The following is a 56883-nucleotide window of genomic DNA, read 5'->3' as shown; positions in this document are numbered from 1 at the left end:
AGGCCTGGAGAAACTCTTCACTGGTACGCACGAGGTCGTGCGCCCGCGTGCGGATCCGCTCCGGGTCGCAGAGCAGCACGTGCGTGCCCGCGGGCATGCAGTGCACCAGCAACTCGAGCTGGTCGGTGCCGACCAGCGCCGGCGCCAGCGACTCCATCCCCTCGACCGGGATGCCCTCGGCCAGCTTGTCGAGGATCTCGAGCAGCTCGGGATGCGTCTCGCTGAGTTTTCTTGCCTTCGCGCGGACGGCGTCGGTCAGCAGCAGCTCGCGGCAGGGCGGCGCGAACATCGTGTCGACCTTGTCGATGGTCCGCTGGTCGGCGACGGCGAAGGTGCGGATCTCCTCGACCTGGTCGCCCCAGAACTCGACCCGCGACGGGTGCTCGTCGGTGGGCGCGAAGACATCGAGAATCCCACCGCGTACGGCGAACTCGCCCCGCTTGGTGACCAGGTCGACCCGGGCGTAGGCCATGTCGTTGAGCCGGTGCGCGACGTCGTCGAGGTCGGCCTCCTGCCCCGCGCTCAGCTCGACGGGCTCGAGGTCGCCGAGCCGCTTGAGCTGAGGCTGGAGCATGCTGCGGACCGGCGCGACGACGACCTTGACCGGGTTGTCGCCCGGGTGGGCCAACCGCCGGAGGACGGCGAGCCGCCGCCCGACCGTGTCGGAGCGCGGCGAAAGCCGCTCGTGCGGCAGCGTCTCCCAGGCGGGATAGCTGACGATCTGGTCTTCGGGCAGCAGGCTGGCCAGCGCCGCGGCGAGGTCGTCGGCTTCGCGGCTGGTGGCGGTGACGGCAAGCACGGGCCGCCCGGCACCGCTGTTTTCGGCGGCAACGGCGGCGACGACGAACGGGCGCAGAGCGGCGGGCGCGGTGAGATCGAGCCCGTCAGCGTCGGGAAAACCGGCGCGGGCGAGGTCGCGCGCACGGGCCAGCCCCGCGTCACCCAGGGCCGCGGCAAGCAGACCTTGAAGCATGGATGATCCTTTCGGGCACGCAGGACGGCCCCCCGCCGGCAAGGACGGGGGGTGCGACGTGCGGATTCCAGAGTACGCCGGGGGTCCGACAACCCGCGCTGGCGTTAATCCGTGGTTGTCAACGGCCCAATGCCGGAATTTGTTCCCTGGAGTGCCGACGCGACGTCGGGGAAGGCAGGCCGGACCCTCGGCGAATCATGTCCTTCCTCGTTGTCGAAATCCTGGCCAAGGCACCGCTTGATTAACAATCTAGATCGGCGTAAGTTGCCTACCGGAGGTGGGCGGTGAACGCTCAGCATGGTGGCACGGTCGGCCAGATGATCACCTTCCTGCAGGAGAACGCGCGGGACGCCGACTTCAACACGTCGACGATCATGGCGATGGCGTCCGGCGTCCGGAGCGTGATCGACACACTGGGCATCCCGCTCGACACCTCAGTTCGTACCTTGGACGTCGAAGAGTTGATGGACAATTTCCAGCAACGCAGAGGTCCCGCATTCCGCAGTGCGGCCACTTATCGCACGCGGTTGCGGGCGGCAACGCAGCTCTACCTCGCGTGGCTCGATGATGATCCCGACTGGAAGTCGATCGCCCGCGCGAGACGATCCGCTCCCGCGCCGACGCTCGACGTCGTGCGTTCTCCCGCGACACAGACGGTGGAGTTTCCTATTGACCGCGGGTTCAAGGTCAGAATCGAACTCCCGCTTAGTTTAAACAAGCACACGGCTGGCCGACTACACGCGTTGATCGACAGTTTGGTTGTCGATGACGACGTGGCAGCTCAGCGGTAGCCGGGCCGGTTGCCTCGACACATAGAAACGGCCCCCTCGCGGGTGCCGTCGGGCCAGGGCGTAAACCCTGGCGGGGTGACGCAACTTTAGCACTTTCGCGCGTTCCGTCGAGGAGGAGCGGTGCACCGGACAGTCGCATACATAGACGGCTTCAACCTGTACCACGGCCTCCGGGATCGCTTCGGACGACGGTGCCACTGACTCGACCTCGAGTCGCTCGCACAGTCGCTGATAAAGCCCGACCAGACGCTCGTTGGTGTGCAGTTCTTCACCGCTCGAGTTCGAGATCAGCCCGACAGCGAACAGCGCCAGCGTGTCTATCTGGCAGCACTCGCCGCCCACTCGAAGCTGGTCGAGATCGTGGAGGGCCGTTTCCAGGCACGAACCGTCAGCTGCCATACGTGCGGTACGCAGCGTCGCTCGTAGGAGGAGAAAGAGAGCGACGTCAACCTCGCCGTAGCGATGGTGCGCGATGCGGTGCTCGATCGTTTCGACACGGCGTTGTTGTTGTCAGCGGACTCGGACCTGGGTCCTGCCGTCCGTGAAGTCCACGGACTGGCCACCGGGAAACAGGTCATCGCGGCATTCCCGCCGAGGCGCCGATCGGATGCGCTCCGTCGGCTCGCCGATGGTGCTTTCACCATCGGCGACGCCAAGATCCGCCAAGCGCAGCTTCCTGAAAAGATCATCTGTGGCACCGGCCCGGCGTTGGAACGGCCGCCGTATTGGACCTAGGTGCCCGTCAGCGCTTGGGCTCCACCCAGCCCGTCTCGGTCAGGTGGTGCAGGACAGCGCCCACGGCCTCGTCGACGCTCAACTCGCTCGTGTCGATCGTCAGCTCCGCGTCGGCCGGCTCCTCGTACGGGTCGTCGATGCCGGTCATGCCCTTGATCAGGCCGGCCCGGGCCTTCGCGTACAACCCCTTGCGGTCGCGCTGCTCGCACACCTCCAGCGGCGTCGCGACGTGCACCAGCACGAAACCCGCCCCGGCCAGCGTCGCCATCTCGCGGGCCGTCTTCCGCGCCGCGGCGTAGGGCGCGATCGGGCAGCAGATCGCCATACCCCGGTGCCGGGCCACCTCCGCCGCCACCCAGCCGATCCGGCGGATGTTGAGGTCGCGGTCTTCCTTGGAAAAGCCGAGCCCGGCCGACAACTCGCGGCGCACCACGTCGCCATCCAGCAGTGTGACCGTGCGGTCGCCGGTCTCCCGGAGATGGTCAGCCACCCCGCGCGCGACCGTCGACTTGCCAGAACCCGACAAACCCGTCAGGAAGACCACAAGGCCCCGTTGCCGGCGCGGTGGGCGCGCGCGGGCCAGTTCCTTCGCCACCGCCGGCGGCGTGTGCCACTCCGGCAGGGGGAACCCGCGGTCCAGGAGATCGTCGATCTCGTCGGTGCGCAGCGCCAGCCGGCGGTTGCGCGGTGGGATGTCGTCGCGCCAGCGCCACTGGCCGTCACGGTTGTCGTAGGCCAGCTCCCGCGGCACCAGCACCCGCGGCCCGCCGCCCGACAGCATCTCGCCGGTGGAGAGCAGGTGCGTGACGCCGTAAGCCGCCGCGACCTTCGCCCGCAGCAGGGCGTCGCGGATCTCGTCACCCCGGCGGACCAGGGGCACCGCGACCAGCGTCGCCGGTGGCATCCGGTCGCGGGCCGCGAAAACCGTGCGGACCAGCACCTCCGGCGACAGGCCCCCGGGCCCCGCGTCGCCGACCGGGATCAGGACGAGGAGATGAGCAGCGAGGGTACGCGCCGCGTGCGCGATCTGCGCCAATTGCGGCCGGTGCAGCGGCCGGTCGGCGACCACGCCGAGCACCCGGCCCGGCGGCAGCAACTCGCGGACCTCGGCCGGCGTGCGGCGCAGGCGCTGGAACGGCCCGTGTCGCCCGTCGCCGATCTGCCGGACGGTGCCGCCTACGCCGTAGCGGCCGTCGCGGGTCGGCCAGGTGTCGTTGACCTCGACCGCCGCGATGGGGGCGCCCTCCTGGTCGGTGAGCACGATCGAGCGCAGGGCCGGATCTTCCAGGACCAGGCCCAGGGCCAGCGACTCGGGAACCTCCAGGGTCACCGGCAGCGGCCACGGTGTGCCGTCGGCCAGCCGGCCGCGGCGTTGCAGCGCGGTCAGGTCGGCTCGGCCGAGGAAGCCGGTCAGCGGCGCGTAGGCGCCGGAGAGCAGCAACTCGAGGTCGGCGAGTTCGCCCGAGCGCGGGCTGTATGCCGGCGCGTCGCGCAGCAGTTCGTCGGGCATCAGCCACCCGCGCTCGCTCAAACCAACCCCCTCGGTCCATCAGCGCCCAAGTGTCTCAGTCCCAGACGGCAGGGTCGAGCGGGACCCACGCAACCGCGACCCTTAGTGGCGAGATCCGGGGTGCGCCGGATCCACGATGGTGACGCTGGGTCATACGCTGTGCCCCGTGACACTCATCGCGACCGAGTCGCTCACCAAGACGTACGGCGGCCGGGTAACCGCGCTGTCCGACCTTACGGTCAGCGTCGAGCCGGGGATCATCGGGCTGGTCGGCGCCAACGGCGCGGGCAAGTCGACGCTGATCAAGATCCTGCTCGGCCTACTGCCACCCACGTCGGGGCGGGTCCAGGTGCTGGGGCTGGATCCGACCGTCGACCCGATGGGCGTTCGGGCCCGGGTCGGCTACATGCCCGAGCACGACTGCCTCCCACCCGATCTGAGCGCCGCCGAGCTGGTGACGCACCTCGGTCGCATCAGCGGGCTGCCCAAGACCACGGCCCGTGAGCGCGCCTCCGAGGCGTTGCGCCACGTCGGCCTCTACGAAGAGCGCTACCGGCAGGTCGGCGGCTACTCGACCGGCATGAAGCAGCGGGTCAAGCTGGCCCAGGCGCTCGTACACGATCCCGATCTGCTCCTCCTCGACGAGCCGACCAACGGTCTCGACCCGGCCGGCCGCGACGCGATGCTCGCGCTGGTGCAGCGGATCGGCACCGAGTTCGGCATCTCCGTCGTGGTCTGTTCGCACCTGCTCGGCGAGGTCGAGCGGATCTGCGACCACCTGATCGCCATCGACGGCGGCAAGCTGCTGCGCTCCGACAACGTGTCGGCGATGACCACCTCGACCGACGTGCTCGTGGTCGAGGTCAGCGAGGGCGGCGACGAGCTCGAGCGGCGGCTGCTGGAGATGCGGCTGCCGGTGACCAAGGACGGCCACGCGCTGCTCGTACCCCTGGAAGATGATCAGACCTATGACCGGATCCTGACCGCGGTGGCCGATCTCGACCTGCCGCTGCACCGTCTCGACCAGCGCCGCCACCGGGTGGCTGAGCTCTTCGCCGACCGGGAGGCCGCGCATGTCTAGCCCCGCGGGTGTCATTCACGACATTGGATATCAGCGGTACGCCGGTGAGCGGCTCGGCCGGCGCGAGGTGTTCCTGTCGCTCTACACGCAGAGCCTGCGCACCGTGTTCGGGCTGGGCCGCAACTTCAAGGCGAAGATCTTCCCCTGGTTCGTGGTCGGCGTGGCCGCGATCGTGGCGATCGTCGTCATGGCCATCCGGGCCCAGACCGGTGAAGTCGTCATCAAGTACGCCGACTACCCGCAGGTGCTGACCCTGCTGATGATCCTTTTCGTGGCGATCGCCGCGCCCGAACTGGTCTCCCGTGACCTGCACAGCGGGGTGCTGCCGCTCTACTTCTCCCGGCCGCTGCGGCCGGGAGACTACGCCCTGGCCAAGCTGGCCGCGCTGGTCAGCGGGATCGTGCTGGTCTGGGGCGGCGGCCAGATCCTGATCTTCATCGGGGCGGCCTTCTCGGTGAAGGGCTTCAGCAACGTGATGAACGAGCTGGCCGACACCGGTCTCGCGTTGATCTACACGGCGCTCTACGCGGTCGTCTTCGGCAGCATCGCCCTGCTGATCGCCTCCCTGCTCAAGCGGCGGGCGGTGGCGGCCGCGGCGATCGTCGGCGCGTTCATCGTCACCACGCCGATCGTGGCCGTGCTGTTCATCCTGCCATCGGAGACGGCACACCAGCTCGCCCAGATCGTCAACCCGGCCAGTCTGGTGGGCGGCGTCGGTGACTGGCTCTTCGAGCCGAGCAACTCGTCGGAGGAGTTGGGCATCGGCCCGTTCGGTCCGCTCTACGCGCTGGTCGCCGTCTGCCTGGTCGCGCTGTGCGTGACGCTGCTGCTGGGTCGCTACCGGAAGGTGTCGAAGTCATGACGGTCGAGGTTGATGGGGTTTCCCTCTGGTACGGCAACGTGGTGGCGGTCAACGACGTCACCATGACGCTCGGTGCCGGCGTGACCGGGCTGCTCGGCCCGAACGGCGCGGGCAAGACCACGCTGCTGCACATGATGGCCGGCTTCCTGCCGGCGTCGCGGGGCACGCTGACCGTCGACGGCGAGCCGGCCTGGCGCAACCCGGCCGTCTACCGCAAGCTGGGCCTGGTCAGCGAGCGCGAGTCGGTGCACGCCTACCTCACGGCCCACGAGTTCGTGCTGGTCAGCGCGAAACTGCACGGGCTGCCCGACCCGGCCGCCGCGACCGAGCGGGCCCTGAACCTGGTCGAGATGGGCGAGTTCAAGGACCGCCGGATCGGCACCTACTCCAAGGGCATGCGGCAGCGCACCCGGGTCGCCGCGGCGCTGGTGCACGAGCCCGACGTGCTGCTGCTCGACGAGCCGTTCAACGGCATGGACCCGCGGCAGCGGATGCACATGATGGACCTGCTGCACCGGCTCGGCGCCGCCGGCCGGACCATCCTGTTCAGCTCGCACATCCTCGAAGAGGTGGAGCAGCTCTCCGGCACTGTGCAGGTGATGGTCGCCGGCCGGCTCGCGGCCTCCGGTGACTTCCGCACGATCCGCCGGCTGATGACGAACCGGCCGCACGTGTTCGCCGTGCAGTCGACCGACGACCGGCGCCTGGCGGTCGCGCTGATGCACCAGCCCTCGGTCAACGGCGTCGAACTGGGCCGCGAAGGGCTGACCGTGCGGGCCGGCGACTACGGCAGCTTCACCCGGGCGCTGCCCCGGATCGCGCTCAAGGAAGGCATCCGGGTCCGCCGCCTGCTGCCCTCCGACGAGTCCCTGGAAAGCGTCTTCTCATACCTGGTGGAGGCCTGATGTCCACGGTCGCCTGGATCACCACCCGCGGCCTGCTCGGCCGCCGGCGTTTCCTGCTGCTCCTGCCCTTGCCGGTGTTGATGGTCGGGATCGCGCTCATCCCGCGGCTCAACGGCATCAGTCCCTCGGACTGGGCCCAACCGGTGATCGTCGCACTCGGCTTCACCACGTTGCTGCCGATCGTCTCGCTGATCGTCGGCACGGGCGTGCTCGGTGCGGAGATCGATGACGGCACGATCACCCACATCCTGTCGAAGCCGATTGCCCGCTGGCGGATCGTCGTGCCCAAGCTGCTGGTGTCGATCGCGGTCACCGGTGCCACCGCAGCCGTTCCGTTCTACATCGTCGGCGCGCTGGCCGACGGTCCGCGGCTCGGCCTGGGCCTGGTGGTCGGCGCGGTCGCCGGTGCGACGCTCTACTCGACGATCTTCGTCGCGCTGAGCCTGATCTCCCGCCGGCCGGTGCTGCTCGGCCTGGTCTACGTGATCGTCTGGGAGGGCCTGCTGTCCAACCTGGTCAGCGGCACTCGGGTGCTGTCGGTGCAGCAGTACGTGCTGACCATCTCCGACAAGGCCGCCGGCTCTGCGCTGCTCAGCCCCAACGTCTCGTTCCCGGTGGCGCTGGTGATGAGCATCGTGGTGACGGCGCTGTTCGTGACGCTGGCGATCCGCAAGCTCTCGTCGTTCGCGGTGACCGGCGAGACCAGCTAGGCAGGTCCTAAGGCAGCGCGCTCGGGACCAGCCACTCCGGGAGGGCCCGCAGCAGCGCCACCAGGATCGAGAGCACGATCCCGCCGAGGATCATCAGGCCGAGACCGGTCAGTCCGCCATAGCGCTTGGGCTGGCCGGTCTTCCTGTCCGGGGCCGGTGGCGCGGGCTCCGCCCACGGGCGTTCGGCGCGAAGCCACAGCAGCACGCCGAGCCCGAACGGCAGCCCGCCGAGGAAGAACCAGAACCACCGGGTGCCCAGGCCCGGCGCCGGGCCCTGGATCAGGATGGCCAGGCAGAGCAGCGCGAGCACGGTCGCCAGCAGCGGCGCGAGGTAGGGCACCGGGTCGCCGCCGCCGTCCTGCGGCAACAGCTCACGTAGCTGCTGCTCGGCCTCGCTGGGCACGCCCGCGATCGGCACCTCGACCTGTGCGTGGTGCACCCGGCCGAAGCCGGTGCGCCAGATGAGGACCTGCCGGATCGGCTGGTCTCCGGAGGTGAACCGCAACGCCGTGAACCAGAGTGCGGTGCCGTCGGCGTCGCCGAACGAGTCGGCCCACCGGTGGGCGACGATCCGGTCGGCCGCGGCGTCGGCCCTGGCCTGCTCGATGGTGGCGGCCCGGGGCGCCGTCCACCACGCCGCCGCCGCCCACACCACCCAGAGCCCGACCAGCACCAGCCGCAGCACCGGAAACACCCGGGACCGGGCTCCGGCCCCGGGCAACGCATCGACCCCCGCCATGGCATCGATGGTGTCAGGCGGGGTGGCCGGGGGCAATCAGCCCGTGTTGCGCATCCCGGCCGCGATGCCGTTGACCGTCGTCAGCAACGCCCGCTCGAGCGCCGCGCCGTCGCCGGGTGCGCGCCGGCCGCCCGGCGCGGTCGCCACCGTGCGGCCGGCCGCGCCGGAGTCGCGGTATTGCCGCAACAGGGCAACCTGCAGGTGGTGCAGCGGCTCCAGGTAGCTGTCGCGGACGGCCAGCGTGCGCTGGAGCACGGCGTTGTTCTCCAGCAGCGCGGGCGAGCCGGTGATCGCGAGTACCTCGCGCTTCGTCAGCTCGTACTCCTGCTCGATGGTCTCGAAGATCCGGCGCAGCGGACCCGGCACCAGCGTCTCGACGTAACGGCGCGAGATCGACAGGTCGGTCTTGGTCAGCATCATCTCGACGTTGGACAGGAACGTGCGGAAGAAGTGCCAGTCGCCGTGCATCTCCTCGAGCACCGGTGCGAGGCCGGCCGCGCGGGCCGCCTGCAGGCCGGAGCCGACACCGAACCAGCCGGGCACGATCTGCCGCGACTGGGTCCAGCCGAACACCCACGGGATCGCGCGCAGCCCGCCGAGGCCGGCGTTGGCGTTGGGGCGCTTGGCCGGACGGGAGCCGATGTTGAGGGCGCCCAGCAACTCGGTCGGCGTCGAGGCCCAGAAATAGTCGGGCAGATCAGGATCCTCGACCAGCGCGCGGTACGCCGAGAAGGCCGCACCGGACACGACGTCCATCGTGTCGTCCCACTTGGAGAGCATCTCCAGCGGCTGGCGCGGCTCGGTGTGCAGCAGCGTGGCCTGCAGCACCGCCGCCACGGTCAGCTCCAGGTTTTCCCGGGCCAGAGCGGGCAGCGTGTATTTGTCGGAGATGACCTCGCCCTGCTCGGTGACCTTGATCGAGCCGTCGAGCGTGCCGTAGGGCTGGGCCAGGATCGCCTCGTGGGTCGGGCCGCCGCCGCGACCGACGGTGCCGCCGCGACCGTGGAAGAGGGTCAGGCGTACGCCGTGCCGGGCCGCGACGTCGCGCAGCGCGCGCTGGGCCCGGTGGATCGACCACTGCGAGGTGGTGATGCCGGCTTCCTTGTTGGAGTCGGAGTAGCCGAGCATGACCTCCTGCACGTCGCCGCGGGCCCGGACCAGCGCCCGGTAGGCCGGCAACGACAGCAGTTCGTCGAGGATCTCGCCGCCGGCGGTGAGCTCGGCCGGTGTCTCCAGCAACGGCACGAAGCCGATGTCGGCGCGGTTGCCGTGCACGTCGACCAGCCCGGCCTCGCGGGCCAGCACGGCCGCGGCCAGCACGTCGTCGACGCCGAGGGTCATCGAGATGATGTAGGACTCGATGACCTCGGGGCCGAACCGGTCCTGGGCCTCGCGGATCGCGGTGAACACGTCGAACGTCTTGCGCGCCCCGTCGGTGAGGGCCGTGCCCACCCCGGCCAGCGGCCGGCGGCCGGACAGCTCGGTGGCCAGCAGCTTGGTGCGCTCGTCGCGGGGCAGGCTGCGATAGTCGGCGACCTCGCCGACGTGGCCGTAGAGCTGGGCCAGCACCGCGTGGTGGGCCTCGGCGTGCTCGCGGATGTCCATCGTGGCCAGGTGCAGGCCGAACGCCGACATCGTGCGGATCGCGCTGGCGAGCTTGCCGACGGCGGTCAGCTGGCCGGAGTTGCGGGCCAGCGAGGCGCGCATCAACTCGAGGTCGGCGAGCAACTCGGCGGAGCCGCGATAGTCGCGACCCGGCACGTGTGCGGTGCCCCGGGCCAGCCGCAGCCGGGTGTTGGCCAGCTTGGCCTTCACGCAGCGGGCCTTGAGCCGGTAGGGCTCCTCGGCGTTGACCCGGCGGAACCGCTCGGCCACCTCAGGCAGGTTGTCGAGGTCGCGGGCCAGGCTGGCGGACAGGTCGAGGGAGACACCGCGCAGCCGGCGGGACACCGAGACCTCGTTTATGAGGTCGTCGAGCGCCTGCTCGGTGGCCTGGATGCCGTGCTCGTATTGAATCAGCAGCACGTCGCGGGTCACCCGGGGGGTGACGAACGGGTTGCCGTCGCGGTCGCCGCCGATCCAGGTGCCGAAGGTCAGCGGGCGGGCCGTCGGCGCGGTCTCGATGCCCAGCCCGCGCAGCGTGTCGGCGAGGTCGTCGAGCACCTGCGGCGCGGCGTCGGCGTAGAGGTCGCGCAGGTAGTAGATCGCGTTGCGGGCCTCGTCGGTCGGGTCGGGCCGGTCGAGCCGCAGCTCGTCGGTCTGCCAGAGCAGGTCGAGCAGCTCGGCCAGGCGGCGGTCGTCGGCGTGCGGCGGCGCGCCGAACAGGACGCTCTCCGCGGCCTCGGCGTCGAGTTCGTCGGCGACGGCGCGCAGCTTCGACAGGATCGACCGGCGGGCGGCCTCGGTCGGGTGGGCGGTGAACACCGGCCGCACCGCGAGCCGGCGCCCGGCGGCGGCGATCTCCTCGGCCGGCACACCCCGCTCGGCGATCCGCTTGGCGGCCTGGTCGAGCCAGCCACCGGTGGTCGCCCGCAGCCGGCGCAGCTCGCGGGCGCGGTGCACCTGCTCGGTGATGTTGGCCAGGTGGAAGTAGGTGGAGAAGGCGCGGGCCAGCTTGGTGCCGGTGGTGACGTCCATCGCCGAGAGGCGGGTCGCCGCCGCCTCGGCGTCGCTGCGGACCAGGGCCCGGATCTCCTCGACGAGGTCGAGCAGCGGACGGCCCTCCTGGCGGGCCAGCGTGTGCCCGAGCAGCGTGCCGAGCCGGCGGATGTCGGCGCGCAGGGCGGCGTCGGGATCGTCGGGGGAGGTCGGACCGGTGGGGTCGGACACGGGTGCGCTCCTTACGGCGGTGCAGGGCGGACAGCGCTGTCCCGTGCATGATGATGCTACCTGCGCCGGCTGGATGCGCGGGCGGAGCAGGCCTGGTGAATTGTGTGACTAATCCCGTTTGCGGCACTCGTTAGCGTGGCCACATGCTCTACCCACCCAAGCCCCGGCCCGGTTCGCGCGTCGCGGTGATCTCCCCCTCCGCGGGCCTGCCGGCGATCCTGCCCGCCCCCTACGAGCTGGGCCTGCGGCGCCTCCGCGACGAGTTCAAGCTGGAGCCGGTGGAATACCCGACCACCAGGGTCATGGGCGCGTCGGCCGCCGACCGGGCCCGCGACGTGGTCGCCGCGTTCGCTGACCCGTCCATCGACGCGGTGCTGGCCTCGATCGGCGGCGACGACCAACTGACGATCCTGCGCCACCTCGACCCGGCGGTGCTGCGGGCCAACCCGAAGCCGTTCTTCGGCTACTCCGACAACACCACGCTGCTCAACTACCTCAGCGGCCTCGGCATCGTCGGCTACCACGGCGGCTCGGTGATGGTGCAACTCGGCCGGGCCGGCGACATGCACCCGCTCACCCGTGACTCACTGACGGCGGCACTGTTCGGCTCCGACTGGTTCGAGCTGACCGCGTCGACCGAATACAGCGACGAGCCGGTCGACTGGCAGACCCCCGACTACGCGGCGGCGTCGGAGCGGATGTTCCCGGCGGCCGGTTGGAGCTGGCACGGCGCCTCGGCTTCCGCGGTGACCGGCCCCTTGTGGGGCGGCAACATCGAGGTGCTGACCTGGCTGCTGGCCGCCGACAAGGTCGCCGGTCCGCCGCCGGGCGCGATCTTCTTCGCCGAGACCTCCGAAGACATGCCGCCCGCCACGGAGGTCTACTACATGCTCCGCAACCTTGGCGAACGCGGTTGGCTGTCGGGCGTGCCGGCGATCCTGCTGGGCCGCCCCAAGTGCTGGGACCGCCTCAACCAGCTGTCACCGGCGGCCAAGCTGACCTACGCCGACGACCAGCGGGCCGCGGTGCTGCGGGCGGCCGCCGAATACGCTCCCGACGCGGTGGTCGTGCTCGACCTCGACATCGGCCACACCGACCCGCAGCAGGTCCTGCCCTACGGCGGCGAGGCCCGGGTCGACGCGGTGGCCCGCCGCATCTCGGTCCGCTACTGAAGTTCGTGGTTCGGGTTGACACCACCCCTCGCGAGGAGCATATTCAACTTAGAAGTTAATTAACCGAGTGGTTGAGGAAGGCCCGTCGTGGACCGGTTGAGTGAGGTGTTCGGTGCGCTCGCCGATCCCACCCGCAGGGCGATCCTGGCCCGGCTGGCGGATGGCGAGGCGACGGTCAACCAGATCGCCGAACCGTTCCCGATCAGCCTCCAGGCGATCTCCAAGCACCTGAAGGTGCTGGAGCGGGCCGGCCTGATCACCCGCGGCCGAGACGCGCAGTGGCGGCCCTGCCGGCTCGACGCGGCGCCGCTGCGAGAGGTCGCCGAATGGGTGACCGACTACCGGCGCTTCTGGGAAGAGCGCTACGACGAACTCGGCGAATACCTGCGACGAATCCAGAAGGAGAACTGAGATGGCCAAGAACCTGACCGTGACCACGCCGTCCGATCTGGAAATCAAGATGGTTCGCGTCTTCGACGCGCCGAAGGAACTCGTCTTCGCCGCCCACTCCAGTTGCGAACACGTCAAGCACTGGTGGGGTCGCGGCAACCCGCTCGACTGCGAGATGGACTTCCGCCCGGGCGGCCACTACCGCTTCGTCGAGCACGCCCCCGACGGCGACTGGGCGTTCCGCGGCGAATACCGCGACATCCAGGCACCCGACCGCATCGTGCAGACCTTCGAGTTCGAGGGCATGCCCGGCCAGATCTGCGAGGAGACCCTCGAACTGACCGAAGAGGGCGGCAAGACGACGGTCACCAGCATCACCCGCTTCGACACCAAGGCCCAACGCGACGGCATGATCGAATCGGGCATGTCCGAGGGCGCCGGCCAGTCCTACGACGCACTCGACGCCTACCTGCTCGAGCTGCGCTGACCGAAACCCGCGGTGCGACGGCCTCCGCCGGGAGGCCGTCGCAACCTGCTAACCCTTCGACGTCAGGTCCACCTGGAAGGTCGGGTCCTGGCCCAGGCGGCGATAGGCGGCCAGTCCGCCTGACGTCCGGGTCACGCGAGAGTCCTTGCCCGACTGGTCGGCCGGGGTATCGAAGTAGACCATCGCCTTCAGGCGCGGGAACATCGAGATCTGCTTGGCCACCGAGTCGAAGAACTCGGCCATGTGGCCCGGGTCGCGAGACGAGTACCAGACGCCCCACTCGCCCAGCATGAACGGCTTGTCGGGGTGCTTGGCCGCCGCGTAGTTGTAGAAGCCCTGCCAACCCGGGGCGCTGCTGGACTTGCGGTTCATCAGTTCTGCGAAGTCGCCATAGCCGTACTCGCCCGGGTCGCTGTAGGCGTAGACGTCCCAGGCCAGCCAGTCGACCACGTCGTCGCCAGGGTAGAGGTCTTCCCACCACGATTGGGTGAGCCACGGGATGTAGGCCATGTGGACCATCACCGAGACCAGGTTGGTCACGCCCTCGGCCCTGAGGCGGTTGACCACGTACCGATACATGTTGCGGTAGTCGGTCGCCGTGTAGCCGGAGCCGCTCGCGGGCTTCACGTCGTTTTCCGGCTCGTGGTGGACGGTGAAGAAGAACGGATCCGTGAACGTGTCCCGGATGTGTTCGGCCAACCGGTCCAGGTAGTTGTCCGTCGCCTCGTCGCCGCGGGCTATCTGCGCCCAGGTCGCGCCCGTCGGTTTCCAGTTGAGGAACAGCAGGCGGGGCTTGGCCGGGTTCCGGGCGATATTGATCTCGGTCGCCGTCGGAAAGATTTCCGTGCCCCGGTGGTAGGCGTGGTAGATCGCCTGGGTCCGGCCGGTGTCCGACTCGAACTGCGCCAGCGCCTGGTCGCGCGGCTGGTCGGTGTGCGCGCCAGGAGCGACACCCCAGAGCACCCCACACGTGGGTACGAGCTTCGCGCCCAAACTGCATCTCCCGTCACCGGGCGGCTGGGTCGGACTGGTGGTCGGCGTCGGCGTCGGCGACGTCGGCCCGGTCGTCGGTGTCGAGGTCGGTGTGGCCGTCGGAGTCGCGGTGGGGCCGGCCGTGGGGCTCGCCGTCGCAGTCGGGCTCGGACTCGGGCTCGGGCTCGCCGTCGGACTCGGGCTCGCCGTCGGACTCGGGCTCGCCGTCGAAGTCGGGCTCGCCGTCGAAGTCGGGCTCGGGCTCGGGCTCGCCGTCGGGCTAGGGCTCGCCGTCGGAGTCGGGCTCGGACTCGGACTCACGGTCGGATCGGTGGTCGGCGTGGGTGTAGGCGTCGGCGAGTCAGTCGGCGTCGGCACACCCGGAAGATCCGGCAGGTCAGGAAGATCGGGCAGACCAGGAAGGTCCGGCAGGTCAGGAAGATCCGGCAGGTCAGGAAGATCAGGCCCACCAGGAACGTCTGGCAGGTCAGGCAGATTCGGCAGGTCAGGCAGATTCGGCAGGTCAGGCAGATTCGGAGCCGCAGGCAGACCCGGCAGCACCGGCCTACCGGGCAGATCCAGCAGGTCCGGCAGGTCCGGGCGCCCCGGCAGGTCCGGCACGTCGGGCCGACCCGGTAGATCGGGCAGGTGGGGGCGACCCGGTAAATCCTGCAGGTCCGGCGGCCGCGGCGGTCTCGGCCGCTGGATCTGCGGCAACCCGGGCACGCTGCCCAGCCACGGCGTCACCGCGTCCTGCCATGAGACCTTCAGCGTCGGCTCGAGGCGGCCCTGCGCCGGCTTGACCCCGTCCGCGTCGAAGAAGTCGGCCAGGCCACCGCCGGGCGCGGTCACCGCGAACGCGTACGTCCCGCGCCCCTTGATCGCTTTTGAGACGTCGAACCGGACGGACCGGTCGGACCGCCCGGGGCGCGCCGCGGCGATCACCGAGCCGAGCCGCGGCGCCGTCCGGCGGTCGAGCTTGTCTTCCCGCCACGATGTCGCGGGCACCTGGCTGAGCTCCAGCAACGGGGGCAGCGCACCGGCGCGACGGGTCAGCGTCACCGACGCGCTCTTCGGAGTGCGCGCCGCCCGCCTGCTGTGCACGTCGAACTTCAGGTAGGTGATCGCCGCGCCGCCGTCGAGGCCGCCCGCGACGAGTTCGATGCGGTCGCCGAAGAAGCCGTCGCCGGTCGTGGTCGCGTAGCCGTCAGCACTCACCGCGAGTTGGAGGTCGGGATCGGACCCGAGGGCGCCACCGACGACGCCCAGCAGGACGGCGAAGCCGGTGACGCCGGCCGCCAGTGCGGCGCGCACGCCGAGTGGTCTGCCCATCAGTTTCCCTCCATCGTGACGCCTGGCTACCGGCGTGGCTGATGGTGCTCATGACCGACTTTATCCAAAAATAGGTACTTAGGAGCATTAGCCGTTTTTCTGGGCTAACGGCCTCCTCCGCCGTATTTACTGTTTCGTCCCCCACGGGCGGAGTTACGGGAAAGCCGGTCCACCCGTTGAACCTCCCGTGGAAACCACCGGCCCCACCGCGCCCGATCTCTCCGACTACCTCGGCCTGCTCCGCCGGCAGTGGTGGCTGGTCGTGCTCGGGTGTGTCCTCGGCGTCGCCGGCGGGTTCGGCGTCACCCAGGTGATGGCCAAGACCTACGAGTCGGTCACCTCGGTGCTGGTGCAGCCGGCCGGCCAGGACACCAATGTGGCCGGCGGCCGGACCAAGGGCGACATCAACCTCGACACCGAGGCGCAACTGGTCGGCTCGACCCAGATCGCGGTCGGCGCGGCCGACCTGCTCCGCTCCGGCGAAGCGCCCGACGTGCTAGCCAAGGGCGTCTCGGTCACCGTCCCGCCCAACACCGCGGTGCTGGAGATCAACTACAAGGCGCCCGACCCGGCCCGTGCCCAGGCCGGCTCGCACGCGTTCGCGGAGGCCTACCTGCGCAACCGGGAGGCCAGCGCGCAGGCCGAGATCGACGCGCAGATCTCCGCGCTTACCAACAAGGTCAAGCAGCTCAACGCGAACCTGGCCAACATCAACACCAAGCTGGCCGCGCTCACCCAGGACGCCGCCTCGCGGCCCAGCCTGGAGAGCCAGCGCAGCACCAACCAGAGCCAGCTCAACTCGATCAGCGGCAAGCTCAACGACCTGACCACCGAGACGGTCAGCGCCGGGAAGATCATCAGTGACGCGCAGCTGCCGACCGCGCCGAGCAAGCCGAACCGCAAGCTCAACCTGGCCACCGGTGCGATGCTCGGGCTGCTGCTGGGCCTGTCGGTCGCGGTGGTCCGGGAGCGCCTCGACCGCCGGGTGCGCGGAGCCGCGGATGTCGAGCGGGTCGCCCGGGTGCCGGTGCTGGCCGAGCTGACCGAGGCCACCGGGCCACAGCTCGACGAGATCTTCCAGCCGTACGCCACCGGCGGCCGGACCTTCAACCGGCTGCGCAACGAGGTGCTGGCCAGCCTGCGCGCCGAGGACCGGGTGGTGGTCGTGGCCGGCGCCAGCCGGGGCGTCGCCTCCACGCTGGTCGCCGCCAACCTGGCCGCCGCCATGGCGCGCAGCGGCAGCGAGGTGGTCCTGGTCGGCGCCCACCTGCCGGACAGCCTGGTGGACGCCGCCCCGCTGGCCCGGCTCTTCGGCGTCGGCGCCACCCCGGGCCTGGGCGACGTGCTGACCGGCAAGGTGCCGCTGCGCGCCGCCGTGCAGCGGGCGCCGCGGGTGCCGTCGCTGCGAGTGATCACCACGGGTGGCACCGCGAGCGCCGGCGGGCTGCTCCAGTCGCAGGCGCTGCGCCAGGCCCTGGCCCAACTGCGCCGCCGCGACTGGTACGTGGTGATCGAGGCGCCGTCGACCGCCAGCAGTGCCGACGCGCAGAGCCTGGCCCGGATGGCCGACGCCGCGATCCTCACCGTCGAGTTGCGCCGCACCCGCCGCCCGGAGGTGGTCGACGCGGTCGCCCAGCTCACCCGGGTCGGCACCCCGCTGCTCGGCACGGTGGTGATCCCGCGGCTCGCGCCGAACGCCGAGAACCAGTCCGACGCCGACGCTGACAGCGACTTCAGCCACGACGAGGGCACCCCGGAGTTCGACGACCTGCGCGACCTCGACGCGTCCGGCGACATCCTGCGCGACGTGCCGCGGGCCCGGCCGCCGGTGGCCGCCGACGAGCCGTCCGCTGACCTGACCGTCGCCGGCGTCACGCTCACCGGTGGATCGGCCGGGCTGCGCAACCGGCCGGCGACGAACCGCCGCCCGGCCCGCGGCAAGCCGGGCGCCGACCCCGACACCGCGGTGCTGCGCCGGCTCGACTCCGAGACGCTGCGCGAGATGGATCGTGCCGCCAACAATGGTCAGCACACCGCTTCGTGAACGCGGCCGCCACGCGAAGTCGTGGCGGCCGTCGAGCCGGGACGTCTGGCTGCCGGCCTGGCCGCTGGCCGGCCTGCTGGTGCTCTATCCGGTGTGGTGGGCGCTCGGGCTCGGGGTGCTGATCTTCCCGCTGATCGCCGTGCCGATGGCCTGGTTCCTGGTCAAGGCACAGATCGCGGGGCGCAGCGTACGCCTGCCGCCCGGCTTCGCGTTCTGGATGATCTTCCTGGCCGTGCTCGTCGTCGGCGTCGCCGTGCTCGGTGCCGACCCGACCGGGACCGTGCCCGAGCGCGGGCTGGAACGCATCCCCGGGGTCCTCTTCCGGCTCGGCGAGTACGCGGCGCTGACCGTGCTGCTGCTCTACGCCGGCAACCTGACCGAGCGCGAACTGCCCCGGGCCCGGCTGGTGAAGCACCTCGCCTGGCTGTTCGCGATCACCGTGGCCGGCGGGCTGCTCGGTGTCTTCGCCGGCACGTTCGAGTTCACCTCCCCGATCGAGTTGCTCCTGCCCGAGCACCTCCGCGACAAGGGCTTCATCCGCAGCCTGGTGCACCCGTACGCGGCCCAGATCCACGACATCCTCGGCGACGACCGCCCCCGCCCGGCGGCACCCTGGGGCTACACGAACACCTGGGGCAACAACTTCCTGCTGTTGATGGTCTGGTTCTGCGCGGCCCTGTTCGGTGCCGCGGCCAGCCGCCGGGCCCGGGTGCTGGCCGTCGCCTGCCTGGCGATCTCGGTCATCCCGGTCGTCATCTCGCTCAACCGAGGGCTGTGGATCGGCCTGGGCGTCGCGGCCCTCTACGCCGCCGTCCGGCTCGCGTTCGCCGGCCGGGTCTGGGTGATCGGCGTGCTGATCGCCGCGCTCGCGGCCGTCGGCGCCGCATTGGTCCTCACCCCGTTGGGCGACGTGGTGACCGCCCGGCTCGACAACGGCAAGTCCAACGGCGTGCGGTCCTACCTGGTCGAGCGGGCGGTGACCGGATGGGCCGAGTCGCCGCTGATCGGTTTCGGCTCGACCCGGACCACGATCGGCGGGCGCAACTCGATCACCGTCGGCGAGAGCCACGACTGCGAGCGGTGCGGCAACTTCACGATCGGCGGCAACGGCCAGTTCTGGCAGTTGATCTTCGCGCACGGCGGCCTGGGCACGCTCGGCTACCTGGGCTTCTTCGGCTACGGGATCTGGCGCTTCCGGCGCGACCGCAGCCCGGTCGGCATCGCCGGCGGCTGTGCGCTGGTCGGCTCGTTCGCCTCGATGTTCTGGTACAACACGCTGGTCACGCCGCTGGCGTTCATGTTCCTCGGCTACGCGTTGCTCTGGCGCAACGCGCTCGGCGCCGCGGACTCCCCGATAGCGCGGACGAGTGGAGTGACACCGTGAGCCCCGTTGCCACCGCGCCGGCGCACCTGCGGGCACGGGACGCCCAACTGCGCGCGGCCTACCTGCGCGAGGTGCTCGACCTGCTCTACCCGCCGCCCTGTTTCACCGACGGTGCGCCGGGTGACGACACCGACGGCCGGGTCGCCGGCGCCCCGGTCGCCGACTACCTGGTGGTGCCCGACCTGAAGCGGCCGCGGCTGCTGGTGCCGGCGCGGTCGAAACGGATCGCGGCCGCCGCCGTGCGCCGGTATGCCGAGCCGCAGGGCCGGATCGCCCGGCTCAAGCGGGACGCCGTGGTCACCGCGCTGCGCAGCGGTGCCAGCGCGCTGTTGCTCCGCGACCGGGTCCGGGTGTATGGCCCGGCTGCGGAGACCATCGACGGCTATCTCCAGCGGGTGCTCGGCGCCCAGGTCGCGTTGAGCATCCACATCGGACCGGCCCGGGCCAACCGCAAGCCGGTGCTCCAACTGATCGCCCGCGACGGCCGCACGGTCGGCTTCGGCAAGCTCGGCACCGGACCGCTGACCCGCCGGCTGGTGCGGGCCGAGACCGCGGCGCTGAACGCGCTGGCGCACGCCGTGGTCGACGACGTCACCATCCCCGCGGTCCTGCACAGCGGCGAGTGGCGCGGCAACCAGGTGCTGGTGCAGAGCGCGCTGCCGGTCTGGCAACCCCGGGCACCACTGGCCGCCGAACGGCTGGGCGCCGCGATGCGCGCCGTGGCGCTGTGCTGCGGCACCTCGAAGGGCTGGCTGTCGACGAGTCCTTATTGGACGGAATTGCGGGAACGGCTGTCGGCGCTCACCGACCGGCCGGAGGGCGCCGCGCTGGCCGCGGCGGCCCGTGACCTGGCCGCCCGGGCCGGCGACACCGACCTGCGCTACGGCGCATGGCACGGTGACTGGGCGCCGTGGAACATGGCGCCGCTGGCCGGCTCGCTGCTGGTCTGGGACTGGGAACGGTTCACCCTCGGCGTGCCGCTGGGCTTCGACGCGCTGCACTACGAGTTGCAACGCCGGATCCAGACCGATCCCGACGCGGCGGCCGCCGTGGAACGCACGGTCACCCGGGCGCCGGTGCTGCTCGCGCCGTTCGAGGTGCCGCGCGCGGGTGCCGAACTGACCGCCCTGCTCTATTTGATCGACCTGGCCGCCCGGTATCTCGCCGACCGGCAGGCCGAGGCCGGTGCCCGGCTCGGCGTCCTGGGCACCTGGCTGCTGCCCGTACTCGTCCGTCGTGTGGAGGCCTTCCGGTGAAGTCGTCGCATGTCCCCAGCCCGGTCAAACGCGTCGTCCACTTCGGATCCCGCTCCTACGGGCGGATCACCGCGCCGGCCCGGATGCTCCCCTCGTTCCTGATCTGCGGCGGGCAGCGGTGCGGCACCACGTCGCTCTACCGGGCCCTGGCCGCGCACCCGGCCGTGCTCAAGGCCGTGCTGCACAAGGGCGTGCACTATTTCGACACCGCCTACCACCACGGCATGGCCTGGTATCGCGGTCACTTCCCGCTGCAGCGCACCGCGGCCAAGGTGGCCCGGCAGTACGGGGTGCCGGCGCAGACCTTCGAGTCGAGCCCCTACTACATGTACCACCCGCACGCGGTCGCCCGGATCGCCCGCGACCTGCCCGACGTCAAGCTGGTCACGCTGGTCCGCGACCCGGTCGAGCGGGCCTACTCGCAGCACGCCCACGAGTTGGCCCGCGGCTTCGAGTCGGAGCCGTCGTTCGCCCGCGCGCTGGCGCTGGAGCCGGGCCGGCTGCGCGGCCAGGAGGAACGGCTCGCCGACGACCCGACCTACTACAGCTTCGCCCACCAGCACCACGCCTACCGGGCCCGCGGCGAGTACGCGACCTACCTGGCCGCGATGGCCGGCCGGATCGGGCGGCACCGGATGCTGGTGGTGGAGAGCGAGCGGTTCTTCGCCACGCCGGAAGAGGTCTACGACGAGGTGCTCGGGTTCCTCGGCCTGCCCGACCTCGGCTACCCGCCGTTCGAGCGGCACAACGCCCGCCCGCGCGCGTCGGCCATGGACGAGCAGACCCGGCGCGGCCTCACCGCACACTTCGCGGCGCACGACGACCGCCTGACGGAGTGGCTCGGCCGCGACCCGGTCTGGCGCCGATGACCGCGCCCCTCGCGCACCTCACCGACCCGCGACCCGACGCCGCCGCCGACGCACCCGACGCCGCGGCGAAGAAGGCGATCGGCAACGTCGCGCGGGGTGGCGTCGCGGGGATCGCCGGCGCGGGGGTGGCCGGGCTGGCCGGGCTCGCGGTCACCTGGCTGGTCGCGCACCGGCTCGGCCCGGAGCACGCGGGCGCGTTCTTCGCCGCCACGGCCGCGTTCGTGCTCACCTCGACGCTGGCGAAGCTGGGCACCCAGACCGGGTTGGTCTACTGGCCCGCCCGGCTGCGCGCCCGCGGCCACGGTTTCCTGCTCGGTGCCTGCCTGCGCACCGCGTTCGCGCCGGTTGTCTGCGCGGCGCTGGCGGTCGGCGTGCTGCTGTTCGTCGACGCGCCGGCGCTGGCCCGGCTGACGGCCGGCGACGCGTCACCGGCGGTGGGCGCCGAACTGGTCACCCAGATCCGGCTGTTGGCCGCGTTCGTGCCGCTGGCGGTGCTCTCCGACACGCTGCTCGCGGCGACCCGCGGCTACCGGCTGATCCGGCCGACCGTGCTGCTCGACAAGCTGGTCCGGCCGGGCCTGCAGACCGCCGGCGTCGCGGCGGTCGCGGTCAGCGGCTCGGCCCGACCGACCCTGTTCGCGCTCGCCTGGGCCCTGCCCTACGTGCCGACGGCCGTGCTGGCCGGCTACGCGCTGCACCGGGCACACACCGACACGATGGCCGACATCGCGCCGACCCGGGTGAAGCGCTCGCACCGGGCCAGCATGCGGCGGGCGTTCTGGCGGTTCACCGGGCCACGCTCGGTCGCCTCGGTCGCCCAACTCGCCCTGCAACGGGTCGACGTGCTGCTGGTCGCCGCGCTGGCCGGGCTCGGCGCGGCGGGGCTCTACGCGGTCGCCGGCCGGTTCGTCGTGCTGGGCCAGTTCGCCAACCAGGGCATCTCCCAGGCCGTGCAGCCGCGGCTGGCCGAGGCGCTCGCGGTCAAGGACCGCGCCGCCGCCAACGCGCTCTACCAGACCGCGACCGGCTGGCTGGTGCTGCTGACCTGGCCGCTCTACCTGCTGGTGATGACATACGCGCCGGACTACCTCGGCATCTTCGGCGCCGCGTACCGCGACGGCGCCCCGATCGTCATCGTGCTGGCCGGCGCGATGCTGGTCGCGACCGGGTGCGGGATGGTCGACATCGTGCTGTCGATGGCCGGCCGCACCGCCTGGAACCTCGGCAACGTGCTGGTCGCGCTCGGGCTGACGATCGCCCTCGACCTCACGCTGATCCCCCGCATCGGCGCCCTGGGTGCCGCGATCGGCCTCGCCGCGGCGGTGGTGGCCAACAACGTGCTGCCGCTCGCCCAGGTCGGGCTCGGCCTGAAGCTGCACCCGTTCGGCACCGGTTGGCTGTCGGCGGCCGGGATCACGCTGCTCAGCTTCGGCGTCGCACCGGTCGCCGTCGGCGCCGTGCTGGGCGACGGCGGGACCGCCACGCTGACCGCGCTGGGAGTCGCGGTCGCGACGTATCTGGCTGGAGTGCGCCTCCTGCGCGGACCGCTGGCGTTGGACGCGTTGAAGGCGTTACGCCCGCGGCGCCGGTGACCGGCCGCCCCGGGTTTACGGTCCGTCCGACGAAAGAGGAGAACGTGGTCGCGCGTATCCCTGCTGCCGTTGTGTCCGTGGTTCTGTCAGCCGTGCTGGCCGGCTGCACCGCAAGCGCCCCGGAGCCGGCGCCGACGGCCGATCTCGGCCGCCAGCCGGTCGGGGTGGCCACGAACACCGGGCCGTTCGCGAGCGGGCCGGTCAAGGCGCCGGCGGACCGGGTCTGGGTGGGTGCCTGGGTCAAACCCGAGGTGTGGGGACAGGACGGGCGCCGGGACGCCGTCACCGAGGTGGAAGCCAAGCTCGACCGCACGTTCGACGTGATCAACACCTACCGGACCTTCGACGAGAAGTTCTGGACCGAGACCGACAAGGAGTACGTGAAACGGGGCAGCGTGGTGATGATCAGTTGGGCGTCGGGGGACACCCGGTCCATGGTGGACGGTGAGCACGACGACCTGATCCGGGCCCAGGCCAGGAAGGTGGCCAAGGCGAAGAAGCCGGTGATGATGCGGTTCCGGTGGGAGATGGATCGGCCCAACCTGCGGGCGACGATGTGGTCGCCGGAGGACTACATCGCGGCGTGGAAATACACCCGGCGGATCTTCAAGGAGGAAGGCGCGACCAACGCGTCCTGGGTGTGGTGCCCGACCGAGGAGGGCTTCGACCGGGGCGAGGCGCCGGCGTTCTACCCGGGCGACGACCAGGTCGACTGGACCTGCGTCGACGTCTACGCGACCAGCGAGTACGTGCCGCTCGATCGGCTCATGGGCGCGTTCCTGGAATGGGCGGCAAAGCGCCCCAAACCCATCATCGTCGGCGAGTTCGGAGTGTCCCGGGCGTGGTCGCCGGCGCAGCGCGCGGCCTGGATCCGCGACGCGGCCGGCGTCATCAAGGCCAATCCGCAGATCCGCGCGGTCTCCTACTTCGACTCGGATCCCGACGACCGGACGACGGCGATGCAGTTCAAGATCTCTGACGACAAGGCCGCGTTCGACGCGTTCCGCGATCTCGACGACGAGTTGTCAGGCGTAAAGCGCGGCTAGCTTCCTGGCGGTGTCGGCGAGCCGGTCGCGCAGTTCAGGCGGTGCGAGCACTTCGACCTCGGCACCGAGCCGGAGCAGGTCGCCGCAGGCGTGATCGACGGACTCGATCGGGATGGTGGCGGTGACCCAGCCGTCGTCGTCGTGCGTCGGGTTGTCGACCGGCCGGCGCTCCTGACCGACCGGCGAGAGCCGGATCCGCGCCTCCCCCGTGAACAGGCCGGCGCGGAACTCGGTGACCTGGTCCTGCCAGTGTTTCGCGAGGTCGAAGCCGGCTGGTCGGGTGAACGTCTCGCCGGTCGCGGCCAGCGCGAGGATCTGGTTGACCCGGTAGGTGACCGGGCGGGTGCCGCCGGCGCGGACGGCGACGACATACCAGCGGCCGCCCTTGAGCACGAGGCCGTACGGTTCGACGGTGCGTTCGACCTCGCGCTCCCACCCTCGATAGTGGATGGTGACCCGACGCTCCTCCCAGACCGCGGCGGCCACGGCGGCCAGATGCGGTGACGGATCGCCGTCGGTATACCAGTTCGACGCGTCGAGGTGGAACCGCTGCGCGATCGCCTGGGCGCGTTCGCGGAGGGCTTCCGGCAGCGCCGCTTCGAGCTTGAGCCGGGTGGCGGCGACCAGCGCGGTCAGGCCGAGTTCTTCGGCCGGGCCGGGCAGGCCGTGCAGGGCGAGCGCCTCCGCCTCGGGCGCCGTCAGGCCGGTCAGCCGGGTGCGATAGCCGTCGAGGAGTTGATAGCCGCCGGCGTGGCCGGCCTCGCCGTAGAGCGGGATGCCGGCCGCGTGCAGCGCTTCGACGTCGCGGTAGACGGTGCGGGTGGAGACCTCGAGCTCGTCGGCGAGCTGCTGCGCGGTCAGCCGACCGCGGTTCTGCAGCAGCAGAAGAAGGGAGATGATTCGGCTGGCGCGCACTTCACTGACAGTACGTGTCAGTGGGCGGGGTCTACCGTCTGGATCATGAATGACTTCGAATTTCTCGTCGGCACCTGGGACGTCGCCAACCGCCGCCTGGTCGAGCGGCACACCGGCAGCGACAAATGGGACGAGTTCCCGGGCCTGACGGTCGCGTACTCGTTCTTCGGCGGGAACGGCAGCTTCGACGAGATCACCTTTCCGACGCTGGGGTCCTCCGGCGCGACGGTGCGCTCGTTCGACCCGGCCAAGGAGGAGTGGTCGATCTACTGGATCAGCAGCCGTGACGGGCAGCTCACCCCGCCGGTGGTCGGCCGTTGGACCGACGGCGTCGGCCTGTTCTACGGCGACGACGTCGACGGCGACCGGCCGGTCCGCTGCCGCTTCACCTGGACCCGGGAGGGCGCCGACCGGGCCCGATGGGAGCAGGCGTTCTCGACCGACGGCGAGCAGACCTGGGAGACCAACTGGGTGATGGAGATGACCCGCCGGGCCCCCTAACGGCGGGCGGCGGTCGCCGCCAGGAGGCGCAGGGCGTACGGGGCGTCGTGCCGCAGGTAGCGGCGGGCCAGCCGGCGTGGTTCGGTCTTGAGCCGGTGTGCCCATTCCAACCCGGCCCGCTGCATCCACACCGGCGCCCGGTGCCGCAGGCCGGCAACGAAGTTGACCGCCATCCCGCAGCCGAGGAACCAGGAGTTCGGCAGGTCGGCGCGCAGCCGGTCGATCAGCCGCTCCTGGCGCGGGAAGCCGATGCCGACGAAGACCAGGTCCGGCGCGGCCTTGACGACCGTCCGGGCGGCGGCGTCGACCGCGTCGGGGTCGGCGTCGAACCCGAACGGCGGTGACAGGTGGCCGGCGACCCCGAGGCCCGGGAAGCGGGTGGCCAGCCGGTCGGCGGCCCGTTCGGCGATCTCCGGCGAGTCGCCGCCGAGCACGAACACCGAGCGGGCGTCGGCGGCGAGCCCCGAGGAGAGCGACCAGATCAGGCTCGACCCGGTGACCCGTTCGGGCAACGGGTTGTTGGCCAGCCGGCTCGCCCAGACCAGCGGCATGCCGTCGGCGACGACCAGCGTCGCGTCGTCCAGGAACCCGCGGACCTCGGGGTCTACTCTGGCCTGGCGCACGATGTCGACGTTGGGCGTGAGGATCCGGCCGCCGTGCCCACGCGCCAGCGCCTGCCGCACGACCGTGACCACCCGGCGCTCGGTGATCATGTGGACCCGCGAGCCATCCAGGTGAACTCGGGCAAATCCGTAATGAAGCGACACTTCGGCTCTCCCGCTCGTTATGTATGTGAAACGAGCGAAGGTGGGTAAAAGTGGCACGGCTACTCTTCGTCGGCGGGCTGGGCCGCAGCGGCACCACGCTGGTCGAACGGCTGCTCGGCGAGCTGCCCGGGGTCTGCGCGCTCGGTGAGGTCGTGCACCTCTGGCAACGCGACATCCGCGCCGACGAACGCTGCGGCTGCGGCACCCGGTTCTCCGCGTGCGCGTTCTGGGAGCGGGTCGGCGCGCTCGCCTTCGGCGGTTGGGACACCGTCGACGTCTACCGGGTGCTCGCGCTGCAGGCCGCCGTCGAACGCACCCGGCACATCCCGCGCCTCGCCTCAGCCCGGCTGCCCGACGACTATCGGCGCCAGGTTCAGGAGTACGCCGGCTACTACGCGGCCGTCTATCGCGCGGCGGCGGAGGTGACTGGGGCCTCCGTACTCGTGGACTCGTCGAAGCACTCCGCACTCGCGCACTGCCTGCGTTGGTCACCCGACATCGACCTGCGGGTGGCACACGTGGTGCGCGACCCGCGCGGCGTCGCGCACAGCTGGACCAAGGTGGTCGCCCGGCCCGAGACCGACGGCGAGAGCGAGATGACCCGCTACTCCCCCGGCCGCTCGGCGATGCTGTGGAACGCCCACAACGCCGCGTTCGGCCTGCTCGCCCGCCGGGGCGTGCCGCTGCTGCGGGTCCGCTACGAGCAGTTCGTCGCCGACCCGCGGGCCGGGCTCGGCGCGCTCGCCGCCTTCGCCGGCCTCGGCGTGGAAGGGTCCGATCTGGACTTCCTCACCGAGACGCACGCCGACCTGACCGTCGGGCACAGCGCGGCCGGCAATCCGATGCGCTTCTCGGTCGGGCGGATACCGCTGCGCCGCGACGACGGCTGGCTGCGCGGGCTCCCGGCCACCGACCGGCGCCTGGTCGGCGCGGTCTGCGCGCCCTTGCTGCGGGCGTACGGGTATCCGGTCATGGTCTCCCGCGGCGGGACCCGATGAACCAGTGGCCGTCGGTCGGCGTGGTGATCCCGACCCGGAACCGGCCCGAGTTGCTCCGGGCGGCACTGGCGGCGGTGCGCCGGCAGGACTATCCCGGCCCGCTGAGGGTGGTGGTCGCGTTCGACCGGTCGGATCCGGACCTGCTGCTGGCCACCACGGACGGCGTACCCGTGATGGTCATCTCGAACTGGCGCACCCCCGGGCTGGCCGGCACGCGCAACAGCGGGATTCTCGCCCTGGACACCGACCTGGTCGCCTTCTGCGATGACGACGACGAGTGGGCGCCCGACAAGCTGCGGGTCCAGGTGCCGGCGCTGACGGCCTCGTCGGCGGAGTTCGCGACGTGCGCGATCGCGGTGTCCTATCAGGGCAGGGTGACGCCACGGCTGGCCGGGATGGCGTCGGTCGGGGTGGCCGAGTTGGCGCGCTCCCGGATGGCGATGCTGCACTCGTCGACGTTTCTGATGTCGCGCACCGCGCTGGTCGAGTCGGACCGGGTCGGGCTGGTGGCCGAGGACGCGCCCGGCTCGCAGAACGAAGACTGGGACCTGCTGTTGCGGGCCGCGCGCCGGCATCCCATCGCGCACGTCGACGAGCCGCTGGTGCAGGTGCTCTGGGGGCGAAGTTCGCATTACGCGTACGACTACCAGACGAAGATCTCCTCGTTGCGCTGGATGATGGAGCGGCATCCGGAGATCCGTGGCTGCCCGCCCGGCGCGGCGCGGGTCTATGGCCAACTCGCGTGCTGGGAAGCGGCGACCGGCAACCGGGCCGAGGCGTGGAAGTGGACCCGCCAGGCGGTGCGGGCCAACTGGCGCGAGCCGCGCGCCGCGATCGCGGTGGCCGCGTTGACCGGCGCGCTCAAGGTGGAGAACGTGTTGTCGACGCTGCACCGGCACGGTCGCGGCATCTAGCTTTTTTGTCGGTGGGTCTGGCTACATTCGTCGGCGTGAAGGTGACTGTCGCCGACGGGGTCGAGCTCAACGTGCGACACACGGCGGGCTCGTCGGCGCCCGCGTTCCTGCTCGTGCACGGCCTGGCGTCCAACGCGCGGCTGTGGGACGAGGTGGCTGCTTCGCTTTCGGCGGCCGGCCACCCGAGCTATGCGGTCGACCTGCGCGGGCACGGCGAGTCTGACCTGCCGCCGTCCGGGTTCGACACCGCGACGGCGGCGGCCGACCTCGCCGTGGTGATCTCGTCGCTCGACGTTGGTGCCGTGGTGGTGGCGGGCCAGTCGTGGGGCGGCAACGTGGTGGTGGAGTTGGCCGCCCGGCATCCGTCGTCGGTGCGGGCGCTGGCGCTGGTCGACGGCGGCTGGATCGACCTGCCGGCCGAGTTCGGCTCGTGGTCGGCGTGCGCGGCCGCGTTGCGGCCACCCGATCTCGACGGGATGCGCGCCGACGACCTGCTGGCGCGGCTGCGGCGCGGGCATCCCGACTGGTCTACCGCCGCCGTCGAGGCGACGCTGGCCAACCTGCGGGTCGGCGCCGACGGGCGGTTGTCGCGGCGGTTGCCGGTCGACCGACACATGGAAATCCTGCGCAGCATGTTCGACCATCCCCCGTCGGCCTTCTTCGCTTCGTTGACCATGCCGGTGCTGCTGATGCCGGCCGGGCGGTCCGCGGCACGCGCGGCGGCTGCCGCGGCGGCCATGCCGTCGGCGACCGTGCACGACTACCCGGGTGGCGACCACGACCTGCACGCCCAATGGCCGACGAAGGTCGCAGCCGACCTGCTCTCCCTGGTGGAGCGGCCATGAGCCGGCTGCTGGTGGTGATGGGCTCGGGCGAGACGGCGCCGACGATGGTCAAGCCGCACCGGGCGGTGTTCGAGCGGGTGGCCGGGCCGGCGGTGCTGCTCGACACCCCCTACGGTTTCCAGTCCAACGCCGACGACATCTCGGCGCGGGCGGTGCGCTACTTCGACCAGAGCATCGGCCAGGCGGTCTCGGTCGTGCCCTGGCGGCGCTCGCCGGCCGATCCGGTGGTGCGGGAGCGATGTCTGGCGTCGCTGCGCGACGCCGGCTGGGTCTTCGCGGGCCCGGGCAGCCCGACCTACACGCTGCGCCAGTGGCGGGAGACGGCGATCCCCGACCTGCTGGCCGACAAGCTGACCCGCGACGGCGTGGTCCTGTTCGCCAGCGCGGCGGCGCTGACGCTGGGCAGCCACACGGTGCCGGTCTACGAGATCTACAAGGCCGGCATCGAGCCACACTGGGCCGAAGGCCTCAACCTGCTCGAGGCGGCACTCGGCTTTCCGGCAGTGCTGATCCCCCACTACGACAATGCCGAGGGCGGCAACCACGACACCCGCTACTGCTATCTGGGCGAGTCCCGATTGAGCGCGCTGGAGGCGTCACTGCCCGAGGGCCGGCTGATCATCGGCGTCGACGAACACACCGCGGTGACCTTCGACCTCGACGCCAAGACCGCGACGGTGTCCGGCAACGGATTGCTGACCCTGCGCCGGGCCGGCGCGAGCGCGGCGTTCCCCGCCGGCAGCGTGCTGTCCTTCGCCGACCTGGCGGCGGGTCCGTCCGCGGGCCTGTCCGGGCCGCCGGGCGGCTCGGTTCTGGCTGGCTTGGCCGCCGACGGCCCGATCGGGGCTGGTTCAGGCGCAGCGGGCTCATTCGGAGCAGGCTCGGTCGGAGCTGGCTCAGGCGGAGCTGGCCCGGGCGGAGCTGGCGCGGGCGGAGCTGACACGGGCGGAGTCAGCGCGGGTGGAGCTGGCACGGGCGGAGTCGGCCCGGGCGGAGTCGGCCCGGGCGGAGTCGGCCCGGGCGGAGTCGGCCCGGGCGGAGTCGGCGCGGGCGGGGCTGGCGTAAGTGCGGCGCGCCCGCGGGCCGCTCAGCCGTCGCTGCGGGGTGCCGCCGACGAACTCGACGCGAGCTTCGCGGCGGCGTTGGCAAGCCGCGACGTCGACGGGTGCGTCGCGGCGCTGCTCGCACTCGAGCAGGCGATCGTCGACTGGTCCGGTGACACCGAGACCAACGACGGCGCCGACTATCCGCGGTCGATCCTGCGCGGGATGGTGGTCAAGCTGGGCGAGTTCGCGCGGCGGGGCGCGGTGGATCCGGCCGAGACGGTGGGGCCGTTCGTCGACGCGCTGGTCGAGCTGCGCGGCCGGGCCCGGCTCAACCGCGACTACCCGACGTCCGACACGGTCCGCGACCGGCTGACGGCGGCCGGCGTCGAACTCCGCGACACCCCTGACGGCACCAGCTGGCGGTTCACCAGCGGCGAGGTGCCGTGACCCGTGCGACCTCCGTCTTGCTCCCGGCGGGAGCGGGCCGCCGGCGACGCCGGGCGTAAAAGAATCTTGCCGCCTGATGTCGATCCGAGAGCTCCTTGCGCGACGCGTTCGGACAGGAAGCATCACGAGACAGGAGCAGACGATGCAGAAGATCACCCCGTTCCTCTGGTTCGACGGCCAGGCCGAGGAGGCTGCGGCCCACTACGTCTCCATCTTCAAGGACGCGCGGGTCGTCGACGTGGCACGGATGGGCCCGGACGGCCCGGTGATCACCGTGACGTTCGAGATCGACGGCCAGCGGCTCGTCGGGCTCAACGGCGGCCCGCAATACGCCTTCACCGAGGCCGTCTCGCTCTACGTCAGCTGCGCCGACCAGGACGAGGTCGACGAGCTGTGGGAGCGGCTGTCCGAGGGTGGCGAGAAGGGCCGGTGCGGCTGGCTCAAGGACCGCTACGGCCTGTCGTGGCAGGTGATCCCGGAGGCGCTCGGCGAGCTGATGGGCGACCCCGACCCGCGGAAGGCGGCCGCGGTCGGCCAGGCGATGATGGCCATGACCAAGATCGACATCAAGGGCCTGCGCGACGCGTACGACCAGGCGGGCTGACCGGCCGGGCCGCGAGCGCTGTGACGAAGGCGCTCGCGGTCCGGGCCGGCCTACGACTTCTGGCTGCGCAGCGCCCGGTCGACGGCCTCCCGCACGCGGTTGTCCTCGCGGACCTTGCGGCGTGCGCGGCTGCGGCGGGTGAGCAGGATCGCCGCGACGACGATGGCGATCAAAACGACGACCAGCGACAGCAGAGTCCACGGCACGGCGCCGGCATGCGCGGTGGCCTTGACCTCGTCGAGCGAGCTGGTGGAGCCCGACGGGTCGGTGAGCAGGGGCCGCAGGGCCGCGGTCGCGGTCAGCCTGACGGCGGGTGCCACCCCTTTGACGGGCACGGACACCTTCCGGCTCTCACCCGGGAGCAGCTGTGGCGGCGCCGCGACCGCGCCGCCGCGGGCGCGCAGCAGGCCGAACGGCCCGGAGACCGACACGGTCTGCTCGCTCGCCGACAGGATTGCGTTGCCGGTGTTGTGGATCCGGTAGGTGACCGTCGCGTCGCCCTTGGCGAACGGGTTGGCCGATCCGGTGTAGTCGACGTCGAGGTCTTCGATCGCGAGGCTGGGCTCGATCTCGCCACCGACCCGCAGTTTGACCATGATGCCGAGGCGCCGGTCCACGTTGATGCTCTCCGCCCCCGCGGTCTGGCGGAGCGAGGTGACCACGCCGCCCACGTAGTCGCCCGGTGTGGTGTTGGCGGGAACGGTGACCGTGAACGGGATCTCGGCGGACTCGCCCGGCTTGATCGCGAGCCGGTCGCGGCCGGCGTGGACGAAAGCGCCCACTCCGACCGACGTCTTGTCCTTGACGAGCAGGTCGACCTGGCCGGTGTCGGTGGTGAAGCCGTCGGCGGCGTAGACGGCGAGGTCGAGCGGCGCCTTGCCCCGGTTGGCCACGACCATGGCGTCGTCGACCCGCCCGCCGGGATTGACGGCGTAGCTGAAGCTCGATCGGTCCTCGCCGTAGGCGTTCGAGGCCGTCCGGACCGTCCAGGCGACGTCTCCGTCGTCGGCCAGTGCCGGGCCGGTGCGCAGGCCGGTCAGTGCGAGAGCGGCGAGCAGGGCCAGGACGGCGATGGCCGCTGTCCGTCGTGGTGCGGGGGCGTACATCTGAGGGTCCTCACGGGAAAGGAATGGAGCGGCGGGCCGGACACCCGGAGGCGTCCGACCCGCCACCCTGGAGCGTCAGATCAGCTGCTGAGTGCGGTGATCGTGAGAGTGGTGCGGTAGTCGCCCTTCTGGACGTTGCCCGGGATCTTCAGATCCAGGTCGGCGCCCAGCTTCGCGGTGCCCTTGTCGTGGCCCTGCTGGGCCCAACCGAGGCCGCGCGAGACCGACAGGCCCTGGCCGTGGTCGTCGTAGGCCGACGGCACGGCGCCGTTGGCCTGCGCCCCCGCGCCCGCCTGGAGAACCTGCGGCGTCCAGCCGAGGTAGGCGCCCGAGAACGTCTGGTCGGCGTCGCGGAAGTCGCCCGCGCTGGCCGAGATCGACCAGGGTGCGAGCGAGCGCCGGGTGTCCGATACGACGATCGGGTTGATCTGACCGGTCGCCCCGAAGTAGGCGGCGTCGTGGTCGACGGCGGTACCGAGGTCGACGAGACCGTTGTAGCCGTCGATGGTCCAGCCGAACTCACCCGGGGCGGCGTTGGGCACGCTGACCTGGATCGCCTGGCCGTCGCCGTGGTAGGGGTGCACGGTGACCTTGTCGACGACCGAACCGACCGGCTGGTCGGCCGTGGTGTTGTGGCACCAGTCGACCTTGCCGAGCTCGACGGCCGCGTTCGGGGCGTCGCACGTACCGCTGCGAAGGTTTTCGACCACCAGCTTGTCGCTGCGGACCTGGACCTTCACGTAGGAGCGCACGTGCTCCTGGTTCTGTACCGAGTTGTACCAGTAGTTGTCCGGGTTCAGCGGGTCCGGACCGTTGCCGGCGCCGCTGGTGGCCTCGTCCTTCGCCGGCTCGGTGATGTCGTAGTACTTCGAGCCCGACGAGGAGTTGCCGGTCACGTAGAGCACCCCGCCCGGACCGGCGAACACGTCGGCGGCGCCGGGCTGCTCGTCGGGGTTCGCCTTCTCGCCGTTCTTGACCAGGTAGCTACGCGAGTAGCTGTGGTCGTGACCCTGCAGGACGAGGTCGACGCCGAGCTTGGAGAACGCGGTCGGGAAGTCGACCCGACGCACCTTGTTGTCGCCGTCCTGGGCGTGGTCGGCCGGCGAGTAGATCGCGTGGTGGTAGACGAGCACCGTCCACTTCGCGTCGGCTCCGTGCTGGTTGATCACGTCGGTCACGTACTTGATGTGTGCCTCGTCGCCGCCACCGCCCGAAGTGGTGCTGTAGCTGTTGCTGTTGAGGTCGACGAACAACGTGTCCTTGTAGATGTACCAGTAGTCACCACCCGACGTGTTCGACGCCGGGTTGCCGTTGGCATACAACGGGCCCGAGCGGTCGGTGTTGGGCGTGTAGAGGTGCTGCTCGTAGGCCTTGCCGCCGACGTCGTGGTTGCCGATGGTGGCGGCCCACGGGTACTGGCGCAGCTTGTCGGGCGCCAGGAAGGCGTTCCACTGCGACTCGGTGTTGGCCGACTCGACCTGGTCGCCGCCCGACACCAGCAGTTCGGCGTCGGGGTTGGCGGCCAGCGAGACGTCGAGGGTGTCCTGCCAGCCGGCCTGATCCTTGGCCACGTTTCCGGACGAACCGATCTGCGGGTCGCCGTAGAACAGGAAGTCGTAGTCGCCCTCGAAGTCCTGTGTCTTGAAGGAGTACGTCGGCGACCAGCCGTCCTGCGCACCGACCCGGTAGGAGTACGACGTGTGCTCACGCAGGCTGGAGATCGTCGCGTGGCGGTTGAAGCCGCCGCTCGTGGCGATGTTCGCCGCACCGCTGGCGTCGAAGGTGGCCGCGTTGGCGGGGAACTCGCCGTTGACGAGCGCGGCGGTCGGTGCGACCTCGACCTCCTGCGCCGTGTCGGCGGTCGAGTACCACGTCACGATGCGCTGCGACTCGTTGGCACCCACACCGAGGATGATCCCGGTGAGGGTGGTGGGCTCGGCCGCACTGGCGGCGGTCGCGAATCCGACCACGCCCGCGCCGAGGCCCAGGACCGCCGCGGTGGCCCCGGCGGCCACACGGCGCCGCGCAAGCCCGGAGGCATGCGGGGTTTTGCTGAATCTCATCGGTTTCCGTCCCTTTTCCTGATGAGAGAGGGGTTGAAGCGACCCCAACGTTTCGCCGCTTGATGAACCGGTCATGAATGAAGTCGGGCAGGACCGTGGCCCTTCCCAGAAGATCTACAGTGACCGCTCAGACGCCGAACGCCCGTTGCACGAACCAGATCAGCCCCATAAGGGACACCGCCCCGGAAATCACGCCCGTGGTGTAGAGGCCCGTCTTCGGCGCCCGGCGCCGCAGCACGATCAGCAGCGGGAAGACAACGGCGATGATGGTGAGCTGCACGACCTCGATGCCGACGTTGAACACCAGCAGCGACGACAACAGGGCCCAGGAGAACGGTTCGTCGATTCCCAGGGCGCCGGCGAAGCCGAGGCCGTGCACGAGTCCGAAGCCGAATACGACCGCGAGCCGGGTCCAACCCGCACGGTCAAGGCTGAAATGGCTGTCGCCGGTCGTTTCGAGGTCGGTGGCGTGGGCGCCGCGCCGCCCGATCCGCCACAGATACCAGCCGGCGACCACCGCGATCGACAGCGCGATAACCGGTTCCACGACCCGTGCCGGCACGTCGACCAGACCCAGCGCGGCGAGAATGAACGTCACCGAGTGGGCCAGGGTGAAACTGGTCGCCGCCAGCACGATCTCGCGCAGGCGGCGCGAGCCGGCGATGAGGGCGAGCAGGAACAGGATGTGGTCGACGCCGGTCAGCAGGTGCTCGACGCCCAGCCGGAAGAACTCCCAGTAGCGCTCCTGCCACGATTGCCCGGTCGAGAAGGCCGGGTTCCCGGTGTCCAGCGCGGCGCTGCCCGAATGGCCGTCGAGCACGTACGTGACGATGGTCTTGGTGCCTTTGACATAGCCTTCGGTGTCCGGGAACAGCCCGCTGCGCATCTCGTGCCCGGTCGCTTTCCCCGGACAAAACCAGTCCAACAACAGGTCGGCGTACGGCACACCCTCCTGCGCGCCGAGCGTGAAGTCGCCCACCTTTGTCGGCGTGCAGGTCTCGCCGCCCGACGTGGCGACCGAAAACCGCTTGGTGACGTAGGCGACCGCCGGATCGGCGTAGGTGTTGAGCGCGGCCGCCTGCGCTTCGGTGTCACCGTTGTCGAACGCGGCGGTGCCCGCCCGGAACAACGGATCGCTGTCCTCGTAGTCGGCGGTCGAGACGACGAACAGGTCGTATTCGAGCGCCAACTTGGTACGCACGTGACCGTCGCCACTCGACGTGATGTCCGCGTACACGGTCGACGAGAAGCCGTGTGCGAGGGCCGGCCCGGCGTTCAGGAACACCATCGCCGCCACGGCGATGGCGACGACGAGGGTCCGACTGGTGCGCAGTGCCATGGTGCTCCTTCACTCGACCGTGCACGCTGCACGTCCCGGGTGAACGCGAGCCGGCCCGCCGGCGAACCGCTGACGACAAACTCCCTCACGGATTTGCGCGCGGCGGGAACTGGGATAGGAAGAACGCGCACCTCGTCGTCACCACCCGAAGGAACACCCGTGCGCGCCATGCTTCGGGCCGCCGCCACGCTCGCCGTGGCGGCCGCTCTGGTCACCGGATGCGGATCCGGAGACGACTGGTCACAGCCACACCCGACGCCGACCCCGGTCGGCACGTTCGGCCCAGGCTTCGTCGACCCGTCGTCGGCGCCAACGCCGGAAGCGACCATCACCCCCGAACCCGGTTCGTGGAATGCCGTACACCCGTCGAAGGGCTACCGGGTGGTGCTGATCACCGCCGGAGACGACGCACCCACCAGGACCCTCGTGACCGCGGTCGAGGATTGGGCCCGCGCCGAGCACGTCGACCTCCGCACGCTGCGCGCCGGCGATCCGGTGCCGACGATCGTCAAGGCCGTGGAGATGGGGCCGGATCTGATTGTCAGCGCGGGCAACGACCTGGTCGATCCGCTCGCCGTGGTCACCGCGAGCCACCTGGCGCAGCAGTTCCTGGTGCTGGGCGCCGAGGTGGCCGAGCCAACCCACAACGTCACCGCGGTCGACTGGACCGGCGGCTCGTTCCGCGGCGAAGGGCTCGGCGCCTCGTCGACCTACGACGCGGCGTCGTTCACGAGCGACCGCTGCGCGGCATCGATCAGGGCCGGCGTCGCCGCCGTACTCCACGACCTCACCGGAATCGTGATCTGGCTCGACCAGTTCTGACGTTTCTGCCCGCGCGCCGCCGACCGGTCGCGGTGGGTTCACCCGTCCCAACGCGCGTACGCGCCGTTCGGGCCGGCACCGGGCCCAGTGACGAAGGGAGACTCGACGCGCCCGTGCAGCCATCGATCAAGGACCGGCGCAGTCCCACCGTCGCCGCGGGAGAGGAAAAGGGTGCCTGGCGCGCGATCCTGGAGCAGGGTGCGCACCTGCTGCGAAGCAGTGCACCGATGTCGGGTTTCGACGTTTATCGTAATACGGCGATGAACATCGACGTCGCGCGGACGCGGGCGGACCGGCAGTCGCTGCTGCCGCTGGCCCGGCCGCAGTGGGGCGTCGACGACATGAAAGACGACTTCACCGGCACGTCGGAGGTGCCCGGCGTGTTCGACGTCCGGGCCGCCAACGGCTGAGTCGGCTGCACGCCCACCCGGCGGGCGGGGCCGGCGGACGGCTCCGTTTGTCGCGCGACGGAGCGGGTAGCCGGACCACGAGGGGAGCCGTCGGCGAGGTCGGAGGTTGTCCTGCGGGCGAGGCCCCTACCGGAGATCAGGGTTGAGGAGAAGGAGCGCCCGCCGTGCGGCGCAACCGCCGTTGATTCAACCGTTTCCGTGGAAGGAGCAGTGCCATGGCCGAGTCACATTCACCGGCCGACGACATCGTCTACGACCTGGTGAGCATCCAATACCACGCCCTCAAGGCAGCAACCGTCTACGACACGTACGCCGCCGACGCCGAAGGCCACGACGACGTGCGCGAGTTCATCGAGGAGATCCGCGAACAGGACGCCCACCGAGCGGTGCGCGTCCACCAACTGTTGGGCAAACTCACCGCGAAGCCCGGCCAGGGCATCGGCTGACCGAGGCCCTCCTGAGCCAACTCGCCCGACCGGCGCCGGAGCCGGCGGGCGAGTTGGTCGTCGTCCCGGAGCGATCGAGGCATTGACATGCGGCATACCGGGTGCCAGCATCACAACCATTGGGAGCGCTCCCAATAATCTTATCGCTTTCGATGCATCGTCCCTCCATCGGAAGGAACACCGTGGCCTCGTCCCCCCTCTGGCGGCGCCGGCCGGCGGCTGTCGCCGTGGCCGTGCTGGCCGCCACCGCGCTCGTCGGCGCGCCGGCCGCGGCCGCAGGACCGGAACAGATCGTCAACGGCACCTTCGACAGCGGCCACGCACCCTGGTGGGCGACCGGCAACCTGACGCTCGACTCCAGCAGTGGGCAGCTCTGCGCCGACGTGCCGGGCGGCACGGTCAACCCGTGGGACGCCATCATCGGCCAGGACAACGTGCCGCTGTTGGCCGGCGAGACCTATGAGTTCCGGTTCTTCGGCAGCGCCACGCCGGCCCGGGTCGGCAAGGCGCTGATCCAGCTGCCGGTCGATCCTTACACCCAGTTCCTGTCGGCGACCCCGGAACTGAGCGTGTCCGGCAACGACTACAGCTACACGTTCACCTCACCGGTCGATCTGCCCAACGCGCAGGTGGCGTTCCAGATCGGGGGCAGCGCGACGCCGTGGCGGATCTGCCTCGACAACATCTCCCTTCAGGGCGGCGCCGAGCCCGACGAGTACGTGCCCGACACCGGCCCGCGGGTGCGGGTCAACCAGGTCGGCTATCTGCTCACCGGCCCGAAGAACGCCACGCTGGTCACCGAGGCGACCACCCCCGTGCCCTGGCGACTCCAGAACGCCGCCGGCACCGTCGTGGCGCGGGGCACGTCGACACCGCGCGGCCTCGACGCCTCCTCCGGCCAGAACGTGCAGACCATCTCGTTCACCGCGTACGCGAAGAAGGGCACCGGCTACACACTGGTCGCCGACGGGGAGACGAGCCGCCCGTTCGACATCGGAACCGACTTCTACGAGCGGCTGCGGCTCGACGCGCTGAAGTTCTACTACACCCAGCGCAGCGGGACCGCGATCGACGACTCGTTGCGCCCCGGCTACGGCCGACCGGCCGGCCACGTCGGGGTCGCGCCCAACCAGGGTGACACCGACGTGCCGTGTCAGCCTGGCGTCTGCGACTACCGGCGGGACGTCTCCGGCGGCTGGTACGACGCCGGTGACCACGGCAAGTACGTCGTCAACGGCGGCATCTCGGTGCACCAGCTGATGAGTGAGTACGAGCGTTCCCTGCTCGCCCGCACCGGCGAGTTCTGGACCTTGCGCGACGGCACGCTGGCTCTGCCGGAAAGCGGCAACCGGGTGCCGGACATCCTCGACGAGGCCCGGTGGGAGCAGGAGTTCCTACTCAAGATGCAGGTGCCGGCCGGCCAGCCCTACGCCGGCATGGCTCACCACAAGGTGCACGACGCGGCCTGGACCGGCCTCCCGCTGCTGCCGCACCAGGATCCGCAGAAGCGTGAGCTGCATCCGGTCTCGACCGCGGCGACGCTCAACCTGGCCGCTACGGCGGCACAGGCCGCCCGGGTCTTCCTGCCCTACGACCGGCGATTCGCCCAGCGCAACCTGGCCGTGGCCAAGACGGCCTGGGCGGCGGCCAAGGCGAACCCGGCGATGTACGCCGACCCGGCCGACGGCGTGGGCGGCGGCGCCTACGACGACCAAGACGTGACCGACGAGTTCTACTGGGCCGCCGCCGAGCTCTACATCTCCACCGGCGCCAAGGAATACCGCGACGCGATCCTGGCCTCGCCGCAGCACACCGCGGACATCTGGCGAGACCGTGGCTTCGACTGGGGCCACACCGCCCAACTCGGCCGGCTGGAACTCGCCACGCTGCCGAACCTGCTGCCCGACCGGGCGAGGGTACGCGCATCCGTGGTCGAGGGCGCCGAGGGCTACCTCGCGACGGCGCGGGCCCACCCCTACGGCATCCCGTACGCGCCGGTCGAGAACACCTACGACTGGGGCTCCAACAACCTGGTGCTCAACAACGCGGTCGTGCTGGCGGCGGCCTTCGACATCACCGGCCGGGGCGAATACCGCGACGGTGTGCTCGAGACCATGGATTACCTCCTCGGCCGCAACGCCCTCAACCAGTCCTATGTGACCGGTTACGGTGAGGTCGCCTCGCACAACCAGCACAGCCGGTGGTATGCCCACCAGCTCAACCCCGACCTGCCGAACCCGCCGCGGGGAACGCTGTCCGGCGGCCCGAACTCGTCGATCCAGGACCCGGTGGCGCAGCAGAAGCTGCAGGGGTGCGCGCCGCAGTTCTGCTATATCGACGACATCGAGTCGTGGTCGACCAACGAGCTGACCATCAACTGGAACGCGCCGCTGGCCTGGGTCGCCGCCTTCGTGGCCGACCAGGACAACGGCGACGCGAGGGGCCGCCTCTAGGAGCTGCGGAGACGGCGCGCCGGCTAGCCGGAACCGGTCTGGCCGAGCGCGCCGGAAGCAGCATCTCAGGCCGGTGGCCGGGTCACCTCGACGGCCACGTCGGGCAGGCTCTTGCCGATCTCGGCGGCGCGCACGCGCAGCGTCAGATAGGCGGTGTCGGCGGCGACGTGGTCGCGCGCCATGACGACGCCGATCGCCTGCTGGATCAGGTCTCTGGTGTGCAGTGCGGTCGCGATGCCGGCCAGCAGCTGGGCGCAGCCCGGCCGTGTCTCGTGGCCGTGGTCGCCGGGCTCGCCGTCGTAGAGCGCCCGGACGTGGCGGGTGAGCTCGGTCATCGGCTCCGGGTCGTGTGCGTAGAGGTTGAGCGCGGCGACCGGAACCCCGCTGCCGGCGAACAACGGGATGGACAGCGAGGCGCGCAGTCCGAGATTCCAGGCGACGTCCCGGAACTGCGGCCATGCCATCACCGCGCCGATGTCGGGCACCTCGACGGCTTTGGCGTCACGGAGCGCGTCGAGACACGGGCCGCTGCTGTCTGCATATTGAGCAGCGTCGACGTCGAGGGCGAGCTGGCTGCTGGCGGCGACCGTGGTCGGCGGGCCGGCGCCCTCGGCGGTGACGGAGGCGTAGCTGACCGGCTCGACCAGGTCGGCGGCCAGCCGGACGATCAAAACCAACTGTGCGTCGATGCCGACGTTGTCGTCCGGGGTTCCGGCAAGCGTGGCCAGGGCACCGGCCAGCGCGCCGGCCGGGTGGTGCGGGCCCGCGGGAGGTTGTGACATCACCTGTTTCCTCCCCGTGGCGGCGGTGACAACCGTGTTGATTGATACCCGGTCAGGGGCATCTCACGCCACCGATACGGGGCGGGGGTGACCGTCGCTACGGCTCGCGCCGCACGTTGTCGACCAGCGCGGCGGCCACGTCGCGGAGTTTCCGGTTGGTGTCCTGGGAGACCTTGACCAGGATGGCGAAGGCTTCGTCGGCGGTGCAGCGCCGTTGGCCCATGACGATGCCCTTGGCCTGTTCGATGACGGCCCGGCTTTCCATCGCGCTCTGCATGTGGTTGGCCAGTGTCGCCGTGGTGTCGTAGAGGTGCGCGTTGGCCATGGCGACCGAGGCGTAGCCGGCGAACGTCTGGGCCAGCGTGACTCCGTCGACGTCGAACGCGTCGGGTTTGGTGCCGTAGATATTGAGGGCCCCGATCACGGCGTCCTGGATCGGCAACCCGATCGACAGGGACGACTGCACGCCCTCGGCGTACGCGGCAGCCGCCCAACTCGGCCAGCGCCCGTCCTTCGACGTGTCGGGCACAGACACGACAACGCCGCCCTCGGCCGCGTCGATGCATGGGCCTCGGCCCAGCTCGTACTGCCACTCGTCGAGCCTCAGCGCGACCGCTCCGGTGTAGGCCGCGGTGTGAGCCTGGCCGCCGCGTACGAGGGTGACCGACACCTCCTCGGCGCCTGGAATCGTGCGCTGTGCGAGCTCGGCGACCTTCATCAGCACGCCGTTGAGATCGGTTTCGCTGAGTTTGACCCGGCCGAGAGCGGCGAAGGCCTCAGTGGGATCGAGTGGCTGTTTGTCCATGGCGTCCTCATAGCGGCGATGGCCAGGGCCGCGCGCGTCGGCGCGGCGGAAGCGGACGGCAGCTCGCGATCGCGGCTGCTGCACGGCCCGGCGCACGCTGCGCGAGACCGGGACCCACGCCCGCTGTTGGACGCCGGTTCATCGAACCCAGAGGTCCGACCACAGGCATCCATTCTACCCCGCGTCACGGGGCCAACCCGGCATCGGTTTGGCGGACGCCTGGGTGGGACATATTCTCGAACCGGGTCAAGCCACGTGCCCGTCCTGAGAAGTCCTTGTCAGGGAGGTGCGGCGCCGCCATGACTTCCACCCGGCACCAGCCCACACCCAATATGTCCCCTTTGGACCGCCGCCCGGGTCACCCGTCGCCGGTCATGGCCACGGTTACCGGTGCCTCCGGAAACGCACTGCTGAGCGTCTCGTTGTGCGGCCAGGATGCCGGTGACCAATGCGCGTCGCCCGAGCCCCTGCTGGTGACCGCTGCCGGCGAGGTCGACATCGACACCGCTCCGCTGCTTCGCGCGGCCCTGGTCGACGCCGTGTCTCGACACAGCGCGGTCCATTGCGACCTGCGGGAGGTCACTTTCTTCAGCGCCGCGGGCGCCGCCGCACTGGCCGACGCGCACCGGCGTGCCAGACAACGCGGCTGCCAGTTCGTCGTACGCGGCGCCCGCGGTGTCACCGAACTCGTGCTGCGGGTGACCGGGATCGAGCAGCACCCTTAGCCGACCGGCCGGTCACCCGCCGTCCAGGGGCTCAGGAGTGCCGAGTGATCTTCGCCGACGCGGTACCGGAGCGACAGGTCACCGCCATCTCGACCAGCGTGTTGCCGCGCCGGAAGGTGGCCGAGACGGCGTCGGCCGGGCCGGCGTCGACCTCGCCGATCACATAGCCCTTGGCCGGCGTCCATGACGACAGCCGGACCAGCCCGGTGTTGGCGCAGGCCGCGTCGACGCTGCCGCCCTCTGATGACAGCCGCTGGGTAGCGCCCCAGCGGACCGGTTCGGGCGCCGGGGAGGTCGGCGCCGGCGGCGTCGGCACGGGTCGCGACGGCACCGGGGTCGGGCCGGGCTGGCCGGCTACCGGCACGCGGGGCACGCCCGGGGCCGGCGCGGCTGAACTGCCAGCGGTCGGCCCGGGTGGCCCGGTGCGCGGCGACGAGGGCGTCGCCGCACCCGCTGCGCCGAGTCCCGTCCTTCGCTCGGCGGGTGACGCGGAGACCGTCGGCGACCGGACGGAACCGTCGGCCGGCCCTGGCCCGGGCGCGCGTGGGTCGGCCAGCCACCACCCACCCACCGCCAGCAGCGCGGCGGCCACGGCGGCAAGGGTGATCGCCCGCCGCCGTGGCCGCCGTGCGGGCGGAACCGGCACCGCGGGTGGCGGCTGCGGGGTGCTCGACACGATCGCGAGGTCGTCACCGACCGTGCGCAGCCCAGCCGCACCGGCCAAGGTCGCGGCGACCACCGTGGCGGTTGGCCGGGCGGCCGGATCCTTCGCCAGGCAGGCGTGGCAGAGCTCCGCCACCATGGCCGGAACCCCGGCGAGCGGCGGCAGCGGCGCCGGGTCGGTGTAGACGTGGTCGGTCATCAGGCCGGTGTCGGTCCGGGCCGCCCAGGGCAGCCGCCCGGCGAGCAGCTTGTAGAGCACGACGCCCAACGAGTAGACGTCGGACGCCGGCTCGACGGAGTCGAGAGTGATCCGTTCCGGAGCCAGGTAGGCCGGGGTCCCGTAGAACTCACTGTCCGGATCGGCCGGTCCGCCCGGTCGAACCGGCGCGGCGATGCCGAAGTCGACGACCTTGGCGCCGAGCGCCGTCACCATGATGTTGGCCGGCTTGATGTCGCGGTGCACGAGCCCGGCGTCGTGCGCGGCGGTGAGGGCGGCGGCCACCTGGGCACAGAGCCGAAACGCCTCCTGCGGCGACACCGGGGTGTCCGCGCGGTGTTCGTCTAGCGTCCGGCCGGAAACCAGCTCCATCACCACGAACGGGACCCACCGGCCGTTGTCGTCGGCCTCGCCGAAGTCGTAGACCTGTGCGATGTGCGGATGGGACAGTGCCGCGGCCATCCGGGCCTCGGCGCGCGTCCGCCGCCGGGCCGCGTCGTCGATCGCCTGGTCACCGGCGAGCACCTTGATGGCCACGGTGCGGCCGAGCACGTCATCGTGTGCCCGCCAGACCACCGCCGTGCCGCCGTCGCCCAGCCGCTCCCGCAACCGGTAGCGCCCGTTGAGGATCCGCCCTTCCCGCACCGACCCAGTCTGCACACATCGATGGCCGGCTACACGGTTGGCGGCCGAATAGTAATCATTAAGCGACCTGCGCCGATCCGCGGTCGGGTTTCCCATTTATCAGCGCTGGGCCGTGATCGTCACGGTGGTGCCGGCCGGCCCGCTCTCGATGGCCAGCCGGTCGGCGGTCTGCAGCGCGATCCACAGGCCCATGCCACCCGTGGCGCTGGCGGTCGGCCGTTCGGTCCTGCCCAGGTAGTCGGCGGCGGCGAACCCGGTGCCGCGGTCGGAAATCTCGCAGCGGATACCCCCGTCGACCCAGATGGTCAGCCGGCCGGCACCACCGCCGTGTCGCACGGCGTTGGTCATCGCCTCGTTGACGGCGACGAGGAAGCGCTCGGCCGCCTCGCCCGCAAGCCCGAGCTCCCGGACCGTTCCCGCGACCCGCCGCCGCAGCGCTGCCAGGCCGCCGTGCCGGAAATCGGCAATGAGCAGCAAAGAAGACCTGTCCGCCGACGAAGCTCCGCTCGGCGTCGCTGGTGCCACGGCGCGTCTCCTCGCTACTGAGGTGGTCAACGGTTACCCAACCGCGCCGGACCAAACCTCAATCGCGGGCCCGCGCCTAGGCGATGACCTGATGCAGTTCGGCGTAGTGGCAGGCCGACGGGTGCGGGTCGACCGCCCGTTGTGACAGTGGCGGCTCTTCGCTCGCGCAGCGTGGCTGGGCCTTCCAGCACCGGGTCCGGAAACGGCACCCACTCGGCGGATCGGCCGGCGACGGCACGTCGCCGACCAGCCGGATGATCTGCCGCCGATGGCGGGCCGTCGGGTCAGGCACCGGCACCGCGGACAGCAACGCCTGGGTATAAGGATGTGTCGGTCGAAGATAGACCTGGTCCGACGTTCCCGTCTCGACGATCCGGCCCAGATACATCACCGCGATGCGGTCGCTGATGTGGCGGACCACCGACAGGTCGTGTGCGATGAAGATGTAGGCCAGCCCCAACTCGTCCTGCAGCCGCTCCAGCAGGTTGACCACCTGCGCCTGCACCGACACGTCCAGCGCCGACACGGGCTCGTCGCAGATGATCACATCGGGACGCAGAGCCAGCGCCCGCGCGATACCGATCCGCTGTCGCTGACCGCCGGAGAACTGGTGCGGGTAACGGTTGGCGTGCTCAGGCGACAGGCCGACCTGCGCCAGCAGATCCCGTACGGCGGCATCGCGGTTGCCTTTCGGGGCCGCGTCCGGATGGATGTCGAAGGGCTCGCCCACGATGTCGGCCACCGTCATCCGCGGGTTCAGCGACGTGTAAGGGTCCTGCATGACCATCTGCATCGACCGCCGCAGCCGGCGCAGGTCGCCGGCCCGCATGCGGAACAGGTCGTGGCCCTTGAGGTACGCCCGGCCGGCGGTCGATGACTCCAACCGCATCAGGAGCTTGGCCAGCGTCGACTTGCCACAGCCGGACTCGCCGACCAGGCCCAACGTTTCGCCCGGTCGCAGCTCGAAGCTCACCCCGTCGACGGCCTTGACCGCGCCGACCTTCTTCGGCAGCACCACGCCCCGGCTGATCGGGTAGTGCTTGACCGCGTTCTCGACCCGCAGGATCGGTTCAGGCAATACGGGCATCGAGTGCCTCCGGCGGGAAGTGGCAGGCGCTCGTCCGGTCCATCCGACCGATCCGCATCAGGGGCGGCTCGGTCATCCGGCACATCTGCTGCGCGTACGGGCAGCGCGGGTGGAACGGGCAGCCGTCGGGGACGGCCGCCGGGTTCGGCGGGGTGCCGGCGATCGAGTGCAGGCCGTGGCCGCGGTGATCCAGGCGCGGGACCGAGGCCAACAGGCCGCGGGTGTACGGGTGGGCCGGCGCGGCGTACAGCGTGTGCACGTCGGCCTGCTCGACCACCCGGCCCGCGTACATGACGGTGATCCGGTCGGCGACGTCGGCGACCACGCCCAGGTCGTGGGTGATCAGGATCAGCGCCATCTCGAGCTCGGCCCGCAGCGTGGCCAGCAGGTCCATGATCTGGGCCTGCACCGTGACGTCGAGGGCCGTGGTGGGCTCGTCGGCGATCAGCACCTTCGGGCGCATCGCCAGCGCCATGGCGATCATGACGCGTTGGCGCATGCCGCCGGAGAACTGGTGCGGGTAGTCGTCGACCCGCTGGGACGCGGCCGGGATCTGCACCATGTCCATCAGTTCGACGGCGCGGCGGCGGGCATCCGCCTTGTTGATGCCGCGCCGGGAGCGCAGCGCCTCGGTGATCTGCCAGCCGACCGGGAACACCGGGTTGAGCGCCGACAGGGCGTCCTGGAAGACCATCGCGATCTCCTGGCCGCGCACCTGGCGGCGGCGTTCCGGCGCGACGGTGAGCAGGTCCTCGCCGGCGAACAGCACCTGACCACCGCGTACGACCGCCGGCGGTGTGTCGAGAATGCCCATGACGGCCTGGGCCGTGACCGACTTGCCGGAGCCCGACTCGCCCAGGATGGCGAGGGTCTCGCCGGGGTCGACGTGGAACGAGACGCCGTTGACCACGCGGGCCACGCCGTCCCGGCTGCTGAACTCGATCCGCAGGTCGCGCACGTCGAGCAGGTGCCCGCCGGAGCGCGGCGGGGTGACCGTGGCCCGGGCCGGCGCCGTCACCCAGGCCGCGGTCGGCGTGTCCCAGGAGGCGAAGCCACCGCCGGGCACGACGGGCGGCTCGTAGGAGGGGTACGACGAGTAGCTCATCAGCGCAGCTTCGGGTCGAAGGCGTCCCGGATGGCGTCGCCGAGCATGATGAACGCGAGCACCGTCAGGGTGAGAAACAACGAGGGCGCGATCAGGGGCATGGCCGCCTCCCGGACGTGCTTGCCGGCGGTGGAGATGTCGATGCCCCACGAGATCGCCGGTGGTCGCAGGCCGATGTTGAGGAACGACAGGGTGGCTTCGGTGGCGATGAACGTGCCGAGCGCGATCGTGAGCACCACGATGAACGGCGCGAGGGCGTTGGGCAGGATGTGCCGCCACATGATCCGCAGCGGGCCGGCGCCGAGCATCCTGGCCGCGGCGACGTAGTCCTGGCTGCGCGCGGCGAGCACCGAGGAGCGCATCACCCGGGCGGCCGTGGTCCAGCCCAGGATGCCGAGCACGATGACCACCGTCGCGATGCCGGAGCCCTGCCGGTCGGCGCTGAGCCGCTTGCTCAGCACGATGGCGGCGAGCAGCAGCGGGATGCCGAGCACCACGTCGACCACCCGGGACAGCAGCGCGTCGAGCCAGCCGCCGAAGTAGCCGGCCAGCATGCCGAAGACCAGACCGATCACACCTGTCATGAGTACGGCGAAGACGCCGACCAGGACGGAGGCGCGGGCGCCGTGCACGGTGCGGGAGAAGACGTCGCAGCCCTGGAAGTCGTAGCCGAAGAAGGCGCCGCCGGACGGGCCCGCGAACTGGCGGCGGGTGTTGCACGCGTTAGGGTCGGCGGAGCTGAACAGGCCGGGCGCGACCGCCATCAGGATGACCAGCACGACGAGCGCGGCCGCCACCCAGAAGATCCAGTTGCGCCGCAGGTCGTACCAGGCGTCGCCGGCCAGGCTGCGGGTACGGGCGGCCGGGTCCACGCCCGGCGGTGCGGCCGGGTCGGCCGGCGGCCGGACGCCCAACTCACTGGTGGCGGCCATCTCCAGGTCACTCATACCGGATCCTCGGGTCGAGTACGGCGTAGAGGAGGTCGACGAGCAGGTTCGTGACCAGGAAGACGACGACCAGCACGCTGACGAAGCCGACCACGAGCGGGCCGTCTTCGGTCTGGATGCCCTGGAGCAGCTTGGAGCCGACACCGGGGATGTTGAAGACGCCCTCGGTGACGATCGCGCCGGCCATCAGGTTGCCCAGGTCGACGCCGATCAGGGTGATCACCGGGATCATCGAGTTGCGCAACACGTGCACGGCGACGACGCGCCGGGCGGACAGACCCTTGGCGCGGGCGGTGCGGACGTAGTCGGCGCGCACGTTCTCGGCGACCGAGGCGCGGGTCAGCCGCAGCACCGTCGCGGTCGACGCGGCGCCCAGCACGAGCGCGGGCAGGATCAGCCCGTAGATGCTGGGTCGGGCGCCGGCGGTGGTGGGGAACCAACCGAGCTTGACGCCGAAGACGAGTTGCCCGATCGGCGCCAGCACGATGATCGGCAGGCCGACGACGAGCAGGGTGAGCGCCAGCGTCGAGTTGTCGAAGGCGCTGCCCCGGCGCAGGCCGGCGACCAGGCCGGCGGTGATGCCGAAGAGGGTGGCGAAGAAGAGCGCGAGCAGGGCCAGCTTGATGGTGTTGGGCCAGGCGTCGACCATGATGTCGCCGATCGGCCGGCCGGTGAGCGTCTTCCCGAAATCGCCGGTGAGCAGGGAGCGCATGTAGTAGCCGTATTGCACCAGGAACGGGTCGTCGAGGTGGTATTGCTCGGTCAGCACCTGCCGGACGTTGTCGCTGACCGGCTTGTCGCCCGCGAGCGCCTGGATCGGGTCGTTCTGGTTGGCGAACATCAGCGCATACACCACGAAGGTCGTCCCGATGAAGGTGACGACCATCTGGAGTAGACGTCTGATGATGTAGCGAGCCATGCGAGCCAGTCTCTGTGCGGGCGGTTGGTGGTCAGGACCAAGCAGAGGAACGTGAACTTACCCCGCGTTCCCTGACAGGCGAAGACCGCCGGCCCCTCGGAAGGGACCGGCGGTCACCGTGCCTGTGGTCAGCTGAGCACTTCGATCTGGTTGAGGTCGATCCGGCTGAACAGGTCGACCACCACGTTGCGGACCCGGGTGGAGTAGCCGTAGTTGTTCTGGGCGAACCGCAGCGGGATGACCGGAAGGTCCTTGGCCAGCAGGTCCTCGGCCTCCTGGTACTTCTTGATCGAATCTTCCGGTGTCGCGGCGGCCGAGCCCTCCTTGACCAGCCGGTCGAAGTCGGCGCTGCTGTAGCCGTAGTAGTTCGACGAACCCGTGGTCGAGTAGAGCGGGCCCAGGTAGCTCTCCATGGACGGGTAGTCCATGATCCAGCCGAGCCGGAAGATGCCGACCTTGTCCTTGTTCTGCACCTTGGTCAGCAAGTCAGCGATCTTCGCTTCGGGCACCGTGGTGCACTCGATGTCGAGGTTGGCGCTGAGCTGGTTGCAGGTCGCGTCGATCCAGTCCTTGTGCGGACCGTCGGCGTTGTAGGACAGCTCCAGCTTGGCCGGGCCGTTGTTCGACTTGTAGAGGTTCTTCGCCGCGCTCGGGTTGAACTCGCAGGCCTCGCCGCAGGTGTTTTCCCGATAGCCGGCGACCACCGGCGAGACGAACGACCGGGCCGACTGCTGCGAGCCCTTGAACACCGACCGGACGATCTCGTCGCGGTCGATCGCCATCGAGATCGCCTTGCGCACGTTGACGTTGGCGAACTCGGGGTCGTAGGTCGGGAACGCCAGGAACTGGAACTGCGCCGCCGAACTGCGCTCGAAGCGGTCGCCGAGGTCGTCGGTGGCGGTGGCGATGCTCTCGGTCGGGATCTGCGGGATCACGTCGAGGTTGTCCGACAGCACGTCGGCGTACGCGGCGCTGGGCTGCAGGTAGATCCGGAACTCGACGCCGCCGACCTTGGGCTTCGTGCCAGGGAAGGCGTCGTACTTCGCGACCTCGACCTTGGCGTCGTGCTCCCACTTGCCGTTCATCTGGAACGCGCCCTGCCCGATCGGGGCGCTCTCGTAGTCTTCGTTGATCACGCCGGGCGCGGAGAACGCGGCCTTCGGCAGCGGGACGAACGCGCTGTAGCCGAGGATCGTCTCGAACTCGGTGAACGGCTCGGAGAGCGTGACCTGGAGGGTCAGGTCGTCGATCTTCTTCAGCCCGCTCATCGTCTTGGCCTTCGGCGGTGCGCCCTTCTGCGGGCCGTCGCCGTCAGGGTCCCTGCCGCTCTGGGTGTCGGCATAGCCGTCGATCCGGCTGAAGAAGTAGCCGTTGTTCTGCCCGTTGGGGCCGTAGGCGCCGTAGTTCCACGCGTCGATGTAGTTGTCGACGGTGACCTTCTCGCCGTTGTGGAAGGTGTAACCGGGCTTGAGCTTGATCGTCCAGACCTTGTGGTCCTTGGACTCGATCGACTCGGCGGCGTCCGGAACCGGCTTGAACTCGCTGTCGTAGTTGACCAGTGGCGCGAACAGCGCGGTGATCACCTGGATACCGCTGGAGTCGTTGGTGTTGGTCGGCAGGAGGTGCTGAGGTTCGGCGATCTGGATGCTGACGACCCCGGCCGGGTCGACCTTCGCCGAATCACCGCTGTTGCAGGCGACCAGGCCAGCGGTGGCGACGAGGGGGACGACGGTTCGGGCGATCAGCCTGCGAACCTGCATGGAGCCTCCTTGATGGCACGTGCTCGCGCGCGGGTCGACGCGCCACCGGTCGGGTGACGCAGTGCAACGTCGGCAAAGGTAAGTCAATCGACTGCCCCAGCCCAAACCGGAGGATCACGACGAGGTCACGACGCAGGTCCGCCAGATGTTGCGGGTCAAGCTCTTCGTCTGTTGTGGAACGGACACACTCCGCAAGGTCACGAGTGGGCCGGAAGAAATTATGCCTCAGGATTTGGGGCAAAAAAGCCCGTACCCAAGACCGATATGTCGGAAGAAAGCACCCCGTCCGGCGAGCGATCGACTACCCACTGTGACCGGTGCCCGAGATGGTCTGGTCTACGGGCAACCGCCGCGGTTTCGCGGTACGACGACCCGGGTCCGCTGGCCCGATGGCGGCGCGCCGGCAAAGTTCGCGGGCGCTCCGACCGGCGTGGCGACGTGACCGAGATGCCCGAATTTCCGATCATCGGGGTATGCGACTCCGTATCGCAATTGCCGTATCTGCTGTCCTAACCACACTGATCGGATTCGCCGGAGTCGCCCAGGCGCATGCCGGCCCCAAGGATGACCTCGTCGACGTGGTGCGGCAATTGTTGATCGCGCGCAGCAAGTCGACCAGGGCCGCGGTCGCGCCGGACCCGCAGGTGACCGTCGCGAAGCGGACCAACCGCACCTGGGGCTTCGGCACGGCCGTGCTGCCGGCCCCGAAAGGCGTCGCCGCCTACCCGGAGGGATGGCTGTTCGTCGCCCGCCACGACAAGGACGGCTGGACGGCGGCCCTCGAGGGCGAGACCGCGTTCGCCAACCTCGCCAGCAAGGCGAGCATCCTCAGCGCCGAGGAGCGACGGATCTTCGGCGTCGACCGGAGCCGGACCGAGGCGTCACTCGACCGCCGCACCGGACTGCGCCTGCCGTGGGCGATCGGCCAGACCTGGCGCCTGACCGGGGGTCCGCACCCGATGAACGGCGGCCCGCGCAGTTCGATCGACCTCTCCGGCGGCGACGGGCGGGTGCTCGCGGCCCGCGCCGGGCTCGCGTACACGATGTGCTCGTCCGGCACCGGATGGCTCCGGGTGATCCACGACCGCGGGTACGCGACCGACTACTACCACCTCTCCGGCAACATCAAGGCCAGCGGCAAGAAGGTCGACGAGGGCGACTTCCTCGGCAACATCGGCAACGACGTGACCTGTGGTGGCTCGTCGACCGGCGCGCACGTGCACTTCGCGCTGCGCTACAACAACAAGTACGTGGCCATCGACCGGTACGCGATCGGCAAGTGGGTGATCCGGCAGACGGGCGGCGACTACGCGGGGTACGCGCTGCACGGCTCGACCAAGGTCAACGTCGGCGGCGGCCTCTACAACTACGGCAGGCTCGGCTTCCGGCAGGCGATCGTCGACACCAACGGCGGCGGCAACATCAACCGGCGCAAGGGCCCAGGCTCCGGGTACGCCGTGGTCGGCAAGACCCCCGACGGCACCACGGTCGACATCGCGTGCTCGGCCAACGGGACCACGCACACCGGGCGCGACGGCTACTCGACGAAACTGTGGAACAAGCTCACCGACGGGAGTTGGGTCAGCGACGCGTTCCTCTGGACCGGCCGCAGTGACCCGCTCAACGGCTGGTGCCCCTGAGCCGGAAACCCCTGACCGGCGCTGATACGGTCGCGGGAAATCTGCCGGTAACAGGGAGTTGAGACGACCATGGGCAAGAAGGTCACCGTCGTCGGTGCCGGTTTCTACGGCTCGACGACGGCGCAGCGGCTGGCCGAGTACGACGTGTTCGAGACCGTCGTGCTGACCGACATCATCGACGGCAAGCCCGAGGGTCTCGCCCTCGACATGAACCAGTCCCGGCCGATCGAGGGCTTCGAGACCCAGGTCGTCGGCGTCACCACCGGCACCGACGGCTCCGGCTACGAGCAGATCGCCGGTTCCGACATCGTGGTGATCACCGCCGGCCTGCCCCGCAAGCCGGGCATGAGCCGGATGGACCTGCTGGAGACCAACGCCAAGATCGTGCGGGGCGTCTCCGAGCAGGTCGCCCGGCACGCGCCGGACGCCGTCGTGATCGTGGTGTCCAACCCGCTCGACGAGATGACCGCGATGGCGCAGCTGGCCACCGGCTTCCCGAAGAACCGGGTGCTGGGCCAGGCGGGCATGCTCGACACCGCGCGGTTCAGCAACTTCGTCGCCGAGACACTGGCCGTCCCGGTCGGCACGGTGAAGACGCTGACGCTGGGCTCGCACGGCGACACCATGGTGCCGGTGCCCTCGCAGTGCACGGTCAACGGCAAGCCGCTGTCCGAGCTGCTGCCCGCCGAGAAGATCGACGAGCTGGTCGTCCGCACCCGCAACGGCGGCGCCGAGGTGGTCGCGCTGCTCAAGACCGGCTCCGCCTACTACGCCCCGTCGGCCGCGGCCGCCCGGATGGCGAAGGCGGTCGCCGAGGACAGCGGCGCGGTGCTGCCGGTCTGCGCCTGGGTCGACGGCGAATACGGCATCTCCGGCGTCTACCTCGGCGTCGAGGCCGAGATCGGGGCCGGCGGCGTGAAGCGGGTCGTCGAGACCGACCTCACCGAGTCGGAGCGGGCCGCCCTGGGCGAGGCCGCCGAGGCCGTCCGCGCCAAGCAGGGCGACGTCGCCAGCCTCTGAGATCGCGAGGGAAGGGCCCCTTGTCAACGCTCGGCGTTGATAAGGGGCCCTTCCCTCGTTCAGGTCAGCTCGACGAACGGGTCACCGAGGTGTGGGACCGCGAGTGCGGCGCGTCCGTCGCGGGCGGCCAGGTCCCGCAGCAGCGCCATGCGGGTGGTGCGGGCCACGTCCGGATCCATCTCGTGCGCGTAGGCCGTCTCCGGCGCGACCAGCTGCACGGCGTGCACCAGGAGGTCGCCGGTGATCAGCACGGTGTCGGCGGCGGCCTCGACCAGCACCGACTGGTGGCCGGGCGTGTGACCCGGGGTGTGGATCACCCGCAAACCCGGCGCGAGCCGGTGTTCGCCGTCGACCGCGTCGAGTTGACCGGCGGCCCGCAGCGGGTCCAACAGGTAGGGGCCGGCCGGAGACGCGTATTCCTCGATGGCCTTGATCTCGGTCTGCTGCATGACGTAGCGCGCGTTGGCGAAGAACGGCCTGCCGGCCCGCACGGCCCAGCCGATGTGGTCTGTGTGCAGGTGGGTCAGCACGACGGTGTCGACCTCGTCGGGGTGGATGCCGGCCTCGTCGAGCGCGGCCGGCAGCCGGCCGGGAACCGGTGCCCAGGTCGCGGCGGGAGAGTCGGCCGGGCCGATGCCCGTGTCGACGATCACCGTGCGCCGGCCGAGGCGGACCGCGAAGCAGCGGAAGCGCAGCAGCCACTCACCGCCGGCGGTCACGCTCGCCGGATCGGTTTCGTCGGCTTTGCGCCAATCATCCGGTGTTGCGGTGGGAAATGCCTTCGTTCGGGAGTCAAAGAAGGGACCTTCACCGTCGGACAAGGCGACGATCGTGACTTCTCCGACCTGGCGCTGGAGGGGCATCGCCCGATGGTCCCACGGTGCGGGCCGTGCCGAGGCCCCCTCCTCGGCTGCACTTCGGTCCTGCAGTACGCTCGTACTGCTAACGAGAAGTCCGAGAGGAGCGCCGGCCGATGGCCAAGATCAAGGTAGCGAATCCGGTCGTCGAGCTCGACGGCGACGAGATGACCCGGATCATCTGGAAGCAGATCCGCGAGCAGCTGGTGCAGCCGTACCTCGACGTCGACCTCGAGTACTACGACCTGTCGATCCAGCACCGCGACGCGACCGACGACCAGGTGACCGTCGACGCGGCCAACGCCATCAAGCGGCACGGGGTGGGCGTCAAGTGCGCGACCATCACGCCCGACGAGGCGCGGGTCGAAGAGTTCGGCCTGAAGAAGATGTGGCGCTCGCCCAACGGCACCATCCGCAACATCCTCGGCGGCGTCGTGTTCCGCGAGCCGATCGTGATGTCCAACGTGCCGCGGCTGGTCCCCGGCTGGACCAAGCCGATCGTCATCGGCCGTCACGCCCACGGTGACCAGTACAAGGCCACCGACTTCGTGGTGCCCGGCCCCGGGCGCGTCACGATCACCTACACCCCGGCCGACGGCTCCGAGCCGATGGAGTTCGACATCGCCGACTTCCCCGGCGGCGGCGTGGCCATGGGCATGTACAACTTCGACGACTCGATCCGCGACTTCGCTCGGGCGTCGTTCCGGTATGGCCTGGAGCGCAACTACCCGGTCTACCTGTCGACCAAGAACACGATCCTGAAGGCCTACGACGGCCGCTTCAAGGACCTGTTCCAGGAGGTCTTCGACGCCGAGTTCAAGGAGGCCTTCGCGGCCGCCGGCATCACCTACGAGCACCGGCTGATCGACGACATGGTCGCGGCGGCGCTCAAGTGGGAGGGTGGCTTCGTCTGGGCCGCCAAGAACTACGACGGCGACGTGCAGTCCGACACCGTGGCGCAGGGCTTCGGCTCGCTGGGCCTGATGACCTCGGTGCTGATGACCCCCGACGGCCAGACCGTCGAGGCCGAGGCCGCGCACGGCACGGTCACCCGGCACTACCGCCAGTGGCAGAAGGGCGAGAAGACGTCGACCAACCCGATCGCGTCGATCTTCGCCTGGACCCGCGGCCTCGCGCACCGGGGCAAGGTCGACAACACCCCGGCGGTCACCGACTTCGCCAACAAGCTGGAGCGGGTCTGCATCGAGACCGTCGAGGGTGGGCAGATGACCAAGGACCTGGCCCTGCTCATCTCCCGCGACGCACCGTGGCTGACCACCGACGAGTTCATGAACGCGCTCGACGAGAACCTGGCCCGCAAGATCGGCTGATGTTCTTGCTCAAGAGGCCCACCCGCGCTGCGCTCGGGTGGGCCTCTTGGCATGCTGGGCCGCATGGAATCCGGTTCGACGTTCAACGGTGAGCGGTTCGCGGTCGACGACTGGGCGCTGGATTCGCTGGAGCGGATCACCTTCTCGGGGTGCGCGTTCGACGAGGTCGATCTCACCGAGGCCGTGCTGTCCGGGTGCCAGTTCGTCGAATGCGACCTGTCGCGGGTCAAGTTCAGCAGCGCGGTGCTCACCCGGTGCGCGCTGTTGCGGTGCGCGATCCGCAAGTCCGCGTTCTTCAACGCCTCGCTGGACGACTGCAAGCTGACGGGTACGACGTTCGACGACTGCGACCTGCGCCCGTTGACCGTCACCGCCGGCGACTGGTCCTTCGTCGTGGCCCGTGGCGCGAAGCTGGCCGGCGTCTCGCTCGCGGGCGTGAAACTGCGGGACGCCGACTTCAGCGACGCCGACCTGACCAAGTGCGACCTACGCGGCGCCGACCTGACCGGCGCCCATCTGCGCCAAGCGCTGCTGAAAGGCGCCGACCTGCGCGGCGCCGATCTGAGCGGCGTCCGGCTGAACGAGGTCGACCTGACCGGAGTCAAGATCGACCTCGCGCAGGCGGCAATGGTGGCCGCCAACTACGGCGCCATCGTCACGGCTTGAGTCGTGGCGAGACGGCCCGCGTTGGTGGGTCGGCGCGACAGTGAGATCGTTTTCTGATGGAACCGCTGATCGCCGTGCCGTCCGGCCGGGTCACCCTGTCCGACCGGCGCACCGAGCGCCGCTGGGACGTCGACCTCGAGCCCTACCTGCTGGCCGCGTTTCCCGTCACCCAGGCCGCGTACGCGACCGTCACCGGTGAGCGGCCGAGCGCCGCGGCGCCCGGAGAGCGCCTGCCCGTCGAGAGCGTCTCGTGGTGGGACGCGGTCCGGTTCTGCAACGGCCTCTCGGCGCGCGAAGGGCTGACGCCGGCCTACCGGGTCGACGGCGAAGACGTCTCGTGGGACCGGGCCGCGGACGGCTACCGGCTGCCGACCGAGGCCGAGTGGGAGCACGCCTGCCGCGCCGGCACGACCGGGCCCCGTTACGGGCCGCTCGACGAGATCGCCTGGTACCGCGGCAACTCCGGCGACCGGATCCACGAAGTCGGCGGCCGGCAGTCCAACGCGTGGGGCTTCTACGACATGCTCGGCAACGTGTGGGACTGGTGCTGGGACATCTACGACGCCGAGGTCTACGGCAGCTACCGCGTCCTGCGCGGCGGTGGCTGGTTCGACGAGCAGTGGAGCTGCCGGGCCTCGGTGCGGCGGCGCAGCCACCCGACCTTCCGGGTCGACGACGTGGGGTTCCGGGTCGCCCGTACCGACCACGCTTGAAAACCGTACGTACGTATTGTTGAATCGGGAGCATGATCCTCCCGGCTCCCGGTACGCCGCGCGTGCTGATGTTCGCCACGCTCGTCAACACCGTGGGCAACGGTGCCTACCTGGCGACCAGCGCGCTGTTCCTGACCCGTTCCGTCGGCCTGACCCCGGGCCAGGTCGCGGCCGGCCTGAGCCTGGCCGCGCTGGCCGGGATCGTGCTGACCACGCCGATGGGCTCGCTCGCCGACCGGCGCGGGCCCAAACAGGTGCAGATCGTGGCGCTGCTGGTGCTGGCGGCCTGCTTCGCGGCGTTGACCCAGGTGCACTACCTCTGGTCGTACGCCGTTGTCGCGTCGGTCATCGCAGTCGCCAACGCGACGGTGAAGGCCTCGACCGGCGCGATGATCGCGGGCGCGGTGCCGCCGGCCGAGCGCGTGCGCACCCGGGCCTTCATCCGGTCGACCAACAACGCAGGCATCGCCCTCGGCACCGCGCTCGGCGCCGTCCCACTTCTGCTCGACAGCCGCGCCGGTTACCTGGCGGTGCTGCTCGGCAACACGGTCACGTTCCTGGCCGCGGCCGCGGTGGTGAGCCGGGCCGCAGCCGTCGATCCGGTGGTGCGCCCGGCCGGCATCTCCCGGCTGGCCGTCGTGCGTGACCGGCCGTTCGTGGCTTTCGTGCTGATCGACGGCCTGGTCGCCGCCCTCTACAACGCGTTGCTGAGCCTGGCGCTGCCGCTGTTCCTGCTGGCCTACACCCACGCGCCGGCGTTTCTGGTCTCGGCGGCGCTGCTTATCAACACCGTCGGCTGCGTCACCCTCCAGGTCTGGATCTCCCGCGGCACCCACACCGCGCTGGACGCCGTCCCGGTCAGCCGGCGCGGCGCGCTGCTCGTGGCCGCCTCCTGCGTCCTCTTCGGACTGAGCGCCGGGCGTGGGGCCAGGCTGGTCGCCGTGCTGGTGCTGGCGGCCGCGGTGGTCCACGTGATCGGCGAACTGTGGCTGTCGAGCGGCACGTTCGCAGTCGTCTTCGACCTGGCCCCCGACTGGGCCCAGGGTCAGTACCAGGGCGCGCTGCAGACCGGACGCCAGATCGGCGACATGCTCGCTCCACCGCTGCTCACCGCGCTGGTA

The 56883-nt window shown here is 70.5% G+C and carries 52 protein-coding genes and 1 pseudogene (2 of these 53 running past the window's edge); 33 read left to right on the top strand and 20 right to left on the bottom strand.

From position 1 onward, the window contains the following. Positions 1-973, bottom strand: partial view of a transcription-repair coupling factor gene (gene mfd, locus AB0J74_RS09115; RefSeq protein WP_363446248.1) — the 5' portion only. It extends 2606 nt beyond the left edge of the window; the window shows 973 of its 3579 coding nt (coding positions 1-973); the start codon lies at positions 971-973; the stop codon falls past the left edge of the window. A 317-nt stretch (positions 974-1290) separates the two neighbouring features. Between mfd and AB0J74_RS09110 the strand changes: the two genes are divergently transcribed. The 3 genes and pseudogenes from AB0J74_RS09110 to AB0J74_RS09100 all read left to right on the top strand — a co-directional run. Then, positions 1291-1764 carry a hypothetical protein gene (locus tag AB0J74_RS09110; RefSeq protein WP_363446246.1) on the top strand — a complete coding sequence of 158 codons (474 nt, stop codon included), beginning with the start codon at positions 1291-1293 and terminating at the stop codon, positions 1762-1764. A 258-nt stretch (positions 1765-2022) separates the two neighbouring features. Beyond that, positions 2023-2190, top strand: a complete 168-nt coding sequence (locus AB0J74_RS09105) for a hypothetical protein (protein WP_363446244.1) — start codon at positions 2023-2025, stop codon at positions 2188-2190. A 15-nt stretch (positions 2191-2205) separates the two neighbouring features. Then, positions 2206-2499 (top strand): annotated as a pseudogene (locus AB0J74_RS09100) (NYN domain-containing protein); the annotation flags it as partial. Positions 2500-2506: 7 nt separating this feature from the next. Here AB0J74_RS09100 and cysC read toward each other — a convergent pair. Beyond that, complete coding sequence (cysC, locus tag AB0J74_RS09095; RefSeq protein ID WP_363446606.1) at positions 2507-4009, bottom strand: adenylyl-sulfate kinase; 1503 nt, start codon at positions 4007-4009, stop codon at positions 2507-2509. Positions 4010-4175: 166 nt separating this feature from the next. Here cysC and AB0J74_RS09090 point away from each other — a divergent pair, with 166 nt between their 5' ends. From AB0J74_RS09090 to AB0J74_RS09075, 4 genes are read left to right on the top strand one after another with little or no spacing between them, the layout of a single operon-like run. Beyond that, positions 4176-5090, top strand: coding sequence for an ABC transporter ATP-binding protein (locus tag AB0J74_RS09090; protein ID WP_363446242.1), 915 nt, complete (start codon positions 4176-4178; stop codon positions 5088-5090). Continuing rightward, positions 5083-5952 (top strand): ABC transporter permease, encoded by an 870-nt coding sequence (locus AB0J74_RS09085; protein WP_363446240.1) that lies wholly within the window; start codon positions 5083-5085, stop codon positions 5950-5952. Before AB0J74_RS09090 ends, AB0J74_RS09085 begins: the two co-directional genes overlap by 8 nt. Next, positions 5949-6857 carry an ABC transporter ATP-binding protein gene (locus tag AB0J74_RS09080; RefSeq protein ID WP_363446238.1) on the top strand — a complete coding sequence of 303 codons (909 nt, stop codon included), beginning with the start codon at positions 5949-5951 and terminating at the stop codon, positions 6855-6857. The genes AB0J74_RS09085 and AB0J74_RS09080 overlap by 4 nt, the downstream gene beginning before the upstream one ends. After that, on the top strand, positions 6857-7567 hold the full coding sequence (locus AB0J74_RS09075) for an ABC transporter permease subunit (protein ID WP_363446236.1): 711 nt from the start codon (positions 6857-6859) through the stop codon (positions 7565-7567). The genes AB0J74_RS09080 and AB0J74_RS09075 overlap by 1 nt, the downstream gene beginning before the upstream one ends. A 7-nt stretch (positions 7568-7574) precedes the next feature. On the opposite strand, the gene AB0J74_RS09070 is transcribed toward AB0J74_RS09075, so the two are convergent. Then, complete coding sequence (locus AB0J74_RS09070; RefSeq protein ID WP_363446234.1) at positions 7575-8306, bottom strand: hypothetical protein; 732 nt, start codon at positions 8304-8306, stop codon at positions 7575-7577. 36 nt (positions 8307-8342) lie between these two features. Further along, positions 8343-11135, bottom strand: coding sequence for a phosphoenolpyruvate carboxylase (gene ppc / locus AB0J74_RS09065; protein WP_363446232.1), 2793 nt, complete (start codon positions 11133-11135; stop codon positions 8343-8345). A gap of 143 nt (positions 11136-11278) precedes the next feature. Between ppc and AB0J74_RS09060 the strand changes: the two genes are divergently transcribed. The 3 genes from AB0J74_RS09060 (at position 11279) to AB0J74_RS09050 (ending at position 13184) form a co-directional block, all read left to right on the top strand. Further along, positions 11279-12307 (top strand): S66 peptidase family protein, encoded by a 1029-nt coding sequence (locus AB0J74_RS09060; protein ID WP_363446230.1) that lies wholly within the window; start codon positions 11279-11281, stop codon positions 12305-12307. A gap of 87 nt (positions 12308-12394) precedes the next feature. Beyond that, on the top strand, positions 12395-12718 hold the full coding sequence (locus AB0J74_RS09055; protein WP_363446228.1) for a metalloregulator ArsR/SmtB family transcription factor: 324 nt from the start codon (positions 12395-12397) through the stop codon (positions 12716-12718). 1 nt (position 12719) lies between these two features. Continuing rightward, positions 12720-13184 (top strand): SRPBCC family protein, encoded by a 465-nt coding sequence (locus AB0J74_RS09050; protein WP_363446227.1) that lies wholly within the window; start codon positions 12720-12722, stop codon positions 13182-13184. Positions 13185-13232: 48 nt separating this feature from the next. Here AB0J74_RS09050 and AB0J74_RS09045 read toward each other — a convergent pair whose 3' ends face one another. Beyond that, positions 13233-15488 carry a hypothetical protein gene (locus AB0J74_RS09045; RefSeq protein WP_363446225.1) on the bottom strand — a complete coding sequence of 752 codons (2256 nt, stop codon included), beginning with the start codon at positions 15486-15488 and terminating at the stop codon, positions 13233-13235. A 187-nt stretch (positions 15489-15675) separates the two neighbouring features. On the opposite strand from AB0J74_RS09045, the gene AB0J74_RS09040 reads away from it, so the two are divergent. The 6 genes from AB0J74_RS09040 (at position 15676) to AB0J74_RS09015 (ending at position 23679) form a co-directional block, all read left to right on the top strand. Then, positions 15676-17532 (top strand): Wzz/FepE/Etk N-terminal domain-containing protein, encoded by a 1857-nt coding sequence (locus tag AB0J74_RS09040; RefSeq protein ID WP_363446223.1) that lies wholly within the window; start codon positions 15676-15678, stop codon positions 17530-17532. Further along, positions 17510-18916: a hypothetical protein gene (locus AB0J74_RS09035; RefSeq protein ID WP_363446221.1), complete on the top strand. Its 1407-nt coding sequence runs from the start codon at positions 17510-17512 to the stop codon at positions 18914-18916. Before AB0J74_RS09040 ends, AB0J74_RS09035 begins: the two co-directional genes overlap by 23 nt. Further along, positions 18913-20172, top strand: a complete 1260-nt coding sequence (locus AB0J74_RS09030) for a hypothetical protein (RefSeq protein WP_363446219.1) — start codon at positions 18913-18915, stop codon at positions 20170-20172. Before AB0J74_RS09035 ends, AB0J74_RS09030 begins: the two co-directional genes overlap by 4 nt. Then, positions 20169-21041: a sulfotransferase gene (locus tag AB0J74_RS09025; protein ID WP_363446217.1), complete on the top strand. Its 873-nt coding sequence runs from the start codon at positions 20169-20171 to the stop codon at positions 21039-21041. Before AB0J74_RS09030 ends, AB0J74_RS09025 begins: the two co-directional genes overlap by 4 nt. After that, positions 21038-22633 carry an oligosaccharide flippase family protein gene (locus tag AB0J74_RS09020; protein WP_363446215.1) on the top strand — a complete coding sequence of 532 codons (1596 nt, stop codon included), beginning with the start codon at positions 21038-21040 and terminating at the stop codon, positions 22631-22633. The genes AB0J74_RS09025 and AB0J74_RS09020 overlap by 4 nt, the downstream gene beginning before the upstream one ends. 77 nt (positions 22634-22710) lie before the next feature. Further along, positions 22711-23679, top strand: a complete 969-nt coding sequence (locus AB0J74_RS09015; RefSeq protein ID WP_363446213.1) for a glycosyl hydrolase — start codon at positions 22711-22713, stop codon at positions 23677-23679. Here the strand turns inward: AB0J74_RS09015 and AB0J74_RS09010 are convergent. After that, a complete protein-coding gene (locus AB0J74_RS09010) occupies positions 23659-24594 on the bottom strand; it encodes a YafY family protein (protein WP_363446211.1) in 936 nt (311 codons plus the stop codon). The genes AB0J74_RS09015 and AB0J74_RS09010 overlap by 21 nt on opposite strands. Before the next feature lie 45 nt (positions 24595-24639). Between AB0J74_RS09010 and AB0J74_RS09005 the strand changes: the two genes are divergently transcribed. After that, entirely contained in the window at positions 24640-25095 is a 456-nt protein-coding gene (locus AB0J74_RS09005; protein WP_363446209.1) for a hypothetical protein, read from the top strand. Here AB0J74_RS09005 and AB0J74_RS09000 read toward each other — a convergent pair. Then, positions 25092-25808 (bottom strand): WecB/TagA/CpsF family glycosyltransferase, encoded by a 717-nt coding sequence (locus AB0J74_RS09000; protein WP_363446207.1) that lies wholly within the window; start codon positions 25806-25808, stop codon positions 25092-25094. The genes AB0J74_RS09005 and AB0J74_RS09000 overlap by 4 nt on opposite strands. A gap of 104 nt (positions 25809-25912) precedes the next feature. On the opposite strand from AB0J74_RS09000, the gene AB0J74_RS08995 reads away from it, so the two are divergent. From AB0J74_RS08995 to AB0J74_RS08975, 5 genes are all read left to right on the top strand, one after another. Next, a complete protein-coding gene (locus AB0J74_RS08995) occupies positions 25913-26860 on the top strand; it encodes a sulfotransferase (protein WP_363446205.1) in 948 nt (315 codons plus the stop codon). Then, complete coding sequence (locus tag AB0J74_RS08990; RefSeq protein WP_363446203.1) at positions 26857-27774, top strand: glycosyltransferase; 918 nt, start codon at positions 26857-26859, stop codon at positions 27772-27774. The genes AB0J74_RS08995 and AB0J74_RS08990 overlap by 4 nt, the downstream gene beginning before the upstream one ends. Positions 27775-27809: 35 nt before the next feature. Further along, entirely contained in the window at positions 27810-28619 is an 810-nt protein-coding gene (locus AB0J74_RS08985; protein ID WP_363446201.1) for an alpha/beta fold hydrolase, read from the top strand. Further along, complete coding sequence (locus AB0J74_RS08980) at positions 28616-30112, top strand: hypothetical protein (RefSeq protein ID WP_363446199.1); 1497 nt, start codon at positions 28616-28618, stop codon at positions 30110-30112. Before AB0J74_RS08985 ends, AB0J74_RS08980 begins: the two co-directional genes overlap by 4 nt. Before the next feature lie 142 nt (positions 30113-30254). After that, the gene (locus AB0J74_RS08975; protein WP_363446197.1) at positions 30255-30716 is read left to right on the top strand and encodes a VOC family protein; all 462 of its coding nucleotides are present in this window, start codon (positions 30255-30257) and stop codon (positions 30714-30716) included. Between the two features lie 50 nt (positions 30717-30766). Here AB0J74_RS08975 and AB0J74_RS08970 read toward each other — a convergent pair whose 3' ends face one another. The 3 genes from AB0J74_RS08970 to AB0J74_RS08960 form a co-directional block, all read right to left on the bottom strand. Continuing rightward, complete coding sequence (locus tag AB0J74_RS08970; RefSeq protein ID WP_363446195.1) at positions 30767-31822, bottom strand: DUF916 domain-containing protein; 1056 nt, start codon at positions 31820-31822, stop codon at positions 30767-30769. An 80-nt stretch (positions 31823-31902) separates the two neighbouring features. Beyond that, positions 31903-33885, bottom strand: a complete 1983-nt coding sequence (locus tag AB0J74_RS08965) for a metallophosphoesterase family protein (protein WP_363446193.1) — start codon at positions 33883-33885, stop codon at positions 31903-31905. 127 nt (positions 33886-34012) lie between these two features. Then, on the bottom strand, positions 34013-35224 hold the full coding sequence (locus AB0J74_RS08960) for a HupE/UreJ family protein (RefSeq protein WP_363446191.1): 1212 nt from the start codon (positions 35222-35224) through the stop codon (positions 34013-34015). Between the two features lie 168 nt (positions 35225-35392). Between AB0J74_RS08960 and AB0J74_RS08955 the strand changes: the two genes are divergently transcribed. The 4 genes from AB0J74_RS08955 (at position 35393) to AB0J74_RS08940 (ending at position 39355) form a co-directional block, all read left to right on the top strand. After that, positions 35393-36046 (top strand): hypothetical protein, encoded by a 654-nt coding sequence (locus AB0J74_RS08955; protein WP_363446604.1) that lies wholly within the window; start codon positions 35393-35395, stop codon positions 36044-36046. 113 nt (positions 36047-36159) lie between these two features. Next, positions 36160-36456 (top strand): hypothetical protein, encoded by a 297-nt coding sequence (locus AB0J74_RS08950; RefSeq protein WP_363446189.1) that lies wholly within the window; start codon positions 36160-36162, stop codon positions 36454-36456. A gap of 215 nt (positions 36457-36671) precedes the next feature. After that, positions 36672-36902: a hypothetical protein gene (locus tag AB0J74_RS08945; protein ID WP_363446187.1), complete on the top strand. Its 231-nt coding sequence runs from the start codon at positions 36672-36674 to the stop codon at positions 36900-36902. A 227-nt stretch (positions 36903-37129) separates the two neighbouring features. Further along, positions 37130-39355: a glycoside hydrolase family 9 protein gene (locus AB0J74_RS08940; RefSeq protein WP_363446603.1), complete on the top strand. Its 2226-nt coding sequence runs from the start codon at positions 37130-37132 to the stop codon at positions 39353-39355. Between the two features lie 65 nt (positions 39356-39420). On the opposite strand, the gene AB0J74_RS08935 is transcribed toward AB0J74_RS08940, so the two are convergent. Further along, positions 39421-40137: a GAF and ANTAR domain-containing protein gene (locus tag AB0J74_RS08935; protein ID WP_363446185.1), complete on the bottom strand. Its 717-nt coding sequence runs from the start codon at positions 40135-40137 to the stop codon at positions 39421-39423. A 97-nt stretch (positions 40138-40234) separates the two neighbouring features. Then, the gene (locus AB0J74_RS08930; protein ID WP_363446183.1) at positions 40235-40942 is read right to left on the bottom strand and encodes a GAF and ANTAR domain-containing protein; all 708 of its coding nucleotides are present in this window, start codon (positions 40940-40942) and stop codon (positions 40235-40237) included. Positions 40943-41316: 374 nt separating this feature from the next. Between AB0J74_RS08930 and AB0J74_RS08925 the strand changes: the two genes are divergently transcribed. Then, the gene (locus AB0J74_RS08925; RefSeq protein WP_363446181.1) at positions 41317-41667 is read left to right on the top strand and encodes an STAS domain-containing protein; all 351 of its coding nucleotides are present in this window, start codon (positions 41317-41319) and stop codon (positions 41665-41667) included. Positions 41668-41698: 31 nt separating this feature from the next. Here the strand turns inward: AB0J74_RS08925 and AB0J74_RS08920 are convergent, their stop codons facing one another. The 7 genes from AB0J74_RS08920 to AB0J74_RS08890 all read right to left on the bottom strand — a co-directional run bounded on the left by AB0J74_RS08920 (position 41699) and on the right by AB0J74_RS08890 (position 49535). Next, complete coding sequence (locus AB0J74_RS08920; RefSeq protein ID WP_363446179.1) at positions 41699-43192, bottom strand: protein kinase; 1494 nt, start codon at positions 43190-43192, stop codon at positions 41699-41701. 99 nt (positions 43193-43291) lie between these two features. Next, positions 43292-43717, bottom strand: coding sequence for an ATP-binding protein (locus tag AB0J74_RS08915; RefSeq protein WP_363446177.1), 426 nt, complete (start codon positions 43715-43717; stop codon positions 43292-43294). A 76-nt stretch (positions 43718-43793) separates the two neighbouring features. Next, complete coding sequence (locus AB0J74_RS08910) at positions 43794-44804, bottom strand: dipeptide ABC transporter ATP-binding protein (RefSeq protein WP_363446175.1); 1011 nt, start codon at positions 44802-44804, stop codon at positions 43794-43796. After that, the gene (locus tag AB0J74_RS08905) at positions 44788-45909 is read right to left on the bottom strand and encodes an ABC transporter ATP-binding protein (RefSeq protein WP_363446173.1); all 1122 of its coding nucleotides are present in this window, start codon (positions 45907-45909) and stop codon (positions 44788-44790) included. Before AB0J74_RS08905 ends, AB0J74_RS08910 begins: the two co-directional genes overlap by 17 nt. Next, positions 45909-46856, bottom strand: coding sequence for an ABC transporter permease (locus AB0J74_RS08900; protein ID WP_363446169.1), 948 nt, complete (start codon positions 46854-46856; stop codon positions 45909-45911). Before AB0J74_RS08900 ends, AB0J74_RS08905 begins: the two co-directional genes overlap by 1 nt. After that, the gene (locus AB0J74_RS08895) at positions 46849-47775 is read right to left on the bottom strand and encodes an ABC transporter permease (RefSeq protein WP_363446167.1); all 927 of its coding nucleotides are present in this window, start codon (positions 47773-47775) and stop codon (positions 46849-46851) included. Before AB0J74_RS08895 ends, AB0J74_RS08900 begins: the two co-directional genes overlap by 8 nt. A 128-nt stretch (positions 47776-47903) precedes the next feature. Continuing rightward, on the bottom strand, positions 47904-49535 hold the full coding sequence (locus AB0J74_RS08890) for an ABC transporter substrate-binding protein (protein ID WP_363446165.1): 1632 nt from the start codon (positions 49533-49535) through the stop codon (positions 47904-47906). 578 nt (positions 49536-50113) lie between these two features. Between AB0J74_RS08890 and AB0J74_RS08885 the strand changes: the two genes are divergently transcribed. Both AB0J74_RS08885 and mdh read left to right on the top strand, forming a co-directional pair. Continuing rightward, positions 50114-51175 carry a peptidoglycan DD-metalloendopeptidase family protein gene (locus AB0J74_RS08885; protein WP_363446163.1) on the top strand — a complete coding sequence of 354 codons (1062 nt, stop codon included), beginning with the start codon at positions 50114-50116 and terminating at the stop codon, positions 51173-51175. 69 nt (positions 51176-51244) lie between these two features. Then, entirely contained in the window at positions 51245-52195 is a 951-nt protein-coding gene (gene mdh, locus AB0J74_RS08880; RefSeq protein WP_363446161.1) for a malate dehydrogenase, read from the top strand. Positions 52196-52254: 59 nt separating this feature from the next. On the opposite strand, the gene AB0J74_RS08875 is transcribed toward mdh, so the two are convergent. Beyond that, complete coding sequence (locus AB0J74_RS08875) at positions 52255-52914, bottom strand: MBL fold metallo-hydrolase (protein WP_363446159.1); 660 nt, start codon at positions 52912-52914, stop codon at positions 52255-52257. A gap of 254 nt (positions 52915-53168) precedes the next feature. On the opposite strand from AB0J74_RS08875, the gene AB0J74_RS08870 reads away from it, so the two are divergent. From AB0J74_RS08870 to AB0J74_RS08855, 4 genes are all read left to right on the top strand, one after another. After that, positions 53169-54383 (top strand): NADP-dependent isocitrate dehydrogenase, encoded by a 1215-nt coding sequence (locus AB0J74_RS08870; RefSeq protein WP_363446158.1) that lies wholly within the window; start codon positions 53169-53171, stop codon positions 54381-54383. Between the two features lie 63 nt (positions 54384-54446). Further along, entirely contained in the window at positions 54447-55049 is a 603-nt protein-coding gene (locus AB0J74_RS08865; RefSeq protein ID WP_363446156.1) for a pentapeptide repeat-containing protein, read from the top strand. Between the two features lie 56 nt (positions 55050-55105). Beyond that, on the top strand, positions 55106-55762 hold the full coding sequence (locus AB0J74_RS08860; RefSeq protein ID WP_363446154.1) for a formylglycine-generating enzyme family protein: 657 nt from the start codon (positions 55106-55108) through the stop codon (positions 55760-55762). 32 nt (positions 55763-55794) lie between these two features. After that, positions 55795-56883, top strand: partial view of an MFS transporter gene (locus AB0J74_RS08855; RefSeq protein ID WP_363446152.1) — the 5' portion only. It continues 150 nt past the right edge of the window; the window shows 1089 of its 1239 coding nt (coding positions 1-1089); it begins with the start codon at positions 55795-55797; the stop codon falls past the right edge of the window.

It is taken from the genome of Asanoa sp. NPDC049573 (genome assembly GCF_040676615.1).
Classification (GTDB): domain Bacteria; phylum Actinomycetota; class Actinomycetes; order Mycobacteriales; family Micromonosporaceae; genus Asanoa.
This window is presented reverse-complemented; position numbering and strand designations above follow the sequence as displayed.

Excerpts from the sequence above, each read along its gene's own strand:
- AB0J74_RS08870 (WP_363446158.1), top strand. The coding sequence starts at position 53,169 with ATGGCCAAGATCAAGGTAGCGAATCCGGTCGTCGAGCTCGACGGCGAC.
- AB0J74_RS09045 (WP_363446225.1), bottom strand. The coding sequence starts at position 15,488 with ATGGGCAGACCACTCGGCGTGCGCGCCGCACTGGCGGCCGGCGTCACC.
- AB0J74_RS08970 (WP_363446195.1), bottom strand. The coding sequence starts at position 31,822 with ATGTACGCCCCCGCACCACGACGGACAGCGGCCATCGCCGTCCTGGCC.
- AB0J74_RS09085 (WP_363446240.1), top strand. The coding sequence starts at position 5,083 with ATGTCTAGCCCCGCGGGTGTCATTCACGACATTGGATATCAGCGGTAC.
- AB0J74_RS09005 (WP_363446209.1), top strand. The coding sequence starts at position 24,640 with ATGAATGACTTCGAATTTCTCGTCGGCACCTGGGACGTCGCCAACCGC.
- mdh (WP_363446161.1), top strand. The coding sequence starts at position 51,245 with ATGGGCAAGAAGGTCACCGTCGTCGGTGCCGGTTTCTACGGCTCGACG.
- AB0J74_RS09050 (WP_363446227.1), top strand. The coding sequence starts at position 12,720 with ATGGCCAAGAACCTGACCGTGACCACGCCGTCCGATCTGGAAATCAAG.
- AB0J74_RS08890 (WP_363446165.1), bottom strand. The coding sequence starts at position 49,535 with ATGCAGGTTCGCAGGCTGATCGCCCGAACCGTCGTCCCCCTCGTCGCC.
- AB0J74_RS08945 (WP_363446187.1), top strand. The coding sequence starts at position 36,672 with ATGGCCGAGTCACATTCACCGGCCGACGACATCGTCTACGACCTGGTG.
- AB0J74_RS09020 (WP_363446215.1), top strand. The coding sequence starts at position 21,038 with ATGACCGCGCCCCTCGCGCACCTCACCGACCCGCGACCCGACGCCGCC.
- AB0J74_RS09070 (WP_363446234.1), bottom strand. The coding sequence starts at position 8,306 with ATGGCGGGGGTCGATGCGTTGCCCGGGGCCGGAGCCCGGTCCCGGGTG.
- AB0J74_RS08925 (WP_363446181.1), top strand. The coding sequence starts at position 41,317 with ATGGCCACGGTTACCGGTGCCTCCGGAAACGCACTGCTGAGCGTCTCG.
- AB0J74_RS08980 (WP_363446199.1), top strand. The coding sequence starts at position 28,616 with ATGAGCCGGCTGCTGGTGGTGATGGGCTCGGGCGAGACGGCGCCGACG.
- cysC (WP_363446606.1), bottom strand. The coding sequence starts at position 4,009 with ATGCCCGACGAACTGCTGCGCGACGCGCCGGCATACAGCCCGCGCTCG.
- AB0J74_RS09080 (WP_363446238.1), top strand. The coding sequence starts at position 5,949 with ATGACGGTCGAGGTTGATGGGGTTTCCCTCTGGTACGGCAACGTGGTG.
- AB0J74_RS08900 (WP_363446169.1), bottom strand. The coding sequence starts at position 46,856 with ATGAGTGACCTGGAGATGGCCGCCACCAGTGAGTTGGGCGTCCGGCCG.
- AB0J74_RS09000 (WP_363446207.1), bottom strand. The coding sequence starts at position 25,808 with ATGATCACCGAGCGCCGGGTGGTCACGGTCGTGCGGCAGGCGCTGGCG.
- AB0J74_RS08930 (WP_363446183.1), bottom strand. The coding sequence starts at position 40,942 with ATGGACAAACAGCCACTCGATCCCACTGAGGCCTTCGCCGCTCTCGGC.
- AB0J74_RS09060 (WP_363446230.1), top strand. The coding sequence starts at position 11,279 with ATGCTCTACCCACCCAAGCCCCGGCCCGGTTCGCGCGTCGCGGTGATC.
- AB0J74_RS08865 (WP_363446156.1), top strand. The coding sequence starts at position 54,447 with ATGGAATCCGGTTCGACGTTCAACGGTGAGCGGTTCGCGGTCGACGAC.
- AB0J74_RS08990 (WP_363446203.1), top strand. The coding sequence starts at position 26,857 with ATGAACCAGTGGCCGTCGGTCGGCGTGGTGATCCCGACCCGGAACCGG.
- AB0J74_RS08860 (WP_363446154.1), top strand. The coding sequence starts at position 55,106 with ATGGAACCGCTGATCGCCGTGCCGTCCGGCCGGGTCACCCTGTCCGAC.
- AB0J74_RS08965 (WP_363446193.1), bottom strand. The coding sequence starts at position 33,885 with ATGAGATTCAGCAAAACCCCGCATGCCTCCGGGCTTGCGCGGCGCCGT.
- AB0J74_RS08905 (WP_363446173.1), bottom strand. The coding sequence starts at position 45,909 with ATGAGCTACTCGTCGTACCCCTCCTACGAGCCGCCCGTCGTGCCCGGC.
- AB0J74_RS09035 (WP_363446221.1), top strand. The coding sequence starts at position 17,510 with ATGGTCAGCACACCGCTTCGTGAACGCGGCCGCCACGCGAAGTCGTGG.
- AB0J74_RS08975 (WP_363446197.1), top strand. The coding sequence starts at position 30,255 with ATGCAGAAGATCACCCCGTTCCTCTGGTTCGACGGCCAGGCCGAGGAG.
- AB0J74_RS08935 (WP_363446185.1), bottom strand. The coding sequence starts at position 40,137 with ATGTCACAACCTCCCGCGGGCCCGCACCACCCGGCCGGCGCGCTGGCC.
- AB0J74_RS08955 (WP_363446604.1), top strand. The coding sequence starts at position 35,393 with ATGCTTCGGGCCGCCGCCACGCTCGCCGTGGCGGCCGCTCTGGTCACC.
- AB0J74_RS08960 (WP_363446191.1), bottom strand. The coding sequence starts at position 35,224 with ATGGCACTGCGCACCAGTCGGACCCTCGTCGTCGCCATCGCCGTGGCG.
- AB0J74_RS08910 (WP_363446175.1), bottom strand. The coding sequence starts at position 44,804 with ATGCCCGTATTGCCTGAACCGATCCTGCGGGTCGAGAACGCGGTCAAG.
- AB0J74_RS08895 (WP_363446167.1), bottom strand. The coding sequence starts at position 47,775 with ATGGCTCGCTACATCATCAGACGTCTACTCCAGATGGTCGTCACCTTC.
- AB0J74_RS09075 (WP_363446236.1), top strand. The coding sequence starts at position 6,857 with ATGTCCACGGTCGCCTGGATCACCACCCGCGGCCTGCTCGGCCGCCGG.
- AB0J74_RS09110 (WP_363446246.1), top strand. The coding sequence starts at position 1,291 with ATGATCACCTTCCTGCAGGAGAACGCGCGGGACGCCGACTTCAACACG.